Source organism: Burkholderia sp. IDO3, assembly GCF_003366075.1.
Lineage (GTDB): Bacteria > Pseudomonadota > Gammaproteobacteria > Burkholderiales > Burkholderiaceae > Burkholderia > Burkholderia anthina.
In genome coordinates, this window is sequence record NZ_CP028962.1 from 1,081,461 (window position 1) to 1,138,542 (window position 57,082).

Here is a 57,082-nt window from a genome sequence, read left to right on the forward strand (position 1 = left end):
CCCGGAGCGCGAGAAGGATCCGGTCAAGCGCGACGCGATGGAGCGCGCGCTGGCCTACATGGCGCTCGAGCCGAACACGCCGATCGAGTCGATCAAGGTCGACAAGATCTTCATCGGTTCGTGCACGAACGCGCGCATCGAGGATATCCGCGCGGCCGCGTACGTCGTGAAGAAGCTGAACCGTCGCGTCGCGTCGAACGTGCGCCTCGCGATGGTCGTGCCGGGCTCGGGCCTCGTGAAGGCGCAGGCCGAGCGCGAAGGGCTCGACAAGGTGTTCACCGACGCCGGCTTCGAATGGCGCGAGCCGGGCTGCTCGATGTGCCTCGCGATGAACGCCGACCGGCTCGATCCGGGCGAGCGCTGCGCGTCGACGTCGAACCGCAACTTCGAAGGCCGGCAGGGCGCGGGCGGCCGTACGCACCTCGTGAGCCCCGCGATGGCGGCGGCAGCGGCGATCGAAGGCCACTTCGTCGATATTCGCAAGCTGGGGTAACGCGTGACGGCATCGAAGGTCATCGCGCGGCTGGTTGCCGCGCTGGCGCTCGCGGGGCTGGGCTTCGGCCTGGCCGGCTGCAATACCGTCCGAGGCTTCGGCGACGACGTCAATGCCGCCGGCAACGCGCTCCAGCGCGCCGCGGACTGATGCCCGCCGAGAATTTGTCGATGTGCGCCGGCTGATTGCCGGCCCTTCAACCGGATAGACGGATCATGGAAAAATTCACTGTACATACCGGCGTCGTGGCGCCGCTCGATCGCGAGAACGTCGACACCGACGCGATCATCCCGAAGCAGTTCCTGAAGTCGATCAAGCGCACGGGCTTCGGTCCGAACGCGTTCGACGAATGGCGCTACCTCGACCACGGCGAGCCGGGCCAGGACAACTCGACGCGCCCGCTGAACCCGGACTTCGTGCTGAACCAGCCGCGCTACCAGGGCGCATCGGTGCTGCTCGCACGCAAGAACTTCGGCTGCGGCAGCTCGCGCGAGCACGCACCGTGGGCGCTGCAGCAGTACGGTTTCCGCGCGATCATCGCGCCGAGCTTCGCGGACATCTTCTTCAACAACTGCTACAAGAACGGGCTGCTGCCGATCGTGCTGACCGAGCAGCAGGTCGATCACCTGTTCAATGAAACGGTCGCGTTCAACGGCTTCGAGGTGACGATCGATCTCGACGCGCAGAGCGTGCGCACGGGCGACGGCCGCGAGTATCCGTTCGACATCACCGCGTTCCGCAAGTACTGCTTGCTGAACGGCTTCGACGACATCGGCCTGACGCTGCGTCACGCCGACAAGATTCGTCAGTTCGAAGCGGAGCGGCTCGCGAAGCAGCCGTGGCTCAACAACAAGCTGGTCGGCTGAGATCGTCTTTCGGTTGGGCGCGCCAGGGGCGCGCTTGCCCGCCTGCCTCCATAAAAATCTACCCAGTCAGGAATAACGCATGAAGATTGCAGTGCTGCCCGGCGACGGCATCGGTCCGGAAATCGTCAACGAAGCGGTCAAGGTGCTGAACGCACTCGACGAAAAATTCGAGCTCGAGCAGGCGCCGGTCGGCGGCGCGGGCTACGAGGCGAGCGGTCATCCGCTGCCCGACGCGACGCTGAAGCTCGCAAAGGAAGCCGACGCGATCCTGTTCGGCGCGGTCGGCGACTGGAAGTACGACTCGCTCGAGCGCGCGCTGCGCCCCGAGCAGGCGATCCTCGGGCTGCGCAAGCACCTCGAGCTGTTCGCGAACTTCCGCCCGGCGATCTGCTATCCGCAGCTCGTCGATGCGTCGCCGCTGAAGCCGGAGCTCGTCGCGGGCCTCGACATCCTGATCGTGCGCGAACTGAACGGCGACATCTACTTCGGCCAGCCGCGCGGCGTGCGCGCAGCGCCGGACGGCCCGTTCGCCGGCGAGCGCGAAGGCTTCGACACGATGCGCTACTCGGAACCGGAAGTGCGCCGCATCGCGCACGTCGCGTTCCAGGCCGCGCAAAAACGCGCGAAGAAGCTGCTGTCGGTCGACAAGTCGAACGTGCTGGAGACGTCGCAGTTCTGGCGCGACGTCATGATCGACGTGTCGAAGGAATATGCGGACGTCGAGCTGTCGCACATGTACGTCGACAACGCGGCGATGCAGCTCGCGAAGGCGCCGAAGCAGTTCGACGTGATCGTGACCGGCAACATGTTCGGCGACATCCTGTCGGATGAAGCGTCGATGCTGACGGGTTCGATCGGCATGCTGCCGTCGGCGTCGCTCGACAAGAACAACAAGGGTCTGTACGAACCGTCGCACGGTTCGGCGCCGGACATCGCGGGCAAGGGCATCGCGAATCCGCTCGCGACGATCCTGTCGGCCGCGATGCTGCTGCGCTACTCGCTGAATCGCGCGGAGCAGGCCGATCGCATCGAGCGCGCGGTGAAAACGGTGCTCGAACAAGGCTATCGCACGGGCGACATCGCGACGCCGGGCTGCAAGCAGGTCGGCACGACGGCGATGGGCGATGCCGTGGTCGCCGCGCTGTAACGCGTCGGCAGTTAATGTAGAAAGGGCGCGAACGGGCCGGAAAATCGGCCGGTTCGCGCACGGTTGACCGTTGTGCGGGCAACCGGCTTTGTGTAGACTCGAACGATGGCGCTGATTTCCCTGATCTCCCCGGTCTTGAAACTCCACGGCAACATTGCCCGTGCGGGTGCGCGCGCCATCGTCATCACGAAAACCATTACCACGAAAACGATCATTAAACGCTGATCGTCCGTCGTGCCCGCCTGTTTCCCCGCGCGGTCACGCCGGGGACGGAAATGGCGGGGAAGCTCCATTCAAAGGGTTAGTCATGAACGTAGGTCTCGTAGGTTGGCGCGGCATGGTCGGCAGCGTGCTGATGCAGCGCATGCAGGAAGAGGGCGATTTCGACCTGATCGAACCGGTGTTTTTCAGCACCAGCAACACGGGCGGCAAGGCGCCGTCGTTCGCGAAAAACGAGACTACGCTCAAGGACGCGACCAACGTCGACGAGCTGAAGAAGTGCGACGTGATCATCACGTGCCAGGGCGGCGACTACACGAACGACGTGTTCCCGAAGCTGCGCGCGGCCGGCTGGAACGGCTACTGGATCGACGCGGCATCGTCGCTGCGGATGCAGGACGACGCGGTCATCATTCTCGATCCGGTCAACCTCGACGTGATCAAGGATGCGCTCGTCAAGGGCACGAAGAACTTCGTCGGCGGCAACTGCACGGTCAGCCTGATGCTGATGGCGCTCGGCGGCCTGTTCCGCGAGAACCTCGTCGACTGGATGACGGCGATGACGTATCAGGCCGCATCGGGCGCGGGCGCGCAGAACATGCGCGAACTGCTGTCGCAGATGGGCGCGCTGCACGGCGCGGTGCAGGAACAGCTCGCCGATCCGGCTTCCGCGATCCTCGACATCGACCGCCGCGTGCTCGCGACGATGAACAGCGACGCGATGCCGACGAGCCACTTCGGCGTGCCGCTTGCCGGCTCGCTGATTCCGTGGATCGACAAGGATCTCGGCAACGGGATGTCGAAGGAAGAGTGGAAGGGCGGCGCGGAAACCAACAAGATCCTCGGCAAGCCCGCGATGGGCGAGCCGGGCTCGATCCCCGTCGACGGCCTGTGCGTGCGGATCGGCGCGATGCGCTGCCACTCGCAGGCGCTGACGATCAAGCTGAAGAAGGACGTGCCGCTCGACGAGATCAACGGCATCCTCGCGTCGGCGAACGACTGGGTGAAGGTCGTGCCGAACGAGCGTGAAGCGTCGATGCGCGATCTGTCGCCGGCCAGGATCACCGGCACGCTGACGGTGCCGGTCGGCCGCCTGCGCAAGCTCGCGATGGGCGGCGAATACCTGTCGGCATTCACGGTCGGCGATCAACTGCTGTGGGGCGCGGCCGAGCCGCTGCGCCGCATGCTGCGCATCCTGCTCGACAAGTAAGTATCGGGCCGCACCGCGCGCCATCGGCGCGCGAAGCGATACGCCTGCCTGCCCTTTGCGGGGCGGCAGGCGTTTTTCGTTGGTGGCCCGCGTGCGCAGGGGCGGTATCGATCGGTACCCTCGTTTTCGACAAGACCATTGCACGCGATTCGTGCGCCGGCGGCCCGCGTGGACGCCGTTGCAACGATGCACGGCCACGGCCGGCCGCGCCCGCCGGCGACGAATTCGGCCCGAACCCGATCGTGTGAAGTAAACTACGCGGTTACGACGCGCAGAGTCGCCGAAAGCGTCGCGTTCTGCGCGACGCTTTTGCATTTCTGCGGCGACTTTGTTGACGCTTTCAAACGCGAATCCGAGCCGCGCCCGCGCGCGGCGATAGAGCCTACGATGTCCCGAATTTCCTTGTTTCCGCGTCAGTCTCGTCTGTCGCGCGCCGTGCGTGGCGCGCTGGCGATCCTGGCGCTCGGTGCGGCCGCATCGGCCTGGGCGGCCGGCACCGGCGAACTGCCGGCGTCCGGTGCCGGCGCCGCCGCGCCGCTCACCGTGACGGTCCAGCCCGGCCAGTCGTTGAACGACATCGCGAAAGCGGCCACGCAGTCGCACGATCCGGCCGTGCTCGCCCGCGCCGGCCGCGCGCTGTTCGACGCGAATCCGCAGGCGTTCATGAAGCACGACGCGAGCCGCCTGAAGGTGGGCGCGACGCTGACGGTACCCGCGCTCGACGCGACGGGCGCGGTGCTCGCGCCGGCCGGTGCGTCCGCGGCAACGGCGGCCTCCGCTGCAGTCGCCGGGGCGAGCGACGCGGCAGCCGCGCAGCATGGCGCGTCCGCGTCGCATCCGGGCTCGGCCGTGCAAGCCGCGCCGAGCGCATCGGTCGCGCATGCTGTACCGGTGAGCGGTGCGAGCCCGGCAGCGGCAGCCGATGCATCGGCTTCGGTCGGTGCTTCCGCCGCGCATGGCGCGTCGACGGTCGAAACCGTTCCGCCGGCAGCACCCGTTGCCGGCGCAAGCGGGCCGCACGTCTGGAGCGGCACGATCCAGTCGGCACCGTCGTCGGCGAGCGAGACGGCCGCCCAGCCCGCACTGGGCGCTCTGAGCGAAGGCGCGCATGAACCGGCCGGCGCGGCACCCGCCGCGGCCGCATCGCAGCCGCGGCCGTCGAGCCTGCAGCAACTGCTTGCGCTGAAAAATCGCGTGCTGATGGAACTGCAGAAACACGGGATCGGCAAGCCGGCCGCAACGAACGGCGCAGCCCCCGCGCCGGCGCCTGCCGTACCGCGCCCGGCCGCGAACGATGCCGGTGCGCCGGCCGCTGCATCGGCCGGCGCGGCACCGGCGAGTGAAGCGGCGTCCGGCGTGGCCGCCAGCGCCGCGCAGCCGGCATCGGCGCCGGTGCAGCCGGCCGTGCCGGCAGCAAGCGCAGCGCCTGCGAGCGGTGGCGAGCAGGTGGACTGGCGTCCGGCCGCGGTGGCCGGCGCCGGTGTGGTCGTTCTCGCAGCCGGGTTCGCGTGGCGCCGGCGCCGGAAAACCCGGCTGGCGAACGCGATCGCGACGGGTTCCGGTGATGCAGCGGCTGCCGATGCCGGCGTGTCGCCGTCCGTCGAGCCGCTGCCGCCGGCACTTCCCGAAACGCCGCTTGCCCGCGATGCAGCTACCGACGCGGGCCTCGTCGCGGCCGACGCGGTAGCCGCCGAGGCGTTCGAGGCGCGCGATGCCGACGTGTCGCCGCAGTCGGAAGTGGTGAAGCCGCATGATGATGGAGCGGAAGCGACTGCCGCGCACGCCGAGCCGGAGCACGACTCGGCAGGGGTTCCGCACGACGTGAAACCTGGAGCGGAAGCGGTTGCCGATCCGTCCGCCGCACGTCCGGCGAACGACGCGCAGCACGCCGCGCTGATGCAGAACGCGATCGCCGCGCTCAACAGTCTCGACATGCCGCTGCCGCCGCGTATTGCGGATGAGCCGGCCACGCGGGAAGGGCAGGCGGCAAGCGATCAAATTGCAACTAACGGTCAATCCGTACCGCACCCGCCGGTTGGCGCGAACGATCCGTCCCCGGAACGCGCGTTCGGCCAGGACGACGACTTCGATTGGGATCCGGACGCGGCATCGCCTGCCCCCCACGCGGGCGGGGCGTCCACGCCGTCGTCGCTGCCGCCGCTCGGCGGCGCGCAGTTCGGCGCATTGAAGCTCGATTTCGATCTCGACCTGCCGTCCACGCCGGGCGCCGTATTGCCCGCGCTGACCCCTGACGAGCTCGCGCGCATCGCGCGCAACAAGCTCGACCTCGCGTCGGAGTACGTCGAGCTCGGCGACTTGTCCGGCGCGCGCACGCTGCTGCAGGAAGTGATTGCCGCGAACGATGCCGCGACGCGCGACGACGCGCGCGCGCTGCTCGCGAAGCTGGCGGACCAGGCGTGATGCGGATCGCGCTGGGGATTCAATACGACGGGGCAGCGTTCTGCGGCTGGCAGGCGCAGCCGCACGGCAAGACCGTGCAGGACGCGCTCGAACATGCGCTCGGCGAGTTCGCGTGCGTGCCGCTGCATACGACGGTCGCCGGGCGGACCGACACGGGCGTGCACGGGCTCGGGCAGGTCGTGCATTTCGACACCGAGCTCGATCGCGCGGAATTCTCATGGGTGCGCGGCACCAACGCGTTTCTGCCGCCGACCGTGTCCGTGCAGTGGGCGAAGGTGATGCCGGACACGTTCCACGCGCGTTTCTCGGCGTTCGAGCGCACCTATTACTACGCGCTGTACGTGCAGCCCGTGCGCTCGCCGATGCTGGCCGGCCGCGCGGGCTGGATCCACACGCCGCTCGACGACGATGCGATGCGCGCCGCCGCCGCACACCTGATCGGCGAGCACGACTTCTCGTCGTTCCGGTCGTCGGAATGCCAGTCGAAGACGCCGGTCAAACACCTGTACCGGATCGACGTGCGGCGCGCGGGCCACTTCATCCATTTCCGCTTCCGCGCGAACGCGTTCCTGCATCACATGGTGCGCAACCTGATGGGTTGCCTCGTCGCGGTCGGCCGCGGCCGCTACCCGGCGGACTGGGTTGCCGATGTGCTGGCCGGGCGCGACCGCTCGCTCGCCGCACCCACGTTCATGGCCGACGGGCTGTATCTCGCTCACGTCGGCTACCCGGCGGAATTCGCCGTCCCGCCCGCGCAGCTCGGCAGCGTGCCGTGGAGCAGTGTCTGGGCCGATCTGGACCCGCAATCATGACGGAGCACGCCGTGTCTTCTTCGACTTCCGCCGCGGCCGGCCTCGCGCCGCGCACGCGCATCAAGCTGTGCGGGCTGTCGCGCCCCGAGGACGTGCTGCACGCAGCCGCGCTCGGCGCCGACGCGATCGGCCTCGTGTTCTACCCGAAGAGCCCGCGCGCGGTATCGATCGCGCAGGCGGCCGAGCTCGCGAGCCTGGCGCCGCCGTTCGTATCGGTGGTCGGCCTGTTCGTGAACGCGACCGAAGCCGAGATCGAGGCCGTCGTGCGCGACGTGCCGCTGACGGTGCTGCAGTTCCACGGCGACGAAACGCCCGGGCAGTGCGACGCGCTCGGCCGCGCGGCCCGGCTGCCGTGGTTGCGTGCCGTGCGTGTCGGCCCCTCGACGCAGCCGGCCGATTTGGTAGAATCGGCTCTTCATTATTCGAAAGCGCGCGGCCTCCTGTTCGACACTCTCGTGCCGGACTACGGCGGTAGCGGCAAGGTCTTCGATTGGTCTCTTATTCCCGCAGAGCTCGCGCATCGGGCCGTTTTGAGTGGTGGCTTGAACGCGCAAAACGTCGGTGATGCGATCCGCCAGTTGCGTCCGTTTGCTGTCGATGTCTCGAGTGGCATCGAAGTGGAGGGCGCGAAGGGCGTGAAGGATCACGCCCGGATGGCGGCGTTCGTGCGCGCGGTGCGCGAAGCGGACGCCGGGTGATGCAAACGGTGCGGCCCCAAAAGCCGGGCGCACCGACCGATCGAGAGTGACACCATGTACAACCTTCCTGATGATCGCGGCCACTTCGGCCCGTATGGCGGCGTGTTCGTCGCCGAAACGCTCATTCACGCGCTGGACGAACTGCGCACCGCGTACGAGAAATTCCGGAACGACCCCGAATTCGTCGCCGAATACGAGCGCGAACTGAAGTATTTCGTCGGTCGTCCGTCGCCGATCTATCACGCGCAGCGCTGGAGCGAGACGCTCGGCGGCGCGCAGATCTACCTGAAGCGCGAGGACCTGAACCACACCGGCGCGCACAAGATCAACAACGTGATCGGCCAGGCGCTGCTCGCGAAGCGCATGGGCAAGAAGCGCGTGATCGCCGAGACGGGCGCCGGCCAGCACGGCGTCGCGACCGCGACGATCTGCGCGCGCTTCGGGATGGAGTGCATCGTCTACATGGGTTCGGAAGACGTTCGCCGTCAGGCCGCGAACGTGTACCGGATGAAGCTGCTCGGCGCGACGGTCGTGCCGGTCGAATCGGGTTCGCGCACGCTGAAGGATGCGCTGAACGAAGCGATGCGCGACTGGGTCACGAACATCGAAAGCACGTTCTACATCATCGGCACGGTCGCGGGCCCGCATCCGTATCCGGCGATGGTGCGCGACTTCCAGCGCGTGATCGGCGACGAGTGCAAGGTGCAGATGCCCGAACTCGCCGGCCGGCAGCCGGACGCGGTGATCGCTTGCGTCGGCGGCGGTTCGAACGCGATGGGCATCTTCTATCCGTACATCGACGACACATCGGTGCAGCTGATCGGTGTCGAAGCGGCCGGCGACGGCCTCGACACGGGCCGTCACGCGGCGTCGCTGATTGCCGGCAGCCCCGGCGTGCTGCACGGCAACCGCACCTACCTGCTGCAGGACGACAACGGCCAGATCATCGAGACGCATTCGGTGTCGGCGGGCCTCGACTATCCGGGCGTCGGCCCCGAGCACGCCTGGCTGAAGGACAGCGGCCGCGCGCAGTACGTGCCGATCACCGACGACGAAGCGTTGAAGGCGTTCCACGACTGCTGCCGGATCGAGGGGATCATTCCCGCGCTCGAGTCGAGCCACGCGATCGCGTATGGCGTGAAGCTCGCCCCGACGTTGCCGAAGGACAAGATCCTGCTCGTCAACCTGTCGGGTCGCGGCGACAAGGACATGCACACGGTCGCCGAGCGATCGGGCCTCACGCTCTGACCCCCGCCGATGCGTGACTTGATCGAACAGCCGGGCGGCGGCGCCGCGAGCGAAGCGGAGGCGGGGCAGCCCGTCGTCGCCGTGCCGCGCGCGCTGCCGTCCGGGATCGAACTGCATAACCGCGATTTCATGACCGAAGCCGCGCGCCTGCCGGATGCGTCGATCGACCTGATCGTCGCCGATCCGCCGTACGGGCTCGGCAAGGACTACGGCAACGACTCGGACAAGCGTTCGGGCGACGATTTCCTCGCGTGGACGCGCGAGTGGCTCGAGCTCGCGATTCCGAAGCTCAAGCCGAGCGGGTCGATGTACATCTTCTGCACGTGGCAGTACGCGCCGGAAATCTTCAGCTTCCTGAAGACGAAGCTCACGATGGTCAACGAGATCATCTGGGACCGGCGCGTGCCGAGCATGGGCGGCACGACGCGCCGTTTCACGTCGGTGCACGACAACATCGGCTTTTTCGCGGTTGCCAAAGCGTATTACTTCGATCTCGATCCGGTCCGCATCCCGTACGACGCCGACACGAAGAAGGCCCGCTCGCGCAAGCTGTTCGAAGGCAGCAAGTGGCTGGAGATGGGCTACAACCCGAAGGACGTCTGGTCGGTCTCGCGCCTGCATCGGCAGCACGCGGAGCGCGTCGATCATCCGACCCAGAAGCCGCTGGAAATCATCGAGCGGATGGTGCTCGCAAGCTGCCCGCCGGGCGGCCGCGTGCTCGATCCGTTCATGGGCAGCGGCACGACCGCGGTGGCCTGCGCACGGCAGGGGCGCGACTTCGTCGGCTACGAGATCAACGAAAGTTATTGCGCGATCGCGCACGAGCGCGTAAACGCCCTCGCCGCGCAGGCGTGCGCGTGAGTCGCGCCGCCGCAGTGCCGATCGCTGCTTTGCATTGGGACCGGAGTAAGCGCTAAAGCGCTCACTCCGGTCGACAAAGGAAAATTGCCATGAATCGTATCCAGCAGACCTTCGCCGCACTCGCCGAACAAGGCCGCAAGGGCCTGATCCCGTTCATCACGGCCGGCGATCCCGATCCCGCGAAGACCGTCGAATTCATGCACGCGCTCGCCGAAGGCGGCGCCGACGTGATCGAGCTCGGCGTGCCGTTTTCGGACCCGATGGCCGACGGCCCGGTGATCCAGCGCTCGTCGGAACGCGCGCTCGCGCGCGGCGTCACGCTCAAGAGCGTGCTCGCCGACGTGAAGCGCTTTCGCGAGACCGACCCGAAAACCCCCGTCGTGCTGATGGGCTATGCGAACCCGATCGAACGGATGGGCGTCGATACGTTCGCTGCCGAAGCCCAGGCGGCCGGCGTCGACGGCGTGCTCGTCGTCGACTATCCGCCGGAAGAAGCGGGCGTGTTCGCTGAGAAAATGCGCGCCGCGCAGATCGATCCGATCTTCCTGCTCGCGCCGACGTCGACCGACGAACGCATCGCCGACGTGGGCAAGATCGCGAGCGGCTACGTGTATTACGTGTCGCTCAAGGGCGTGACCGGCGCCGGAAATCTGGATGTTTCGAGCATTGCGGGTAAAATCCCGGCCATCAAGTCGCGCGTGCCGGTTCCGGTGGGCGTCGGCTTCGGCATTCGCGACGCCGAAACGGCGCGCGCGGTGGCCGAAGTGTCGGACGCCGTCGTGATCGGCAGCCGTCTGGTGCAATTGCTCGAGAGCGCCGCACCGGAAGGCGCTGCCGCCGAGCTGAAGACGTTCATCGCCGAGCTGCGCGCCGCTTTGGACGGCGCCGGCAAGACGGCGCGATAAACACAACACAGGAAGCGGGAACGGGCCGGCTGGCCCGCCCCGCCACGGAACAGGAAACCATACGATGAGCTGGCTCGACAAACTGTTGCCGCCGAAGATCAAGCAGACCGACCCGAAAAGCCGCAAGGGCATTCCGGAAGGGCTGTGGGTCAAGTGCCCGTCCTGCGAGGCCGTGCTGTACCGCAATGACGTGGACGCGAACCTGCACGTATGCCCGAAGTGCGATCACCACATGCGCATCGGCGCACGCGAACGCCTCGACGGGCTGCTCGATCCGGAAGGCCGCTATGAAATCGGCCAGGAAATCGTGCCGGTCGACTCGCTGAAGTTCAAGGACAGCCGCAAGTACCCCGATCGTCTGAAGGAAGCGATGGACGAGACGGGCGAGACCGACGCGATGGTCGTGATGGGCGGCGCGATCCACACGCTGCCCGTCGTCGCGGCCTGCTTCGAGTTCTCGTTCATGGGTGGCTCGATGGGCTCGGTCGTCGGCGAGCGCTTCGCGCGCGGCGCGCAGAATGCACTGGAACAGCACGTGCCGTTCATCTGCTTCACGGCATCGGGCGGTGCGCGGATGCAGGAAAGCCTGCTGTCGCTGATGCAGATGGCCAAGACCACCGCGATGCTGACCAAGCTGGCCGAAGCCAAGCTGCCGTTCATCTCGGTGCTGACCGACCCGACGATGGGCGGCGTGTCGGCGAGCTTCGCGTTCCTCGGCGATGTCGTGATCGCCGAGCCGAAGGCGCTGATCGGCTTTGCCGGCCCGCGCGTGATCGAGCAGACGGTGCGCGAGAAGCTGCCGGAAGGCTTCCAGCGCGCGGAATTCCTGCTGAAAACGGGCGCGATCGACATGATCGTCGACCGCCGCAAGATGCGCGACGAGATCGCGCAGCTGCTCGCGCTGCTGCAGCGTCAGCCGGCCGACGCGCTGGCCTGATTGGCGCGGCGTTGTGAACTGCGCGCGTCGCCCGGCTGAACCGCCGGGCGGCGCGTTTCGTTTTTTGGGCGTAGTGGCGGTACTGATTCAGATTTGATCCGATGAGCACTTTTCCCACTCTCGACGCGTGGCTTTCGCATCTCGAACGCGCGCACCCGGTCGGCATCGACATGGGCCTGACCCGCATTGGGCAGGTCAAGGCGGCGCTGCCGCTCGACTTCGCGTGCCCCGTGATCACGGTCGGCGGCACGAACGGCAAAGGCTCGACCTGCGCGTTTCTCGAGGCGATTCTCGTTCATGCGGGCTACAAGGTCGGCTGCCACACGTCGCCGCACCTGCTCGAATTCGGTGAGCGCGCACGCGTGAACGGGCAGCAGGTCAGCGATGCCGAACTGCTGCCGCACTTCGAAGCCGTCGAAGCCGCGCGCACGTCGCTGCCGGAGCCGGTGTCGCTCACGTACTTCGAATTCACGACGCTCGCGATCCTGCACCTGTTCGCGTCGCGCGGCCTCGATGCGGTGATTCTCGAAGTCGGCCTCGGCGGCCGGCTCGACGCGGTCAACATCATCGACACCGATTGCGCGATCGTCACGAGCATCGACATCGATCACACCGAATACCTCGGCGACACGCGCGAGAAGATCGCGTTCGAGAAGGCGGGGATCTTCCGTTCGGGCAAGCCGGCGATCTGCGGCGATCCCGCGGCGCCGCAGACGCTGATCGATCATGCTGGCGCGATCGGCGCCGACCTGTGGCTGGTCGGCCGCGACTTCCGCTACGAGGCGCAGCCGGGTGCGGAACGTCAGCAGTGGAGCTACCTCGGCCGCGACAAGCGCTATCCGGCGCTTGCGTACCCGGCGCTGCGCGGCGCGAACCAGCTGATCAATGCGTCGGCCGCGCTGGCCGCGCTCGAGGCGCTGCGCCCGGTGCTGCCGGTGTCCGCGCAGGACATCCGGCTCGGCCTCGCGAACGTCGAGCTGCCGGGGCGCTTCCAGGTGCTGCCCGGCAAGCCGGCGATCGTGCTGGACGTCGCGCACAACCCGCATGCGGCGGCCGTGCTCGAGCAGAACCTCGGCAACATGGGCTTCTTCCCGTACACGTACGCAGTGTTCGGCGCGATGCACGACAAGGACATCGACGGCGTGCTGCGCCATCTGAAGGGCGAGATCGACCACTGGTGCGTGACCGACCTGCCGCTGCCGCGCGCGGCGAGTGCGGAGCAGCTCGAAGCCGCGCTGCGCAAGGCCGGCGTGGAAGAGGGGGCCGATTCGAGCGTCACGCGTTTCGCGTCGCCGGCCGAAGCGTTTCGCGATGCACTAAAAAGAGCATCCGAGAATGATAGAATCGTGGTTTTCGGCAGTTTCCATACGGTGGCAGGTGTGATGGCCTACCGGAAATCGCAGCATCACTGACTGACGGGCAGTTTCGGACTCAGCCATTCATGGGAATTTTCTCGTTCGGCAAGAAAGACGACGACGCGCCCACCCGGCGCGGCGGTCGTACCGGGGCCTCCCGGAACGTGCGCACGGAGCGCACTGAACGCGTCGAGCGACGCACGCGCCGTACGGAGCGTCCGGAGTCGGATGCTCTGCTCCTCGATCCGACCCTTCCAGAAAAGCAACGCGCACGCCGTCGCCTCGTCGGTGCGATCGCGCTCGTCGTCGCAGCCGTGATCGTGCTGCCGATGGTGCTCGATTCGCACCCGAAGCCGGTGACGGACGACATCGCGATCGATATCCCGAACCGGCCCGCGCATCAGGCGGTCGCGGCGGGCGATGACGATGCGTCCGACGTGCAGGCGGGTGTCGCGCACGACGAACCGCCGGCATCCGACGCTGCCGCCGTGGCGGCCGCTCCCGCGCCTGCCGCGAAGGAGATGGCCAAGCCGGCTGCGAAGCCCGACGCGTCGACCACCACCACGGCCAGCGTGACGCCGCCGAAGCCTGCCGCGAAGCCGGCCGCCCCCGCGGCGAAACCGGTCGCGCCGAAGCCGGCGCCCGCGGCCGTCGCGAACGCCGACACCGATGCCGCGGCCGACAGCGGCGACGCATCGTCGCCGGCGTCGCCGGCCGGCGCACGCTTCGCGGTGCAGCTCGGGTCGTTCAAGGACGACGCAACGGCCCGCTCGTGGGCGACCAAGTTGAAATCGGCGGGCGTGCCCGCATATGTCGAGCATCGCAAGCAGGCCGACGGCAGCACGGCTACACTGCTGCGTGCCGGCCCGTTCGCGGATCGCGCGGCGGCATCCGCCGCGATCGCGAAGGTGCGCGAAGCCGGACTGACGCAGTAACGTGCGATGCTGACGGCTTTCGACTACGCTGTATTGGCGGTGATCGCGTTGTCTGCGCTGCGTGGTGCGTGGCGCGGCTTCGTCTCCGAGATTTTCGGGCTGATCGGCTGGATCGCGGCGATCGTGATCGCGGGCCGTTATGTCGGACTCGTCGTGCCGTATATTCCGGCGAACTGGCCGGGCGGCGCGCTGACGCAGTGGGTGATCGCGTTCGCGCTGATCGTGATCGGCGTGGTGTTCGTCGCAGGGGTCGCGAACGCGCTGTTGTCGCGCATCGCGCAGGCGACGGGCCTCGGCGGTGTCGACCGCTCGCTGGGCATGATGTTCGGGCTCGTCCGCGGCTGCGTGCTGGTGGTGCTGCTGGTCGCGGCGGCCGGGCTGACCGACTTGCCCAAACAGGATTTCTGGCGCAATGCGCTATTGCGTCCTATCGCCGAACAGGGCGTGCACGAGCTGAAGCAGCTCCTGCCCGACGGCATGGCCCAGTACATACGCGTGTGACGACGCGGCCGGGCAGGACGGAACCGATTTTGTCATCTTGAAGGACATGCCATGTGCGGCATCGTAGGTGTTATTTCCCAATCCCCGGTCAATCAGCTGATCTATGACAGCCTGCTGCTGCTGCAGCATCGCGGTCAGGACGCAGCCGGCATCGCGACGGCGGATGGCAGCAATTTCCACATGTACAAGGCGAACGGGATGGTGCGCGACGTGTTCCGCACGCGCAACATGCGCAGCCTGCCCGGCACCTTCGGCATCGGCCAGGTCCGCTATCCGACGGCCGGCTCGGCATCGAGCGAAGCCGAGGCGCAGCCGTTCTACGTGAACGCGCCGTTCGGGATCATCCTCGCGCACAACGGCAACCTGACGAACTGGGAACAACTGAAGGACGAGATGTTCCGGATCGATCGCCGGCACATCAACACCAATTCCGACAGCGAAGTGCTGCTCAACGTGTTCGCGCACGAGCTGCAACTGTCGACGACGGGCCTCGAGCTCGATCCGGCCGCGGTGTTCAAGGCGGTCTCCGGCGTGCACCGCCGCCTGCAGGGTTCGTATGCGATCGTGTCGCTGATCGCCGGCTACGGCCTGCTCGCGTTCCGCGATCCGTTCGGCATCCGTCCGCTCTGCCTCGGCAAGCTCGAAACCGAACACGGCACCGAATGGATGGTCGCGTCGGAGTCGGTGGCGGTCGAAGGCATCGGCTTCGAATTCGTGCGCGACGTGCAGCCGGGCGAAGCGATCTTCATCGACAAGGCCGGCAACTTCCACAGCCAGCAGTGCGCGGAGCAGCCCACGCTCAATCCGTGCATGTTCGAATACGTGTATCTCGCCCGTCCGGATTCGTGCCTCGACGGCGTGCCGGTCTACAACGTGCGCCTGCGCATGGGCGACTACCTCGCCGAGAAGATCAAGCGCGAGCTGCCGAACGTGCCGATCGACGTCGTGATGCCGATCCCCGATTCGTCGCGTCCGGCCGCGATGCAGGTTGCCGCGAAGCTCGGCGTCGAGTATCGCGAAGGCTTCTTCAAGAACCGCTACGTCGGCCGCACCTTCATCATGCCGGGCCAGGCCGTGCGCAAGAAGTCGGTGCGCCAGAAGCTCAATGCGATGAGCATCGAGTTCAAGGACAAGCACGTGCTGATCGTCGACGACTCGATCGTGCGCGGCACGACCTCGCACGAGATCGTGCAGATGGCGCGCGATGCGGGCGCGAAGTCGGTGATCTTCGCGTCGGCGGCGCCGCCCGTGAAGTTCCCGAACGTGTACGGCATCGACATGCCGACGCGCGGCGAGCTGGTCGCACACGGCCGCACCGACGAAGAAGTCGCGAAGATCATCGGCGCCGACCACCTGATCTATCAGGACGTCGACGATCTGCGCCGCGCGGTGCGCGACATCAACCCGAAGCTCGAACACTTCGAGGCGTCGTGCTTCGACGGCAACTACATCACCGGCGCGGTGACGCCCGAGTACCTCGATGCGATCGAGCGCGCTCGCCTCGCACCGGCGTCGCAGGCCGATCGCGACGCGGCCAGCGACACCGCGGTGTCGCAGATGAACCTGCAGCTGTCGGTCGAGTGATGCCGACGCACGCTTCGAATGAAGCGTGATAGGATGTGGCCTTGCGTCGATTTGATTCAGCTTGCGGACGCGGGGCGACTTCCCAAAACAGCTAAAGCGAAGGCCGGCGGCAGCCGGCCCGAGTCGATCGCTGTCGTACCGCACCGAAGCCCGCTGATGCCGACGCATAGCGGGCTTTTTGTTTTGGCCTGGTTTTTGGCTGGGTTCGCGCGTCATGCATGACCTTCGGCGCGACCCTCGAATACGGAAAACGGAACATGGACGACTCCCTCAATTTCGACACGCTCGCCGTGCGCGCGGGCACGCTGCGTAGCAGCGACTTCAACGAGCACTCGGAAGCGCTGTTCCTCACGTCGAGCTTCTGCTTTACAAGCGCGGCCGAGGCCGCCGAGCGCTTCGCGAATTCGGAAGACTATTTCACCTATTCGCGCTTCACGAACCCGACGGTCACCATGTTCCAGGATCGTCTCGCCGCGCTCGAAGGCGGGGAAGCCTGCATCGCGACGGCGTCGGGCATGGCCGCGATCATGTCGGTCGTGATGTCCGCCCTGCAGGCGGGCGATCACCTCGTCAGCTCGCGCAGCCTGTTCGGCTCGACGCTCGGGATGTTCTCGCAGATCTTCAGCAAGTTCGGGATCACGACGACCTTCGTCGACCCGACCGACCTGAACGCCTGGCAGGAAGCCGTGCGGCCGGAAACGAAGATGTTCTTCCTGGAAACGCCGTCGAACCCGCTGACCGAGCTCGCGGACATCGAGGCGATCGGCAAGATCGCGAAGGCCGCGAACGCGCTGTTCGTCGTCGACAACTGTTTCTGCAGCCCGGTGCTGCAGCAGCCGCTGAAACTCGGCGCGGACGTCGTGATGCACTCGGCGACCAAGTTCCTCGACGGGCAGGGCCGCGTGCTCGGCGGCGCGCTGGTGGGTTCGAAGGAATTCATCATGGGCAAGGTGTTCCCGTTCGTGCGCAGCGCGGGCCCGACGCTGTCGGCGTTCAACGCGTGGGTGCTGCTGAAGGGGATGGAGACGCTGTCGCTGCGCGTCGAGAAGCAGTCGGCGAATGCGCTGGAAATCGCGCGCTGGCTCGATTCGCATCCGGCCGTCGCGCGCGTGTTCTATCCGGGGCTCGCATCGCATCCGCAGCATGAACTCGCGAAGCGCCAGCAGAAAGCGGGCGGCGCGATCGTGTCGTTCGAACTGAAAGGCGACACGCCGGAGCAGCAGCGCGCGAACGCCTGGCGCGTGATCGACGGCACGAAGCTGATCTCGATCACCGGCAACCTCGGCGACACGCGCACGACGATCACGCATCCGGCCACGACGACGCATGCGCGCATCACGCCGGAAGCGCGTGCGGCCGCCGGCATCAGCGAAGGGTTGATCCGCCTCGCGGTCGGCCTGGAGAACGCCGGCGACCTGCGCAACGATCTCGCGCGCGGTCTCGAAGGCTGAGCGTAGCGGCCGGTTTCACGGCTGCATGAAAGACGGGCCGCTCAAACTCGAGCGGCCCGTTTCGTTTCGATGGGCAACGTGCGCGTTGCCGGCATCAGCCGGCGTGCGCGGTCGGCCCTGACTGCGGCGCGTCGCGCATCGCGTCCACCATCCAGCGCAGCGTTTCGTCGAGCGGCGTCGCGGGCAATTCGCCCACCGCGCGCCGCAGCTTGTCGCGCGACCCGCTCAGGCGCTTTACTTCGTTGTGCCGCACGAAACGCGGATCGATCGTCACGTCGATCACGTAACCGGCGATGCGCGACAGCATCGCCAGCACTTCCTTCAGCGAATACGCGCGCTCCGAGCAGACGTTGAACGTCTCGCCGGCCGGCGCCGCTTCGAGCAGCTTCAGATACGCGGCCGTCACGTCGCGCACGTCGGAGAAATCGCGGCTCACGTCGAGATTGCCGAGCGAGATGCGCGGCGCGTTGCGCGCATAGTGCGACACGAGCTTCGGCAGCAGATAGGCGTTGTCCTGGCCGACGCCGGTGTAGTTGAACGGCCGCGCGATCACGATCGGCAACCGGTCGGCCCACAGCTTCGCCGCGTATTCCATCGCGAGCTTGCTGATCGCGTAGTCGTTCGCGGGCGCGGGCGCGATGCGCTCGTCGAGCACGCCGGCCGTCGAATTGCCGTAAATGTTAGCGCTGCTGGCGAGCAGCACGGCCGACGGGCGGCGGTCGAGGCCCGCGAGCGCGGCCAGCAGGTTGCGCGTGCCGGCGATGTTGACCGCGTAGGTCTGCGACGGCTCGTCCCGCGCGACGTGCGCGCGTGCGGCGAGATGCACGACCGCATCGGGGCGCGCATCGGCCGCCGCCGCACGCATTGCGTTCGGATCGAGCAGATCGACCGGCAGCAGCGTGCAGTTCGCGAATGCCGGGTCGTCGGGCCGCGTCGCGCCGGGCGTCACGGTGCCCCACACGTCGTAGCCGGCCGCTGCGAGGCGCTGCGCCATGTAGCGGCCGGTGAAGCCCGTCAGGCCCGTGACGAACGCACGGCGCGACGGGCGTCCGGCATCAGTACGTGTCATGGTGGCGATTTCGCGTCAGGTCCGCTTCGACCATCATCTGGCAAAGCTGCTCGAGCGTCGTCTCGGGCGCCCAGCCGAGCTTGGATCTGGCCTTGTCCGCGCAGCCGATCAGCAGGTCGACTTCGGCGGGGCGGTAGAACTTCGGGTTCACTTCGACGAGCACGTTGCCGGTCGACGCGTCGAGGCCGCGCTCCTGCTCGCCCTTGCCGGTCCATTCGATCTGGTAGCCGGCGGCCGCGAACGCCATCCGCACGAAGTCGCGCACGGTTTCGGTGCGGTTGGTGGCGAGCACGTAGGTGTCGGGCTCGTCGACCTGCAGCATTCGCCACATCCCTTCGACGTATTCGAGCGCGAAACCCCAGTCGCGTTTGGCATCGAGGTTGCCGAGTTCGAGCTTGGTCGCCTTGCCGAGCTTGATCTTCGCGACGGTGTCGGTGATCTTGCGCGTGACGAACTCGCGCCCGCGCAGCGGCGACTCGTGATTGAACAGGATGCCGCTGCAGCCGAACAGGCCGTACGACTCGCGGTAGTTCACGGTCATCCAGTGCGCGTACAGCTTCGCGACGCCGTACGGGCTGCGCGGGTAGAACGCGGTCGCTTCCGTTTGCGGGATCGACTGCACCTTGCCGAACATCTCGGACGTCGACGCCTGGTAGAAGCGCGTCTTCGGGCTTACCACGCGGATCGCCTCGAGCAGGTTGAGCGGGCCGATGCCCGTCACTTCGGCGGTGGTTGCCGGCTGGTCGAACGACACGCCGACGAAACTCTGCGCGGCCAGGTTGTACAGCTCGTCGGGCTGCGTGCGTTCGAGCAGCCGCAGGCTGGAGCCCGCATCCGTCAGGTCGTGCTCGACGAGCGTCAGGTTCGGATGCGTGTCGACGCCGAGTTCGGCGATGCGCCAGAAGTTCACCGAACTGGTGCGGCGATAGGTGCCCGTGACCTCGTAGCCCTTGTCGAGCAGCAGTCGGGTCAGGTAGGCGCCGTCCTGCCCGGTGATCCCCGTGATGATGGCCTTCTTGCGAGTTTGGCTCATGGCAATGTCCTGGTCGAAACGTTGAATTGAGAAAGTCAGGCGGTCGTGCTGGCGGCGGCCGGCAGCGTGCGGCGCGCGGGGCCGCGCGTGAGGCGCCGCTCGAAGCCGTACCAGCTCAGCGTGGCGTACGCGAGCGTGATCGCGAGCGCGAGCGCGGCCGTCACGAAGCGGTTCAGGTGCAGCGGCCACAGTGCGTACAGCACGCTCAGGTGAATCAGGTACACGGTGTAGCTGACGGTGCCGACGTAGACGAGCAGCGGGTTCGTCAGCACGCGTTGCACGAGGCCGCGTCCGCGCAGCGCGATCACGACGATCGACGTGCACAGCAGCAGCGAGATGCTGTAGAGCGCGGCGTTCGACACCGGCGTGTTCGCCGCGCGGAACCGCGGGAACGACAGGTGCAGCCACGCGAGGATCGCGAGCGACACGAGCGCGCCGACGATCGCGAGCGGATAGAACGGCTCCAGCGCGCGGCGGTCGCGGCGCAGCACGATCGCGAGCAGCGCGCCGGCGGCGAGCAGATCCATTCGGAACGGCGTCAGGTAGTAGATCGGCCAGAACGAATCGAACCACGGCGTCGCGATCGCGCGCAGCACGGGCGCCGCGACGATCAGCGCGGCGGCGACCCACAGCAGCGCGCGCTCCGAACACCACAGCACGACGAACGGCCAGAAGATGTAGAACTGCTCCTCGACGGCGAGCGACCACAGCACGTTCAGGCTGTCATGGCCGATGCTGCCGAGCGACAGCCCGATATTGGTCGAGAAGAACGCGAACCATGGCCAGTGCGGCAGCCAGCTCGCCCCGAACAGCAGCGTCGACACGACGAGCAGCAGCACGTACGGCGGCAGGATCCGGCGCACGCGGCGCGCGTAGAAGTGGCTGAAGTACGATTGCCCGCGCGCCTTGCGATCGAGCAGGATGCCGGTGATCAGCAGGCCGCTCAGCACGAAGAACAGGTCGACGCCCATCCACAGCGGCGCCTTCAGCGCGTGTTGCAGGAACACGGCGCCCACGGCGATCGCGCGCAGTCCGTCGAGCTGCACGATACGGCCGTGTTGCGGCGGGGCGAGGTTGGCGGTTTGCGCGCTGCCCGTCATCGCGCCGCTCCTTCGCGACGCGCGGCCGAAGCCGTGGCGCGCCGCGCATTCGATGCGTGAACGTAATGCATGCCTTTTAAATGAAATATTGAGTCGAAATCGATTCTAGGGAAAAGAAATCGGCAAAAAAACGCATGTCATTTATCCGGCTGAAAACGTGCGAATGACGGCGGTTTCAATCGCGACATGAAAGGTTTGCAGGCTGGGCGCCACACGGGGCGTGCCGGAGCGGCATTTTCTACGGATCGGTGCGTGAAAGGTGGTCGTTATTTCCGCATTGCCGGCCATTTTCCCATTTGTTCCGGATCGATATTTCAGGCGGAAACATCCCCAAATATTTCCAAATTTCTTGTGATTATTTTTGCTTGTAACCTGCATCGCGACGTTTGAAACCTATTTAGCGACAGGTCATCCGGGCATGCAGCACGCCGCGGCGCCGGTCGCTTCCGCATCAAGTCTGGAGAGCGCATTGCGACGTCTGATTCTGGTTGGCATGACGGTGTGCGCGGTGGTGACGGCGAGCGCCGCACCGGCCGAAACGGTGTTGCCCGCCACGACCTCGTGGATCGGCAACACGTTCGGCTATGGCGACGGCAGCTGGACGCAGATCGACATCCGCGCGATCGCGGTGACGCCCGACGGCAAGGTGTATACGAATGCGCCGTGGGACGAGAGCGGCGCCGAGGCGAGCGTCTACCAGGACGGAAAGATGCTCGGCTTCGCCGGCGGCACGCACGGCTGGGGCAACCTCGGCGGCAGTGCGATCGCGGTGAACGGCAAGTACGCGTATGTCGCGATCGGCGTCGGCAACGAACGTGGCCATCTGCAGTCGCCGGGCATCTGGCCGGACAAGGGCAAGCAGTGGTTCGGCATCTCGCGGCGCACGATCGGCGACATGAAGCAGCCGGCGCCGTTTCGCGCCGCGCCGCAGGTCGCGCCCGGCGGGCGCGCCGATGCCGGCCGCGCGCGAATGGCCGCGAGCTTCATGATGGTCAACGAGGTGCCGGCCCCGGCCCGGTCGGAAGTGGGCGGGCTGAAAGCGGAGGTGGGCGGCCTCGCGGCGGACGACAAGACGCTGTTCGCGACGAATCCGTCGCATGACGCGGTGGACGTGTACGACGCCGAGACGATGCAGAAGAAGGCTACCTGGAGCGCGCACGAGCCGGGCCGCATCGCGCTCGCGGGCGACGGCACGCTGTGGCTGCTCACCGATACGGTCAGCGGGCCCGCGCACCTCGTGCACGTGCGCGCCGACGGCCGCAAGCTCGACGACGCGCCCGCGCTGCCCGACGGCGCCGACGCGGTGGACGTGGCGGTCGACGCGAAAGGGCGCGTGCTGGTCGCGGACAACGGCCCGCGCCAGCAAATCCTGATTTTTTCGAAAGGCGGCAAGGGCTACGCGGCGTCCGGCACGCTCGGCGAGCGCGGCGGCATCTTCGCGGGCCCGGTGCCGGGTCGCCCCGGGCCGCAGCGCTTCAACGGGCTGACGGGCGTGGGCGTCGATCGCGAGGGCAACATCTATGTGTCGACGAACGGGATCGGCCCGCACCACGACACGATCGGCGCGGGGCTCGGCGCGGTGCTCGAAAGCTACACGCCGGACGGCAAGCTGCGCTGGCAGGTACAGGGCTTGCTGTTCGTCGACGGCGCGTGGCTCGACCCCGCGCGGCCGAACAGCGTGTACACGGGCAACAAGCGCTTCGAGCTCGACCTGTCGAAGCCGCCCGGCCAGGACTGGAAATACGTCGGCTTCCTGTCGAACCGCTTCAAGTATCCGGACGATCCCGTGTTCCACACGGATCAGTATCCCGGCATGCCGTTCGCGCGGCGCGTCGACGGCCGTACGTTCCTGTACCTGACCGACATGTATGCCGATCACCTGAAGATCTACCGCTTCGACGCGAAGCGCGACGGCGAGGTCGCGATTCCGTCGGGCCTGATCGCGGGCCGCGCGCGGCCGGTCGACCAGGTGCCGAACAAGCCGCCGGGCGGCGACTGGATCTGGCGCGACGCGAACGGCAATGGCCGCATCGACGCGGACGAGTTCGAGATCAACACGACCGGCAAGGCGAAGGCGGGCGGCTGGGGCTGGTGGGTCGACACGAAGGGCGACATCTGGCGCACGAGCGACGTGCGCGGCATCCACCGCTTCCGCTACGGCGGCGTCGACAAGGCCGGCAACCCGATCTACGCGTACGACAAGGTCACGACCTATCCGATGCCGCAGCCGTTCACGCAGCTGCGCCGCGCGATCTACGAGCCGCAGACGGACACGCTGTACGTGACGGGCTATACGGCCGATGCGCCGCCGCAACCGGGCATCAACAAGGAAGTCGGCCGCGTGCTGGTGCGCTTCGACAAGTGGTCGACCGGCTCGCCGGTCGTGCGCTACACGGTCGCGCTGCCGTGGCAGCTCGATGCGAAGCCGATCTTCGACCTGATCGGGATCACGGTCGAGGGCCGCTACATCTTCACGGTGGAGCCGGTCGGCAAGATCCACGTGTACGACAAGGAAACCGGCAAGGAAGTCGGCGTGATGAGTCCGGGCGCGGCGGTCGGCAAGGCGTCGGGCTGGGTCGACGTGCCGTTCGGCATCAGCGCGTTCCGGCGCGAGAACGGCGAATACCTGGTGTTCGTCGAGGAAGACGCACGCGGCAAGGTGCTCATGTACCGCTGGAAACCGTAACGGGCCCATGGGCTAAAGCATGGACAAAGGCATACTCAAGAACGTTTCGATCAACTTCATCGGGCTGATCCTGCCGACCTTCGTGTCGCTGGTGACGGTGCCCGCCTATATTCACGCGCTCGGCGTCGAACGCTACGGCGTCGTGAGCCTCGTGTGGACGCTGATCGGCTATTTCGGGATCCTCGATCTCGGGATGAGCATGGCCGCGCAGAACCACATCTCGAAGGCGCTCGCGAGCGGCAACGAGGACGAAAGCGCGCGCGTGTTCTGGAGCGCGTTCTGGCTGAACCTCGGCACCGGCATCGCGGGCGGGCTGCTGATCTACTTCGGCGCGTTCGTCTACACCGCGTATTTCACGAAAGTGTCGGCGGCGATGCAGCACGAGGTGTATCTCGCGCTGCCGTGGCTCGCGCTCGCGATTCCGCTCGCGAACGTGTCGTGGGTGTTCGCCGGCGCGATCAACGGCGCCGAGCGGTTCGGCGTGTTCAACACGAACCAGACGATCGGCACGTTCCTGTTCCAGCTGCTGCCGCTCGGCGCCGCGTGGTGGATCGCGCCCAACCTGCAGACGGTGCTGGCCGCGGCGGTCGTCGCGCGGCTGATCGCGGCGGTGATGCTCGGTCACGCGAGCATCAAGGTGCTCGGGATCCGGCGCATCGATCCGCCGCAGTGGGGCACCGCGAAAGGGCTGTTCAACTTCGGCGGCTGGATGCTGATCGCGAGCACGGCCAGCATGATCGCCGACACGCTCGATCGCGTGATGCTCGGCGCCGGCATGGGCGCGAAGTTCGTCACGTACTACACGGTGCCGCAGAACCTCGTCACGCGGCTGAACATGCTGCCGAACGCGCTGGTGCGCACGCTGTTTCCGCGCCTGTCGGCGGTCGGCCGCGATCACGCCGACACGCTCGCGCGCCAGTCGCTCGAATTCCTGAACGGGGTATTCACGCCGGTCGGCATCGTCGCGATCTTCGCGCTCGCGCCGTTCCTCACGCTGTGGGTCGGCGCCGATCTCGCCGCGCATTCGGCGCCGGTCGGCCGCGTGCTGGTGATCAGCGTGTGGCTCGTCGGTCAGGCGAGCGTCACGCGGATCCTGATCCAGTCTCAGGTCAACCCGGCGCGTGCCGCATTCGCGGGCCTCGTCGAGATGCCGTTCTTCGTCGGCGGCCTGTGGTTCGGCATTCATCACTTCGGGCTGATCGGGGCGGCGGTCGTCGTCGCCACGCGCGCGCTGGTCGACTACGGCGTGCTGCTGTACCTGTCGGCGATCCGGATGCGCGCGATCGTGCTCGACATGCTCGCGCATCTCGCCTTCCTGCTCGCGAGCCTGTTTCTCGCGCAGGCGTGGTCGGGGCTCGGCGAGTCGATCGGCATGTGCGCGGTCGTGCTGGTGCTCAACCTTGCGTGGTCGCTCACGATGACGCCGGGCCTGCGCGCGCTCGTGCGCGACCTGTTCGTCCGTCTCAATGCGAGGAAAACAACATGAATCGCGATCTGGCGGAACACGCCATCCTGAACATCGCCACGGCCGACGGCGCCGTGGCCGAAGCCGGCGCCGCCGCGCGGCGCCGTGCCGAATCGGCCGGGCAGGCGGGCGCACGCCATGCGTCCCGCCCGCTGCGCGTGGCGATCGTCCACGACTGGCTCGTCACGTATGCGGGCGCCGAGCGCGTGCTCGAACAGATCGTCGCGTGCTTTCCCGACGCGGACCTGTTCAGCCTCGTCGACTTTCTCGACGATCGCGCGTTCGTGCGCGGCAAGCGGGTGACGACGTCGTTCATCCAGAAGCTGCCGTTCGCGCGCACCAAGTACCGCAGCTACCTGCCGCTGATGCCGCTCGCGATCGAGCAGCTCGACGTGTCCGGGTACGACCTCGTGATCTCGAGCAGCCATGCGGTCGCGAAGGGCGTGTTGACGGGGCCGGACCAGGTGCACATCAGCTACGTGCATTCGCCGATCCGCTATGCGTGGGACCTGCAGCACCAGTATCTGGAGCAGTCGAATCTCACGCACGGGCCGAAGTCGCTGCTGGCGCGGATGATCCTGCACTACATCCGCAACTGGGACACGCGCACGGCGAACGCGGTCGACGGCTTCGTCGCGAATTCCGCGTTCATCGCGCGGCGCATCAAGAAGGTCTATCACCGCGATGCGGCGGTGATCTTCCCGCCGGTCGACGTCGACAGCTTCTCGCTGAACGAGACGAAGGACGACTTCTACCTGACCGCGTCGCGGATGGTGCCGTACAAGAAGATCGACCTGATCGTCGACGCGTTCTCGCGCACGCCGGAGCGCAAGCTCGTCGTGATCGGCGACGGCCCGGAGATGCAGAAGATCCGCGCGAAGGCCGGCCCGAACGTCGAAATCATGGGCTATCAGCCGTTCGCGGTGCTGCACGACCGGATGCGGCGTGCGAAGGCGTTCGTGTTCGCGGCCGAGGAAGATTTCGGGATTTCGGTTGTGGAGGCGCAGGCCTGCGGTACGCCCGTGATCGCGTACGGCAAGGGCGGTGCGCTCGAAACCGTGCTGGAGCCGCAGTCGCACGGGAGCCCGACCGGGCTGTTCTTCGACGAGCAGACGCCGCATGCGATCGTCGCGGCAGTCGACGATTTCGAGCGCGCGCCGCAGCGCTTCACGCCGACGGCGTGCCGCGCCAACGCGGAGCGCTTTTCCGCCGACACGTTCCGGCGGCGCTTTCTCGACTACGTGGAGGCGGCGCTGCCCGGCTCGACCGCGCAGCGCGGCCCGGCCGCAGCGCCGATGCCGGCCGCGCGCGGCCCGGCGACGCTCGTGCTCGACCAGAGCGGCGTGCTCGGCGGCGCCGAGCTGTCGCTGCTCGAAATCATGAAGCACATGCGCGCGAACGCCGACGTGCTGCTGTTCGACGACGGCCCGTTTCGCGCGGCGCTCGACGAGGTCGGCGCACGCGTCGACGTGCTCGACCAGGGCGCGCTCGCCGGCGTGCGCAAGCAGGGCGGCGTGTCGGCCGGCGCGGTGAAGCAGCTCGTCGGGATGGTGCGCGACGTCGCGCGGCGTGCGCGCCGCGCCGAGGTGATCTACGCGAACACGCAGCGCGCGATGGTGGTCGCCGCGCTGGCCGGGCGGCTCGCGCGCAAGCCGGTGGTCTGGCACCTGCGCGACATCGTCAGCGACGACCATTTCGGCGGCAAGCAGTTGATGGCGATCAAATACTGCGCGTGCCTGGGCGTCACGCGCGTGATCGCGAATTCCGATGCGTCCGCGCAGGCGTTTCGCACGCTGACGGGCTTCACGCCGCAGCATGTCGACGTCGTGTTCAACGGGATTTCCGCGGAGCCGTTCGACGCGCTGGACGACGTCAGCCAGGCCGCGCTGCGCGCGCGCTTCGGGCTGCCCGAGCATGCATGGCTGGTCGGCTCGTTCAGCCGCCTCGCGCGCTGGAAGGGGCAGCATCTGCTGCTCGAGGCCGCCGCGCGGCATCCGGACATGCACGTGGTGCTGGTCGGCGCGCCGCTGTTCGGCGAGGACGAATACGCTGCGCAACTGCACGAGACCGTCGCGCGTCACGGCATGGACGAACGCGTGCATTTCCTCGGTTTCCAGCGCGACGTGGCCGCGTGCATGAAGGCGGTGGACGTGGTCGCGCATACGTCGATCACGCCCGAGCCGTTCGGGCGCGTGATCGTCGAGGGCATGCTGGCGCGCCGGCCGGTGGTCGCGGCCCGCGCGGGCGGGGTCGTCGAGATCATCGAGGACGGCGAAAACGGCTTGCTGTGCGAGCCGGGCGACGCGAGCGCGCTGGCCGATGCGCTCGGCAAGCTGCAGCGCGACGCCGCGTTGCGCGCGCGGCTCGTCGCGAGCGGGCGGGCGACGGCGGTGCGCCGGTTCGGCACCGAGACCTATGTGGAGCGGGTCGAGAAGATTCTCGCGGATACCGCGAAGGCTGCGAAGGCGAAGAAGAAGCAGTAAGCATGCGTGCCGGCGCGAGTCGGCGGAAAAACGAGCCCTCATGCGGTATTGCGCCGCATGGGGGCTTTGTTTTGCTTTGCGGGCGGGCGGGCGCTTGCTGCGCGGCACGCATGGTTTTCTTGTCGGGGCCGGTAGATGCTCGTTCGGCGGGTGTGCGGCCGGCAGCCGCCTCGACCGGAATCGCCTTTCGGGACGCGAGCGGTGTCGCCGTACGGCCCCGCGGTCGAGGGCGAGGCCGACGGGCTGGGCAGCCGACAAGCGGCCGAAGCGGCCGTTATGCGCCGGTCGGGTGCGTTGCTACGTGGCGCGCGTCACGCCTTGGCGCGGGAACGCATTCTCGCGCCGCTACGCGCCATGAAAAACCCCCGCGCAGCCAGAAGCCGCACGGGGGCCGGAGCGCCGTCACGACGCGCTCAGGCGGCCTGCTCGGGCGCCGATGCGACGACCCGGGCCGCGCGCGTCGGCTTCAGGCTCGCCGACCACGCCATCGCCGGCCGTTCGAACAGCCGGTAGAACAGGTACGCGACCGGAATCGCCGCGGCCATGAACGCGAGCGACGGCCAGATCGACAGCTGCAGCTCGGAATGGAACAGCACCGAGCCGAGGCAGACGAACAGCGGCAGGTGAATCAGGTACAGCGAGTAGCTGAAGTCGCCGAACCGGCCGAGCACGCGCAGCAGCGGCGTCGGGTGCGGCGGGCACGCGAGCGCGCGGTACAGGAAGCACGCGAAGCCGGCCGCCCACAGCTGGAACGCGCCGTATTGGCCGAAATGGAACGCGCCGCAGCCCGCGGCGAGCAGCACGGCGGCCGCGCCGTACCACGCGCGCGACGGCACGGCGGGCGTACCGCGCGCCGGCTGCGCGCGCACGTCGGCGATCCACGCGCCGATCGTCCACGACAGCCAGTACGACGTGAAGAACTGCAGGTCGTGCCGCTCCAGCAGCAGCGCCGACGCGACGTTGACGAGCGCGACGCCCGCGACGATGGCCGGCATTCCGACGCGCCGGCGCAGCGCGAACAGCAGCGGATAGACCACGTAGAACTGCACTTCGAGCGACAGCGTCCACAGCGCGCCGTTCGACCCGTACGTATAACCGGCGACGCCCTGCAGCGAGAACAGGTTCACGAGGAATGCGGTGATGCCGATGTCGCGGATCTTGTGGCTGACCGGCGCGATCTGCAGGCTGATCGCGTCGAGCGCGAGCGTGAACAGCAGCGCGGCGAGCAGCACCGGATAGATGCGCGCGAAGCGGCGCGCCCAGAAATTCGGCGCGTCGAGCCGGTACGCCGGGTTGGCCGCGAACTTCAGCGCCGCGTTGCGGTGAATGCAGTAGCCGCTGATCACGAAGAAGATCGGCACGCCGGCCGAGCCCCACGCGAACGGGAACGTCAGGTAGCCGACGATCACGCTCGGGTCCAGCGCGTGACCGTAAGCGCGATGGAAGCTCTGCATGCCGACCCAGACGACCTGGCGGCAATGGAAATAGGCGACGAGCAGCGCCGCGAATCCGCGCATCGCGTCGATCACGTGTTCCTTGTGGTCGGCGACGGGCGGCGCAGTCAAAGACGATCCGCTGAAAGCTTGCATGCGATTCGATTCCTTGCGACGGATGAAGGGGATGGTCCAATCGTAATGCGCAAGAATTCGATCGAATGAATAAAAAAATCGCGACGGGAAATAATGGTATTTCGCATAATGGTTTTATTCCCGTTCTGAAAGCGGTTTCGAAGCCGCTGCAATTATTTGCCGATTTTTTTCTGTTAGTTTGAAGCTCCGGTTGATTGATGCAAGGAGCGGCAAGATGGACATGCATTGGATCGCGAGCGCGGCAGTACTGCTGGTCATGGCCGTGCTGTCGGCGTATCGCGAGGCGCTGAAGAACGAGCCGATTCGCTCCGGTCTCGAACGGGGTAGCGTCCCGTATATCGAGGAATTCGAATCGTAAGCATTTGTATCCGGAAAATCGGTAATTTGTTTCTGCTTCGGCAATGGGTGCGGCAATATCGACCGGGTCGGCTGATTATCTCTTTTTCGGAAATGGTGGGCAATCGGTCCATATCGAAAATGAGCGGAGTGAAATTGGCCGCGCCGTCGATTCTCGATATGCCGTTCGGAAAACAACCGCGCCGGGTCGCAGGTCGACGCGGCGCAGTCAACGCAATCAGGATGCGAACATGTTGAAAGTCACCAAGGCCGTGTTCCCCGTCGCCGGTCTCGGCACGCGGTTCCTCCCGGCAACGAAGGCGAGCCCGAAGGAAATGCTGCCCGTCGTCGACAAGCCGCTGATCCAGTACGCGGTCGAGGAAGCGATCAACGCCGGTATCACCGAGATGATCTTCGTGACCGGGCGCAGCAAGCGCGCGATCGAGGATCACTTCGACAAGTCGTACGAGATCGAGGCCGAACTCGAGGCGCGCGGCAAGGAAAAGCTGCTCGAACTCGTGCGCGGCATCAAGCCGAGCAACGTGAACTGTTTCTACGTGCGCCAGCCGGAAGCGCTCGGCCTCGGCCACGCGGTGCTGTGCGCGGAAAAGCTCGTGCATGGCGAGCCGTTCGCGGTGATTCTCGCCGACGACCTGCTGCACGGCGAGCAGCCGGTGCTCAAGCAGCTCGTCGACGTGTTCGACCACTATCACAGCTCGGTGATCGGAGTCGAGACGATCCCGCGCGAGGACAGCCGCTCGTACGGCGTCGTCGAAGGCCGCGAATGGGAAGAGGACATCATCAAGCTGTCCGGCATCATCGAGAAGCCGGCGCCGGAAGATGCGCCGTCGAACCTCGGCGTGGTCGGCCGCTACGTGTTCATGCCGACGATCTTCGATCACCTGCGCCGGCTCAAGCCGGGCGCGGGCGGCGAACTGCAGCTCACCGACGCCGTCCAGTCGTTGCTCGCGCACGAACAGGTGCTCGCGTATCGCTACTTCGGCACGCGTTTCGATTGCGGCAGCAAGATCGGTTACCTGAAGGCGACCGTCGAGCTCGCCCTCCAGCATCCGGAAGTGAGCCGCGAATTCGAGGCGTATCTGCGTACCTGCCTGCCCGCGCTGGCTGCTGTCGCATAAGCAGCCGCGCTGCTCCGTTGTTTCAGGTGGTGGTTGTTCCGTTGGCCCCGGCTGCCTTGCGCGTCGGGGCTTTTTTGCGTCCGGGCGAAGCGGGGCGGATGGCGGGCGGCGGACGATCGGCCGGGCTGAAGCCGGGCGGATGCGGGGCGAGCGAGAACGGGTGCGCCCCTGGCGTACCGGCGCGCGGCTCGGCTTGCGGTGCGTGCCGCGTTCGTCAGGATTTCCGGTTCGACTGAAACCGGTGCCGGCGCGCTGACTGATCGCTGTTTGATCGACGTTCGCGTGGTGCAACGGCTGCCCGCGTTCACTGCGATGTCGATGCAGGATCGCTGACTGCCCGCCGCATTGAAACCTGGAGCCGCCGGTGCAACGCATGTCCGGTGCCGTTCCCGCGTTCTGCACCGCGCCGTTTCCGCGTACCCGCAGCGCGCGTCGCACCACGCGTTTCCCGCTCGACGTTCTCGACGCCGGCTTCCCGCTCAGCGCGGCGACGTGCTCGGCCGCGCGACGAAGTACCGTGCCAGCATCGCGGCGACCGGTTTCTTGAAATCGAGCAGGCGCTTTTCCAGGTAGCGCCACGACAGATGCGCGAGCAGCACGGCGAGCGCGAACTGCAGCATTTCAGGCAGGACGTCCCGGACGAGCGCCGGGATCGGCACGTGCGCGAACGTTGCCGGCAGCACGCCGAAGCGCGCCGGAATCAGGTTGTGGAACAGGTAGAAGCCGTAGCTGATCGTGCCGAGATAGACGAGCGGCGCCCGGTCGAGCAGCGACACGGCCGGATGATCGGGTTCGGTGACGATCCACAGCATCAGCGAGCCGAGCGATGCGGACAGGCCGAGATCCGCGAGCCCCGTCACGAGGTCGGGCAGCGTCGTGAGCGCGGGCAGCACGAGGAAGAACACGACGCCGGCGGCGCCGAGCCAGCCGGGCGGAATGCGGCGTGCGACGGCCGGACCGCGATCGGCGAGCGCCATCGCGCCGATGCCGCCGAGCGCGATCAGCGCGAAATTCCACGGGGAAAACGCGTAGATCAGCACCGGCGACGCGTCGACTGCATAGAGCGCGAGATGCGCGAGCGCGCATGCCGCGACGGCCGCGATGCCGAGCCGGACGTGTCGCGCCGCAGGCACGGCGAGCAGCGTCAGCGGCGCAATCAGATAGAACTGCTGCTCAACCGCGAGGCTCCAGAAGTGCGACGTGGAACCCGGCCAGCCGTCCTTGACCACGCCGATCCAGTAGTTCGACAGGAACGTCGCGTGCCACGCGAGCCCGAGATTGACGCCGCGCTGGTAGAACAGCGCATGCGCGATCGCGAGCGCGGCGAGCAGCAGGTAGTAGACGGGAAAGATCCGCAGCGCGCGCTTCGCGAGGAACAGCGCGAGTGCATGGCGGCGCGTCATCGTGCCGCGCTCGATCGCCTGACGGTTGCGATGAAGCTCGCCGACGATCAGGAATCCGCTGATGAAGAAAAACGTCCACACGCCGAGCTTGCCCACGTCGACAGCGAGGACGTGGCCCTTGTGGGACAGGAAAACGAGGATGACGGCGATGGCTCGCAGGCCGTCGAGTCCTTTGACGTATCTGACTTCGCGCATGAAGGCATCCGGGGCACTGAGCGAGGTCAGTATAGGTGCGCAAATATCGAACGTAATTCCGGTTCGGACGTTATACGTGACGACGTTTTTCGATGCTCGAGCGTCGGCGAAGTCGGTCGGGCGCAACAAAACCTGCGGGAAACCCCGCGAAAACGCATAAAAGTACTGCACGAAGCGTCAAGGCGCTTGTAGAATCCGGCGTTGAAGCGCGCGCGTTGCACGCTTCGTGTATCCAACGACCACACCTGGTAGGAGAAACATGGCGACTTCCGCAAAAAAGGTGGCCAAGAAGGCTGCCGCACCGGCCACCAAGAAAGTGGCTGCCAAAAAGGCTGCGCCCGCGAAGAAAGTAGTAGCCAAGAAGGCTGTCGCGAAGGCAGCACCGGCTGCTCCGACGCCGCTGAAGGACAAGTTCACGAAGGCATCGCTCGCAACGCACATCGCCGAGCGCGCGGCTGTCGAAGTGAAGGCGGTCAAGGCAGTGCTTGTCGCACTCGAAAACGTCGTGCTGGGCTCGGTTCACAAGAAGGGCGCGGGCGAGTTCACGCTGCCGGGCCTGCTGAAGATCACGGCGCAAGTCGTGCCGGCGAAGAAGAAGCGCTTCGGCAAGGATCCGTTCACGGGTGAAGAGCGCTGGTTCCCGGCAAAGCCGGCCAGCGTGCGCGTGAAGGCACGTGCGCTGAAGAAGCTGAAGGACGCGGCTGCGTAATGCAGCGTAACGGTTGTCGACCGCAGGTCGGCGATCGTTGCGATGTCCGACGATCCCCGTACGCGAAAGCGTGCGGGGATTTTTATTGCGCTGCGCAAATCGGGGGGTGGTCGAGGCGCGGTGTGCGACCTCGTGTCGCGCGATGCGTATTCTCGGCTGCGTGCCGTATGTGCGGATGGTGGATGCGGCGCATGCGCTCGCGGGTTGTTTTGCCGCGCAGTCTGTTGTTCATGCGTAGCCGTGCGAGCCTCGTTTTACGAGTCGGGACGCTGCTGTTGCCGTCGAGTTCGCCGGCAGCTTGACTGCCGCGCGCGTCGCGATCGGGCGGCATGTCGGCGCGGCGCTGTATGCGATTCGCGCGATTGGCGCGGTGCGCGATGGCAAGCGGAAATCGCACGGCGACATCGACGTTGCGGCATCGCGCAGTGAACTTGTGCGCGTTGCTCGCCGATGATCGACGTCGCCGGATGTGCCGGTGCCGGAGGACGAGCGGGCGCAGCGTATGGGTACGCCGGACGGAAGTAACCGTCACCGTGCGCGGCAATGCAGTGGCGAGGCATCGTTCGGCGCGGCGCGCATTTCAATTCGGGGGGGTCGTCGCGCCGCGATTCGTGTTGTGTTGCCGGTATCGCCGGGTTGGCATGCGGCGATCGCGATCTGGCGATTCTGTCGATGAAGGGATGCTCCGCGCGTCGCCGCCTCGTTCGAGCCGATACCCGTGTGCGAGACGGTCGCCTTGCTTCTCGCTACCGTCGCGCAGCGGGATGTGAAACCAGGCCGGTGCGGCAACGAATGCGACGTCGTGCTCGCATTTGCACAGGTGTTCGGCACAGCGAGCACCGCGCTCTGCGGAATCATCGATCGAGAACGTCGCCGCCGCGAGCGGAGTGGAGCGCCTCGCTCCGATGCGTACGCGCCGGTCGTCACGGTCGCGCGCGCCGACTGGTTGCGCAGCGACGGCGATGACGCGATCGCTGTCCGGCGAACCGGCTGCGGCATTCGTTCGCGACGCGCGATGCGCGACGTGTGACGAATGGACCGTCGAACCGAAGCTGTCGGCATGGCGCGCAACCATTGTCCGGGATTGAATCGCCACGTGACGCGACGCGACGCGACGCGACGCAACGCCTCGGCAGAGGCATCCTGCGCCGACGGTCATGAACGAATCGACCCGCGCGGCACGAACGTCCCCGCGCCTCGCGACGCACGCGTCGCACCGATGGCACGATGTCAGCCCGCCGAGCCCTCATACGCCGCCTTCAACGCGGCGACATCGAACTTCGTCATCTGCATCATCGCTGCAGCCACGCGTGCGGCCTTGACCTCGTCGCGGTCGGCCATCATCGGGATCAGCGCGTCCGGAACGATCTGCCACGAGACGCCGTAGCGGTCCCGCAACCAGCCGCAGTTGTCGGCCGTGCCGCCGTTCTCGAGCAGCGCGCTCCAGTAGCGGTCGAGTTCCGCCTGGTCGGCGCAACTGATCATCAGCGAGATCGCGTGGTTGAACGTCTCCGTGCGCGGGTGGCTCATCGCGATGAACGGTTGGCCGAACAGCTCGAATTCGACCATTCGCGTGCCGCCGGCGCCGGACACCGTCGTGACGCGCACGACGCGCGAGTTCGGGAAAATGCCTGCATAGAAGGCCGCGGCTTCCTCGGCTTCCGTCGAGTACCAGAGGAACGGCGTGATCTTCTGAATCGTCATGGTGTGTCTCCTGTCAACGGTCGATAGGGCTGCGGCAGCCTGCGTGCATGCCGCCATCGATACGACGGATGAAGCCTGCCGAAATCGACACGTCGAAGGATAGTCGCTCGGATCGCGCAACGCGCACGGCGATCGAATGGAGGGCGGGGCATCGGGCGACGTGCCCGGATGCGCGCAGACGCGCCTCCGGCGCGTCACAGACGGGCCGGGAACCGCTTGCGGCCCGTTGTCGCTCCCGATGGGCCGGCGCGTCGCGGCAGCCCGCCACGGGGCCGCTGGCGACGGACGAAAAAAAACCAGCCATGGCCGAAACCGATGACTGGTTTTGCAGTTCGGCGGCATGGCGTCGGAGACGCCATGCACACCGGAAACGTACTTCTTAGAACTTGTGGCGCAGGCCGAGAGCGACCATTTCCTGCGACTTCGTGCCGGCGATGCCGTACGAGCCGATCGAAGCTTGCGCTGCCGACGTCGTGCCATCGGCGTTCAGCTGCGTACCGCTTGCGTGCTGGTATGCGCCGACCAGGTAGATGTCCGTGCGCTTCGACAGCGAGTAGTCGCCGCCCAGCGAAACCTGATGGTACTTGGCGTCCGTGTTGCCGCTTGCCTTCGTGTACGAGTAGCCAAGGCCCAGCAGCAGCGGCGGCGTAACCTGGTACGTCACGAAGCCACGGCCCGTGTTGTACTTCTGGCTCGAGCCGAAGGCCGAGAATGCGTCCGGCTTGTATTGCGCGTTGCTGTAGCCGAGGCCGACCGTCACCGGGCCGATTGCATACTGACCTGCGACCTGTGCGATCGCGATCGACTTCGCCGTCACGTAACCTGCGTTGATCGGGCCGTCGATGATGTTGTCCGACGTCGTCGAGCCCCAGCCCGTGCGCACGCCAGCGACCGTCGGCGACGGGTTGGCTGCGTAGAAGTAGCCTGCGGCAACGCCGACCGGGCCGTTGTTGTATGCCGCTGCGACCGACCACGTCTGGCCCGAACCCGTCTTGCCCGCGACGCCGCCGAGAGCGTACATGCCTTCGAGCTGGAAGCCTGCCCAGACCGGCGACGTGTACTTGATCGCGTTGCTGACGCGCAGCGAGTTGTCGTTGTTGTCGACGTCGCCCGGCGTTGCGAACGTGCTGCCGAAGTAGTTGTCAGCCGTGACTGCCTGGACCAGATCGACGATCGGGTCGTATTGGCGGCCCAGCGTCAGCGTGCCGTACTGGTTGCTTTGCAGGCCGACGAATGCCTGACGGCCGAACATGCGGCCGCCTTGGCCCAGGCGGCCCGAGCCCGGATCAAAACCGTTTTCCAATTGGAAAATCGCCTTCAGGCCACCGCCGAGGTCTTCTGCGCCCTTCAGGCCGAAGCGGCTGCCTTGCAGGTTGCCCGACAGCATTTGCCACGAGTTGTTGGCTTGGCCGTCATTGCCGTGAACGTAAGCAATCGACGTATCGATCACGCCGTACAGCGTCACGCTCGATTGAGCGTGAGCAGCGCCAGCGGCGCCCAGCAGGGCGAGCGAGAGGGTCGAGAGAGCGAGTTTCTTCATCGTTGAGTATCTCCACGCAAATGATTCGTCATTCGTTATTTGTTGCGGATTGGAGAATAGCTCAGTGCCATACCGGCAAGAAAGCTTAAAAAATAAAGTGTCTCGAAAAGGTAACAGCGAGAAAAAGTCCATATATATCAAGCACATCAAGGACTATTCCTCTTTTTGAAATAGTTGACAATTGCTGCGCTGCGATTGTTGCAATGATCGATGCGCCCGGCAACAGACGGGCGAATTTCGCCGGTTGGCGCATGGAAATCGAGGCGAGCAAACGTTTGCCGTTGCAGCGCGCATCGCGCGCCGATGCACGGACGCATCGACATGCAGGCGCGCACGGTGGGCAGGATGGTTGCGAAAAGAAAAGCGGCGGCGTAGGGCGAGCAGGGCGACGCGTGCGGCACGCGCGAGGCGCGGCTGCGGGCGAAGCGGGCGGGCGGAATCAGCTGTCGCGAGCGCGATCGGTGGCGCGACCCGTTGACGCCGATGTCGATAGGGATGCGGCTGCGACGTTGCCTGCGCCGCGGTGCGCCGCGCCGCGCGCGGCCGCGAATTCCGCGCCGAGCAGCAGCACGGCGGCGGAGAAGTACAGCCACATCAGCAACACCGCGAACGATCCGGCCGCGCCGAACGCACTCGCCGTGCCCGCATGCGCGAGATACAGCGCGAACAGCTTCTTGCCGCCGGAGAACAGGATCGCCGACACGATCCCGCCGACTGCCGCGTCGCGCCATGCGACGCGCGCGTCGGGCAGGAACTTCATCAGCGCGGCGAACGCGCCCGCGAGCACCGCGATGCCGACGAAGAACTGCAGCAGGTTGGTGACGACCACATACGGCGAATTGCCGAGCAGCCAGGTGCCGACGAACGTGATCGCGGTGTCGAGCACGAGCGACACGATCAGCAGGAACGCGACGCCGAGCACGAGCCCGAACGAAACCAGCCGCACGCGCACGAGCCCGAGCATGCTCGACCAGCGGTTTTCGGTGCTCGGCCAGATCACGCTCAGCGCCGTGTTCAGCGACGCGAACGTTGCCGACGCACCGATCGCGAGCGCGGCGAACGAGATCAGCGTCGCGATGCCGCCGCGCTCGCCTGCGCGATGCGCGTTCTGCACGATGGTCTGGATGCTGGCCGCGGCATCGTCGCCGATCAATTGATGGGCCTGCTCGAACACCTGGCCGCGCGCGGCATCGTCGCCGTAGAACCAGCCGGCCACCGCGATCACCATCACGAGCGTCGGTGCGAGCGAGAACGCGGAGAAGAACGCGATGCTCGCGGCCATCGCCGAGCAGCGGTCGGAGGAGAAACGCTTGAATGCGTTGAGTGCCCAGTTGGCCTGTTGTTGCGCGAGACGGGTGGCTTCCGAGGTGATCTGTCGTTTCATGACGGTTCGGTGGTGTGCTGACCGCGGATATCGGCGGATCAGACAAATCAGTATTGATCCGAAGATTCCATCATAGTTGCGCTGACTGTCTATAATCCTTTCAGTTTCTCCCTACCCCACAAAACCGTCGAGACCATCATGCTACAAATGTCCCGGCGCCAGTTCCTGAAGGTGACGGCCACGTCGCTTGCCGGATCGAGTCTTGCCCTGATGGGCTTTTCTCCGACGGAAGCGCTTGCCGAAGTCCGACAGTACAAGCTGGCGCGCACCACCGAAACGCGCAACACCTGTCCATACTGTTCAGTGGGTTGCGGCATCCTGATGTACGGCCTTGGCGACGGCGCGAAGAATGCGCAGCCGAGCATCATCCACATCGAAGGCGATCCCGATCACCCCGTCAATCGCGGCACGCTGTGCCCGAAGGGCGCGAGCCTGATCGACTTCATCCACAGCCCGAACCGCCTGACGCACCCCGAGTATCGCGCGCCCGGCTCGGACAAGTGGGAACCGATCTCGTGGAATGACGCGCTCGACCGGATCGCGAAGCTGATGAAGGCCGACCGCGACGCGAACTTCGTCGAGACGGCCGAAGACGGCGCGAAGGTCAATCGCTGGCTCACGACCGGCATGCTGGCCGCGTCGGCGGGCAGCAACGAAGTCGGTTACCTGACGCACAAGGCTGTCCGCAGCCTCGGGATGCTCGCATTCGACAATCAGGCGCGTGTCTGACATGGCCCGACGGTGGCAGGTCTTGCCCCGACGTTTGGCCGTGGAGCGATGACGAACCATTGGGTCGACATCAAGAACGCGGACGTGATTCTCGTGATGGGCGGCAATGCAGCCGAGGCCCATCCGTGCGGTTTCAAGTGGGTGACGGAGGCGAAGGCGCACCGCAAGGCGCGGCTGATCGTCGTCGACCCGCGCTTTACGCGTACGGCCTCGGTGGCCGACTATTACGCGCCGATTCGCACCGGCACCGACATCGTCTTCCTGGGCGGCGTCATCAACTATCTGCTGACGAACGACAAGATCCAGCATGAGTACGTGAAGCACTACACGGACTTCTCGTTCATCGTGCGCGAGGACTTCGCGTTCAACGACGGCATCTATTCCGGCTACGACGCGGAGAAACACGCGTATCCGGACAAATCGAGCTGGGACTACGAGCTCGGCGACGACGGCTTCGCGAAGGTCGACCCGACGCTGCAGCATCCGCGCTGCGTCTACAACCTGCTCAAGCAGCACTACGCGCGCTATACGCCGGACCTGGTCCAGCAGGTCTGCGGCACGCCGAACGAGAAATTCCTGAAGGTGTGCGAGATGCTCGCGACGACGGCCGTTCCCGGCCGCGCCGGCACGGTGCTGTACGCGCTCGGCTGGACGCACCACTCGATCGGCGCGCAGATCATTCGCACCGGCGCGATGGTGCAGCTGCTGCTCGGCAACATCGGCATCGCCGGCGGCGGGATGAACGCGCTGCGCGGCCACTCGAACATCCAGGGGCTGACCGACCTCGGGCTGATGTCGAACCTGCTGCCGGGCTACATGACGCTGCCGATGCAGGCCGAGCAGGACTTCGACGCATACATCAAGAAGCGCGTGCAGTTGCCGCTGCGGCCCAATCAGCTGAGCTACTGGAAGAACTACAAGGCGTTCCACGTCAGCTTCATGAAGTCGTGGTGGGGCGATGCGGCGACCGCCGAGAACAACTGGGGCTACGACTACCTGCCGAAGCTGGACAAGCAGTACGACCTGCTGCAGGCGATCGAGCTGATGAATGCCGGCAAGATGAACGGCTACATCTGCCAGGGCTTCAACCCGCTCGCGGCGGCGCCGTCGAAGGTGAAGACGGCCGCGGGCCTCGCGAAGCTGAAGTGGCTCGTGATCATGGATCCGCTCGCGACCGAGACGTCCGAGTTCTGGAAGCATCACGGCGACTTCAACGACGTCGATGCGTCGAAGATCCAGACCGAGGTGTTCCGCCTGCCGACCACGTGTTTCGCGGAGGAGAACGGCTCGCTCGTGAGTTCGAGCCGCGTGCTGCAATGGCACTGGAAGGGCACGGAGCCGCCGGGCGAGGCGAGGAGCGATCTCGAGATCATGTCGGGGCTGTTCCTGCGGATGCGCAAGATGTATCAGACCGACGGCGGCAAGTATCCGGATCCGATCCTGAACCTGACGTGGCCGTACGCGAACCCGGAAAGCCCGACGCCCGAAGAGCTCGCGATGGAGTTCAACGGGCGCGCGCTCGCCGACCTGACCGATCCGAAGGATCCGGCCAAGGTGCTCGTGAAGAAGGGCGAGCAGCTCGCCGCGTTCGCGCAACTGAAGGACGACGGCACGACCGCGAGCGGCTGCTGGATCTTCTGCGGGGCGTGGACGCAGGCCGGCAACCAGATGGGGCGGCGCGACAACGCCGACCCGACCGGCATCGGCCAGACGCTGAACTGGGCGTGGGCGTGGCCCGCGAACCGGCGGATCCTGTACAACCGCGCGTCGTGCGACGTGAGCGGCAAGCCGTTCGACCCGACCCGCAAGCTGATCGGCTGGAACGGCAGCGCGTGGAAGGGGGCCGACGTACCGGACTTCAAGATCGACGAACCGCCCGAGAACGGGATGAATCCGTTCATCATGAACCCGGAAGGCGTCGCGCGCTTCTTCGCGCGCGCGGGGATGAACGAAGGTCCGTTCCCCGAGCACTACGAGCCGTTCGAGACGCCGCTCGCCGCGAACCCGCTGCACCCTGACAACCCGCTGGCGCTGAACAACCCGGCCGCCCGCGTGTTCGCGGACGATCGCGCGTCGTTCGGCAAGGTGTCCGAGTTCCCGCACGTCGCGACGACCTACCGGCTCACCGAGCATTTTCACTACTGGACCAAGCATGCGCGGCTGAACGCGATCATCCAGCCCGAGCAATTCGTCGAGATCGGCGAAGACCTCGCGAAGGAAGTCGGCGTCGCGCACGGCGAGCGCGTGAAGGTGTCGTCCAAGCGCGGCTACATCGTCGCGGTCGCCCTCGTCACGAAGCGGATCAAGCCGCTGATGATCGAAGGCAAGAAGGTCCAGACGGTCGGCGTCCCGTTGCACTGGGGCTTCAAGGGTCTCGCGAAGCCCGGCTATCTCGCCAATACCCTGACTCCGTCCGTCGGCGACGGCAACTCGTATACACCGGAATTCAAGTCGTTCCTGGTGAAAGTCGAAAAGGCGTAAGGGGGAAGAGATGGCATTGCAATCGCTGGATATCAAGCGCGTCTCGGCCACCACGACGCCGCCGCCCACGGTGCGCGAACCGGTGACCGGGAGCGTCGCGAAGCTGATCGACGTATCGAAGTGCATCGGCTGCAAGGCATGCCAGACGGCATGCATGGAGTGGAACGACCTGCGCGACGAGATCGGTACGAACGTCGGCGTGTACGACAACCCGGCCGACCTGACCGAGCACTCGTGGACGGTGATGCGGTTCGCCGAATACGAGAACCCGGCCGGGGACCTCGAATGGCTGATCCGCAAGGACGGCTGCATGCACTGCGAGGATCCGGGCTGCCTGAAGGCATGCCCGTCGCCGGGCGCGATCGTGCAGTACAACAACGGGATCGTGGATTTCCACGAGGAGAACTGCATCGGTTGCGGCTATTGCGTGACCGGCTGCCCGTTCAACGTGCCGCGGATCTCGAAGAAGGATCATCGCGCGTACAAGTGCACGCTCTGTTCCGACCGCGTCGCGGTCGGCCAGGAACCGGCCTGCGTGAAGACCTGCCCGACGGGCGCGATCGTGTTCGGCACCAAGGAGGACATGAAGCAGCACGCGGCCGAGCGGATCGAGGACCTGAAGGAGCGCGGCTTCGAGCATGCGGGGCTGTACGACCCGCAGGGCGTCGGCGGCACGCACGTGATGTACGTGCTGCACCACGCGGACAAGCCGTCGCTGTATCACGGCCTGCCCGACAATCCGTCGATCAGCCCGATGGTGAAGCTGTGGAAGGGGATCGCGAAGCCGCTGGCGGTCGCCGGTCTCGCGCTGACCGCGCTGGCCGGGTTCTTCCACTACACGCGGGTCGGTCCGAACGAAGTCAGCGACGAGGAAGAAGCCGCCGCCCGCGACGAGGCGCGACGCATCAAGGAGGACGCAAAATGAAGCACGACGACCCCAATCTGATCGTCCGCTACACGCCGAACGAGCGCACGAACCACTGGATCACCGCGATCACGTTCGTGCTGCTCGCGTTGTCCGGGCTCGCGCTGTTCCATCCGTCGATGTTCTGGCTCACCGCGCTGTTCGGCGGCGGCCAGTGGACGCGGATCCTGCATCCGTTCGTCGGTCTCGTGATGTTCGTGTCGTTCGCGATTCTCGTGGTGCGGTTCTGGCACCACAACGCGCTCGACGCGGACGATCGTCAATGGCTGAAGCAGATCGGCGACGTGCTGACCAACCAGGAAGACAAGCTGCCACCGGTCGGGCGCTATAACGCCGGACAGAAGCTGCTATTCTTCACGTTGGTGGCATGTCTGCTGCTGCTCCTGCTGTCCGGGATCGTGATCTGGCGGCGCTACTTCTCGTTCTATTTCCCGATCGAGGTGATCCGCGCGGCGGCCGTCGTGCATGCAGTGGCGGCGTTCGTGCTGATCGCGAGCATCATCGTGCACATTTACGCGGCGTTGTGGGTGAAGGGCTCGATCGGCGCGATGGTGCGCGGCACCGTCACGCTGGGCTGGGCACGCAAGCATCACCCGAAGTGGTTCCGTGAAAGCGTGAAGTAGCGCACCGGAGCGGGGCGGCTCGCCATCGCGGCGTATCGCTCCGCCACCGTCGGAACCGCCTGAAAAGCGCCGATCCGTCGGCGCTTGTTCTTTTGGAAGACATATTTGTGACACAACGCATTCTCGAACCGACCGAGATCTCGGCGCTCGATCATTCCGCCATTCCCCGCTTTCGCCTGCCGGAGCGTGGCACCGCATTCGCGGCGCGTGGCGCGCGGCTGCGCAAGCTTGCCGACCTGAACCCGATCAGCGGCTACCTGCGGCTGATGGCCACCGTCGCCGACGCGCAGCACGCGACGCTGCAGCAGTTGAACCTGCCGCTGCCGTCGCCGGAAGCGATCGCACGCGCGCAGCAGCATTCGATGCCGCTCGTGCCGGCGCTCGACGGCGAGCGCAATCCGCAGTGGCGGGCCGTGCTGTATGAACTGCTCGATCGCGTCGACAGCGCCGGGCTCGTCAATCCGTCGCTCGCGAAGCTGCTCGACCGGCTGCGCCTGATGTCGCCCGCCGAACTGGACGCGCAGGCCGACGCGATCCTCGCGCTGCGCTTCGCCGAAGTCGACCCGGCCACCGCGCCGTTCCTGATGGCCGCGTTGCAGGTCGTGTGGACCGATCTCGCCGGCCGCGTCGCGCCGGCCGACATTCCGTATCTCGACCAGCCGGGGCTGTGCCCGGTGTGCGGCTCGCATCCGGTCGCGAGCGTCGTGCGCGTCGGCGGCCAGTTCCAGGGCTACCGTTTCCTGCAGTGCGGGCTCTGCACGACCGAGTGGCACATGGTGCGCACGAAATGTTCGCACTGCGACTCGACGAAGGGCATTGCATACCACGGGATCGAGGGCGGCAGCGAAGCGGTCAAGGCCGAGTCGTGCGACGAGTGCAAGACGTATCGCAAGATCGGCTACCAGGAAAAGGACTACGCGTTCGAGCCGCTGGCGGACGATCTCGCGAGCCTCACGCTCGATCTGCTGATGAACGAGGCCGGCTACCAGCGCAGTTCGCCGAACCCGCTGCTGTGGCCGGACATGTCGCGCGAAGCGGACTGACGGCGGGCAGCCGGGGCGGGCGCGCAAGCGCCGGCCCCGTTTGCCTGCCGCGCATCGAAATGGAGCCACGACTACGTGACCGAACCGGGTTTGAATGAACTGAATGCCGTCCTCGCGCGCGTGCCGTCGGTCGAGCGCGTGCTGTCGTCGGCGCCGCTGCAACCGCTGCTCGCCGACTATGGCCGCACGCGCGTGCTGAACGCGGTGCGCGCCGAACTCGAGCGCTGGCGTACCGCCGCGCAGCATGATCCGTCGTCGGCCGAGCCGCTCGACGAGCCGCACATCGCGGCGGCCGTCGCCCGCACGCTGGCCGCGCAGAGCGCGGGCGCCGTGCGCGCGGTGTTCAACCTGACCGGCACCGTGCTGCATACCAACCTCGGGCGCGCGCTGCTGCCCGACGATGCGGTGAGCGCGGTGGTCGCCGCGCTCACGCAACCCGTGAACCTCGAATTCGATCTCGGCACCGGCCGCCGCGGCGACCGCGACGACCTGATCGACGATCTGCTGTGCGAACTGACGGGCGCGGAAGCCGCGACCGTCGTCAACAACAATGCGGCGGCCGTGTTTTTGACCCTGTCCGCGCTTGCGCCGAAACGCGAAGTGATCGTGTCGCGCGGCGAACTCGTCGAGATCGGCGGCGCGTTCCGCATTCCCGACATCATGAGCCGCGCGGGCGCGAAGCTGCATGAAGTCGGCACGACCAACCGCACGCATCTGCGCGACTATGCGGATGCGATCGGCCCGCGTACGGCGCTGCTGATGAAGGTGCACTGCAGCAACTACGCGATCAGCGGCTTCACGAAGGAGGTGACGCTCGCCGAACTCGCGCCGCTCGCGCGCGAGCACGGGCTGCCGGTGGCGGTCGACCTCGGCAGCGGCACGCTTGCCGACCTGTCGCAATGGGGCTTGCCGCACGAGACGACCGTGCAGGAAACCGTCGCGGCCGGCGCGAACCTCGTCACGTTCAGCGGCGACAAGCTGCTCGGTGGCCCGCAGGCCGGCCTGATCGCCGGCGATCGCGCGCTCGTCGCGAAAATCAAGAAGCATCCGCTCAAGCGCGCGCTGCGCGTCGGCAAGCTGACGCTCGCCGCGCTCGAACCCGTGCTGCGGCTCTATCAGGCGCCGGAATTCCTGCGCGAACGGCTCACGACGCTGCGGCTGCTGACGCGGCCGCGGCACGACATCGCCGAAGCGGCCGAGCGCGTGCGCCCGGCATTGCAGGCCGCGCTCGGCAGCGGCTTCGACGTGCGCATCGAGCCGATGTTCAGCCAGATCGGCAGCGGCGCGCTGCCGGTCGACCAGTTGCCGAGCGCCGGGCTCGTCGTGCGCACGCCGGACGGCAAGCGCAGCGGCCGCGCGCTCGCGCAGCTCGAGAAGCGGCTGCGCGAATGGCCGCACCCGGTGATCGGCCGCGTCGCCGACAACGCGCTGCGGCTCGATTTGCGCTGCCTCGAGGCCGCGGACGAAGCGGCATTCGTCGCGCAATGCGCGCTGATCGCGGGGCCGGCTGCATGATCGTCGGTACGGCAGGACATATCGACCACGGCAAGACGACGCTCGTGCGGGTGCTGACGGGCGTCGACACCGACCGGTTGAAGGAAGAGAAGGCACGCGGCATCTCGATCGAGCTCGGTTATGCGTATACGCCGCTCGAGAACGGCGACGTGCTGGGCCTGATCGACGTGCCGGGCCACGAGAAGCTGATTCATACGATGGCGGCCGGCGCGTGCGGAATCGACTTCGCGCTGCTCGTGATCGCCGCCGACGACGGCGTGATGCCGCAAACGCGCGAGCATCTCGCGATTCTGCAGCTGCTCGGCGTCACGCACGGCGTGGTCGCGCTGACGAAGTGCGATCGCGTCGATGCCGCACGCCGGTCGGCCGTGCGCGACGAGATCGCGACGTGGCTGCACGGCTCGACGCTCGATGGCGCACCGATCTTCGAAACCTGCGCGACGCGCGCGGACGATCCTGGCGTTGCCGCGTTGAAGCGATGCCTCGCCGATGCGGCGCTCGCGTGGCGCGCGCGCCGCGACGACGGCCTGTTCCGGCTCGCGGTCGATCGCGTGTTCACGCTCGCCGGGCAGGGGACCGTCGTGACGGGCACCGCGTTCGCGGGCCGCGTGGCGACCGGCGACACGCTCGCGGTCGTCCGCACCGGCGGCGCGGCGCGCGTGCGCAGCATCCATGCGCAGAATCGGCCGGTCGAAGCGGGCCGCGCGGGCGAGCGTTGCGCGCTGAACCTGGCCGGCGTCGAAAAGGCGGACGTCGAGCGCGGCGATACCGTCGCGGATGCGCGGCTCGTCGCGACGTCGCCGCGGCTGGACGTCGAACTGACGCTGCTGGCCGATGCCGGGCTGACGCTGACGCACTGGGCGCCGCTGCACGTGCATCTCGGTACGCTGCATCGCGTTGCGCACGTCGCGCTGCTCGACGGCGATACGCTCGCGGCCGGCCAGAAGATGCGTGTGCAACTCGTGTTCGACGAACCGGTATTCGCGCTGCCGGGCGATCGCTTCATCGTGCGCAACCCGCAAGCGACGCGCACCGTCGGCGGCGGCCGCGTGCTCGACCCGTTCGGGCCGGCGCGCAAGCGGCGCACGCCTGCGCGCCGCGCATGGCTCGACGCGCTGGCCGTGTGGCTCGACGAAGGGCGGCTCGATGCGCTGCTCGCGCAGGCGCCGCTCGGCATTGCCCGCACGATGCTCACGCATCTGACGGGGTTCGCGCCGGACGTGCTCGGGTTGCCGGACGATGCGCTGGCGATCGGCCAGCGCGATGCGGCGTCGAACGACGGCACGGTGATGGCGCGCACGCACTGGCATGCGTTGCAGGCGCGGGCGATCGACACGCTGCGCGTGTATCACGAGCGGATGCCGGACGAGCAGGGGCTCGATGCGGCACGTCTGCGACGGATGGCGGCGCCGGTCGTCGACGATGCGCTGTGGCGCGCGCTCGTCGATGCGCTGGTGTCGGGCGGGGACGTCGCGCGAAGCGGGCCGTGGCTGCATCTGCCGTCGCATTCGGTGAGCTTCGACGCACGCGAGGAGGCGCTGGCGCGGCAACTGCTGCCGCTGATTCATGCGGGGCGTTTCGATCCGTCGTGGGTGCGCGATCTGGCGCGCGACACGGGCGCAGCCGAGGACGCCGTGCGCGCGCTGCTGCGCAAGCTCACGCGGCGCGGCGACGTGCATCAGATCGTGCGCGACCTGTTCTATCACGCGGAGGTCGTGCGCGAGCTGGCCGGGCTGGTTGCGCATCTCGCGCCGACGCGCGGCGGCGGGCTCGATGCCGCGACGTTCCGCGACGCGACCGGGCTCGGCCGCAAGCGGGCGATCCAGATTCTCGAGTTCTTCGATCGGGTTGGGTATACTCGCTTCCACCGCGATCTTCACTTCCTGCGGCCTGACAGCGGTTGGGTGGGTATTCAGGCGTAGGCGCTCGTCGTGCTTCTCGCTCTTTTGGTTTTTCCCACGGAAGGCATTCGTATCCGGTGGTACGGCCGGACTTCAAATCCGGTTGGGGGTGTCAGACACTCCCGGGTAGGTTCGACTCCTGCTGCCTTCCGCCATTCAGGCTTTCTTTCCCGATTCCCGAACGCAGCCTTTTCGCAGCGGCACTCCGCACAGCGACCGCCAAGCCGTAATCCTGATCGGTAAAAGCACCGAATTCGCACCGATTATTTCCTCGCTATAGTCGAAGCACGGGCGGTCGACGCATGCACCATGCACCGACACCGTCCGGGCAATGACTGTAGACAGGTGCTGTATGAAAAACATAATCGAAAAGACCGCGGGGCCGGTCTGGGGTGTGGCGGCAGGCGTGCTCCTCGCCGTCGCAGGACTGGGTCTCGGCCTTTTCCCGAAATCGCTGCACGGCTCGGGAAGCGCGAACGACTTCATGGCATCCGGCGTCGCGATGCTGGGCATCTTCCTCGTCGTCTATTCCACACACGAATTGCGAAGAAGGCGCTCGTACTGAGCGCACGCGCATCGTTGCTCGGGAAAACGCACCGGGCCGGCCGACGGCTCAGGAGTGCGTGCGTCCTTCGGCCGAACCCGAATCGACGAGCAGATCGTCGACGATGATTTCGCCGGCCGCGCGGCCGGCGCGCAACGCGTTGCGGGTGTTGCGGAACAGGCGGCCGCCATCGTCGCCGAGCCGGATCGGCGCCAGCAGGCGCGGCGCGACGCCGGCTGCCCGCACCTGCACGATCGCGACGAACCCGAACCGCAGCGTGTCGGGCGGCGCGGGGTCGCGCGGCGGGTCGAGCCGGAATTCGCAGCGGACATCGATCGTATATCCGCGGTAGGTGTACGCACTGTTCATCTGCAGCTCGCTCGGAAGGGAACGCGGCGACGGACCGTGGGCGCATCATATCGGCTCGGGCGAGCCGGCGGGGTTGGGGTGTCTACCTACTTGCGCAGCTCGTGCCGGTAGACGAGTTCGACGATCCGCTTCGTCGGAATGCTCGCGCGCAACGCGTCGACGTTGTCGATGGGAAACCACCGGCACCGCTCGATCTCGTTGCTCGCCTGCGGAATCTGGTCGGGGCCGGCTTCCGCGAAGAACACGTGATGGATTTTCGCGAGCCCGGTGAACTGCATCGAGTAGACGAGCGCCTGGCCCGTGATGCCGGTTTCTTCCAGCAGCTCGCGATGCGCGGCTTCGAGCGGCGTTTCTTTACGCTTGATCGTGCCGCCGGGCAGCGCCCATCGCGACGATGCGCGGGCGACGAGCAATACCTGTTCGTTGCGGTAGCAGACCACGGTGGCACGTTCCCTGACCGGAACGACGTCGGCTTCAGGGGTATTCGCGGAGACGAGGGCTTGAGGCATGAACCGATTCTAACCAGTGTCGGGCAGCCGGCCAAGTTGGTGTAGCGCGATGCGGCCCGTCGATCGGGCCGCATCGTCATGGCGTGCGTCGCGTTACTTCTGTTCCGGGAGGAACCAGTTCATCACGAGCGCGCAGATGCCGCCCGTTGCGACACCCGATTCGAGCACGTTCTTCAGCGCGTGCGGGAGGCTGTTCAGGATGTCCGGCACCTGCGACACGCCGAGGCCGAGCGCGAGCGACACCGCGATGATCAGCAGTGCGCGACGATCGAGCTGGATGCCCGAAAGAATGTTGATGCCCGATGCGGCCACCGCACCGAACATCACCATCGCCGCGCCGCCCAGCACGGGCTCCGGCACCGCCTGCAGCACGCCGGCGACGACCGGGAACAGGCCGAGCACCACGAGCATCGCCGCGATCCAGATGCCGACGTAGCGGCTCGCGACGCCGGTGATCTGGATCACGCCGTTGTTCTGCGCGAACACCGAACTCGGGAACGTATTGAACACGCCGGCCAGCAGCGAGTTCGCGCCGTTGACGAGCACGCCGCCCTTGATCCGTTGCATCCACACCGGCCCTTCGACCGGCTCCTTCGAGATCTTGCTGGTGGCCGTCACGTCGCCGATCGCCTCGAGCGAGGTGACGAGGTAGATGATCAGCATCGGGATGAACAGCGCCCACGAGAAGCCGATGCCGAAGTGCAGCGGCGTCGGCACCTGGAACAGCGCGGCCTGGTGCACGCCGGTGAAGTCGAGACGGCCGAGCACCGCGGCGGCGATATAGCCGATCACGAGCGCGATGACGAGCGCGGTGCTCCGCACCCACACGATCGGCACGCGGTTCAGCAGGATGATCGTGCCGAGCACGAGGCATGACAGCGTCAGGTTGCCGGCGCTCGCGAACGTGCCGTTGGCCATCGCGCCGTAGCCGCCGCCCATGCTGATGAGGCCGACCTTGATCAGCGTGAGACCGATCAGCAGCACGACGATGCCGGTGACGAGCGGCGTGATCAGGCGCTTCACGAACGGCAGGATGCGCGACACGCTCATCTCGACGAACGAGCCGGCGATCACGACGCCGAAGATCGCGGCCATCACGGTCTCGACCGGCGTGCCCTGCTTGACCATCACGCTGCCGCCGGCGATCAGCGGGCCGACGAAGTTGAAGCTCGTGCCCTGCACGATCAGCAGCCCGGCGCCCAGCGGGCCGAAGCGCTTGCACTGCACGAAGGTGGCGATGCCGGAAATCACGAGCGACATCGACACGATGAGGGTCGTATCGCGGCTCGATACGCCGAGCGCCTGGCAGATCAGCAGGCCGGGCGTGACGATCGGCACGATGATCGCGAGCAGGTGCTGCAGCGCGGCGACGAACGCGACCATCGGCGCGGGCCGGTCATTGGGGCCATAGACGAGGTCGTGCGACGGGTCGGTATCGTCGACGCCGTGGGAGGCGGATCGGGCGGGGGAAGCGGGTTGCATGGCGAGCGGGCCGGACAAAAGGGAAAGTGCGGCATTTTAGCCGAAGGGCCCGCCCGTGCCGCCCGCGCGCGCTGCAATAGCCGGGATTCCGCGGCGCGGCCGCGCGCCGGATCAGCCGCCGGTCGACAGGTATTGCTGCGGGGCCTGGCCGAACAGCCGCCGGAACATCACGGTAAACGCGCTCGGCGTGCTGTAGCCGAGATCGAGCGCGACGGACGCGACGCTCGCGCCGTGCGCGAGCCGCGTCATCGCTTCGGCCGCGCGCATGTGCTGCCGCCAGTGGCCGAAGCTCATGCCGGTTTCGTCGCGGAAATGCCGGGCGAGCGTGCGGCTGCTGGTGCCGATCTCGTCGGCCCAGCGATCGAGCGTGTAGTCGTTCGCCGGGTCGGTCATCATGTGCTCGCAGATCGCGAGCAGGCGCGGGTCGCGCGGCAGCGGCAACCCGCCTTCGCCGAGCGGCGGCGCTTCTTCCAGCAGCTTCAGCAGCAGCGGCACCGCGAGCGCGGTGCTGCCGTCGGGCGGGTAGTCGCCGCCATCGCGCAGCATGTTCGTGACGAGCTCGCGGATCAGCGAGTCGATCGCGATCACGCGGCCGGTCGGCCAGCGCCACGGGGTGGCATCGGGCTCGACGCTGACCGTGCATAGCGTGAGGCGTCCGACCGCATGCAACTCGTGGTCGATGTTGGGCGGCAGCCACACGCCGCGCGACGGCGGCAACGTCCACGTGCGGTTCGGCGTCAGCACGCGCACGACGCCCCTCAGCGCGAGGATCACGTGGCCGAACTCGTGCTGGTGCCACGGCTCGTGCTGGCCGTTCTCGTAAGTGATGGCCCGCACGATCACGGGCCGCGGCAGGCGGCGCCGTTCATGCGGGTAGCGGTTGAGCAGGAATTCCTTCATCCGGAGCCGGGGTGGTTGATGCGGACTGTTCAGCACCGGACAGAATCTGGCCGAAACTGAACATTTGTTGTCTACCTGCGAAATAAGGTAGTCGCTATGCTTGTCGTGTGTCAACTGAACGAAAACGATAGTGCGACTGAAAATGGTAATGAGTCGCATTAACTATGACGAAAATCGGCGACAGCCATACGCAAGGGCGACAGGAATGAGGTTCGGGGAAATGAAGGGGCCGTTGAAGCTGGGTATCGCGGCGACGCTGCTCGGCGGGACGGTGCTGCGGGCCAGCGCGGCGGACGACGGCACGACGCCGGCGCCGGCACGGGACGGCACGCTGCCGACGCTGGAGGTGCGGGCGGCGTCGATGCAGGACCCGGCGGGGCCGGGCGTCGGCTACGTCGCGACGCGCTCGACGACCGGGACGAAGACGGATTCGGACCGGCTCACGCAGCCGCAGAGCGTGTCGGTCGTGACGCGCGGCCAGATGGACGATCTCGGCGTGCAGACGGTCGATCAGGCACTGCGTTATACGCCGGGCGTCTATTCGCAGGACGGCACCGACATTCGCTTCGACCAGTTGTCGGGGCGCGGCTTCTCGCTCGACTCGTATCTCGACGGCCTGCACCTGTACCAGTCGCCGCGCTTCGCGACGCCGCGCATCGATCCCTATTTCCTCGAGCGGATGGAAGTGCTGCACGGGCCCGCGTCGGTGCTGTACGGGCAGGGCAGCCCGGGCGGCCTCGTCAACTACGTGAGCAAGCTGCCGACCGCCGAGCCGTATCACGAGGTGATGCTGCAGGCCGGCAATCACGACAACTACCAGCTCGGCTTCGACTTCAGCGGCCCGGTCGACAAGGCGGGCACGGTGTCGTATCGCGTGGTCGGCCTCGGGCGCACGGCCGACACGCAGGTCAGCAAGATCAAGGACCAGCGGATCGCGATCGCGCCGTCCGTCACGTTGCGTCCGGATCGCGACACGACCTTCACGCTGCAGGGCGGCTTCCAGCGCGATCCGAACGGCGGCCTGTTCAACCCGGTGCCCGCGAGCGGCACGCTGTTCGTGAGCCCGAACGGGCGGCTCGGCCCCGACCGCTATTTCGGCGATCCCGACCGGGACGGGATGCATCGCACGCAATACTGGTTCGGCTATCAGTTCGATCATGCATTCGACGATCGCTTCAGCGTGTCGCAGACGCTGCGCTATCTGCATATCGACCAGCACTACTACCAGACGTCGGTGACGAGCCCGTTCTCCGCCGACGGCAAGACGGTCTCGATGTGGGGCAACGTCGACAACGAGCATTACACGCAGTTCGAGGTCGACACGCATGCGCAGGCGCGTTTCTCGACGGGCCCGGTCGAACATGTCGCGCTGTTCGGCGTCGACTACCAGCGCTCGATGCTCGGCGACAACGAGGGCAATTCGGTGGTCGGCACGGTCGACCTGTTCCAGCCGAACTATGCGGCGCTGGGGACCCAGCCCGTCGACACGCGGCTCGACTATGCGCTCAGCACGTTCGGCGTCTATGCGCAGGACGAGGCGCGCTACCGGAACTGGGTGCTCACGCTCGGCGTGCGCCAGGACTGGGCGGGCGGCAACCAGCAGACGACGTCGCTCGCGTCCGGGGCAGGGACGATCTACCACTCGAACGACCACGCGTTCACGTGGCGCGCGGGCCTCGCGTACCGCTTCGACAACGGGATCGCGCCGTACGTCAGCTATGCGCGCTCGTTCCAGCCGCTGCTCGGCGCCGCGTATGGCGGCGTGCCGTATTCGCCGACCCGGGGCAAGCAGCTCGAGGCGGGCGTCCGGTATCAGCCGAAGGGCTTCGACGGATTCTTCTCGGTCGCGGCGTTCACGCTCACGCAGGACAACGTGCAGGTGACGGACCCCGTCCATCCGCAGTTCGCGATCCAGACGGGGCAGGTCCGCTCGCGCGGCATCGAGGCCGAGGCGCACGCGAACGTCACGCCGAACCTGAAGCTGATCGCGTCGTATTCGTACCTGAATCAATCGGTGACCGAGAGCACGATGGCGAACCTCGGCAAGCGGCCGACGATCGCGCCGCGTCATACGGCGGCCGCCTGGGCCGACTACACGTTCCTGACCGGGCCGCTGCGCCACTTCGGTATCGGTTCCGGCGTGCGCTACACGAGCAGTTCGGCGGGCGACAGCGCAAACACGTTCGACGTGCCGGCGCGCGTGCTGGTCGATCTGGGCGTGCACTACGACCTGCAGAACTGGCGGCTCGCGCTGAACGTGAACAACCTGTTCGATCGCGAATACATTTCGTACTGCTCGTCGTCGTCGCTGTGCTACTGGGGCGCGACGCGGACGATCCTCGGCACGGCGCGCTATCAATGGTGACCACGGTGCTTCACGATGCGGGCGGTATCGAGGCGGGGCCGGCCAGCGTGACACGTCGCCGCGCGCTGGCGTGGTGTGCCGCGGCCGCAATCGGCAGCGTGGGCGGCGTGGGCAGCGTGGCGCATGCGGCCGTTGCCGCGTCGCCGCTTTCGGCTTCGCCCGTGACGGCGGCTTCCGCGCACGGGGCGCCGAGAGTCGTCGTGCTCGACTGGCCGCTGACCGAGATCGTGCTGTCGCTGGGCGTCGTGCCGGTCGGCGTGGCGCGTCCGCCGTGGTACATGCGCGTCGACGGGGATCCGCCGCTGCCGTCAGGCGTGACCGATACGGGGCTGCTGTTCCAGCCGAACTTCGAAGTGCTCGATGCGCTGAAGCCGGATCTCGTCGTCATCACGCCGTTGCATGCGCCGCTGCGCGCAATGCTCGAACGGATCGCGCCGACCCTGACCGTCGGGCTGTTCGGGCGCGGGGTCGATGTCTATGCGGCCGTTCGCGATGCGACCCGGCACCTCGCGCAGCGCTTCGACCGTCGCGCGGCGGCCGATGCGCTGCTGGCGCGGGCCGACGCGCAGCTCGCCGACGCGACGCAACGGCTGGCGGCTTTCCGCGCGGCGGGGCGGCCGGTCTATCTGTTGTATCCGATCGACGACCGGCACATGTCGGTGCTCGGCGCGAACAGCCTGTACGGCGGCGTGCTGTCGCGCGTCGGGATCGCGAACGCGTGGCGCGGCGACGCCGATCCGCAGGGCGCGACGCAAACCGGGCTCGCGGCGCTCGCGCGGCAGCCCGATGCGCACGCGCTGCTGCTCGACGTGCCGGCCGGTGTCGACGCGCAACTGGCGCGCGGCCCGCTGTGGAATGCGCTGCCGTTCGTGCAGGCGCGTCGCGTGCACGGGCTCGGCGCGCTGCCGTCGCTGGGCGGCGTCGTCGCGTCGATGCGCTTCGCGCACGGCATGGCGCTGGCATTGCAGGAGGGTTCGTGATGAAGGCGCATACGATGACGGCCGATGCCGGCGCACGCGCATGGGCGCTGCCCGCGCTGCTCGCGGCGGCGACGATCTGGGCCGTCGTTCACACGCTGTCCGCGCAGCTTCCGGCCGCGCAATGGTCCGGTGTACTGACGGGTGGTGCGCACGCGTCGCTGACGCAGCTCGTCGTGCGCTATGCGTGGTTGCCGCGGGTCGTCGTGTCGCTGACCACGGGCGCCGCGCTCGCGCTGGCCGGCGTCGTGTTCCAGCAGGTGCTGCGCAATCCGCTGGCGGAACCGCTGACGCTCGGCGTGTCGTCGGGGGCGTCGCTGGCGTTGTCGGCCGCGTCGATCATGGCGCCCGCGCTGGTGGCGGGCGAACGTTTCGCGGTCGCGCTCGGCGGTGCGACGCTCGCGATCGCGGCCACGCTGGCGCTGACGTGGCGCAAGGGTTTCGCGCCCGTATCGGTGACGCTCGCCGGCATGGTCGTGAGCCTGTACGCCGGCGCGCTCGCGGTGCTGCTCGCGATCGTGAACGAGCGTTCGCTGGTCGCGGTGTTCATCTGGGGCGCGGGTTCGCTCGTGCAGAACGGCTGGGACGTCGCTGCGTGGCTCGTGCCGCGCGTGGCCGGCTGCATGGTGGCCGCGTGGCTGCTTGCGCGGCCGCTCGCGCTGTTCGCGCTCGACGATCGCGGTGCGCGCCGGCTCGGGTTGTCGGTCGTGGCGGTGCGCCTCGCCGCGCTGGCGGTTGCCGTGTGTTTGAGCGCGCTGGCGACGAGCGCGGTCGGCGTGATCGGCTTCATCGGGCTCGGCGCTCCCGCGCTCGCGCGGCTCGCCGGGGCGCGCCGGCTGCGCGACCGGTTCGTGTGGGCGCCGTGCATCGGCGCGCTGCTGCTCACGCTCGCGGACCAGGCCGTGCAATGCCTGCCCGGCGCGCTTGGCGAAGCGCTGCCGACCGGCGCCGCGCTGGCGCTGCTCGGCGGGCCGCTGCTGCTCGCGATGCTGCGGCGCGTCCATACCGGCGCGGTACGGCCGGCGATGGATACGCACGACGTACGGCGCCGCTCGGTCGCCCGGTTCGCGCTGCCGGGCGTCGCCGTGCTCGCGCTGGCCGTGTGGGCGTCGCTGCATTTCGCGGTGACGACGGACGGCTGGCAATGGACGCATGCCGCGCAGTGGCCGGCCGTCGCGTTCTGGCGGGTGCCGCGCGTGGCCGCGTCGCTCGGCGCGGGCGTGATGGTCGCGCTGGCCGGCACGGTACTGCAGCGCCTGACCGGCAATCCGATGGCGAGCCCCGACCTGCTCGGCGTGAGCGGCGGCGCGATGCTCGGGCTGCTGGTCGCCGCGCTCGGCGCGGGCGTGCCGTCCGCGCCGGTGCTGCTGGGCGGCGCATCGGCGGGCGCGCTCGCGTGCCTGGCGGCGATGGTCGGGTTCGGCCGTCGCGGCGGTTTCGCGCCCGACCGGATGCTGCTCGTCGGCATGGCGATCAGTGCGTTCTCGCAGGCCGTGATCGTGCTCGCGACCGCGCGCGGCGGCCTGCAGGCCGAACTGCTGCGCGCGCTGCTGTTCGGCTCGACCTATGTGGTCCTGCCGCAGACGGCGATCGCGGTCTGGATCTGCACCGTGGCGGCCGGGGTGCTCGCGTGGCTCGCGTTGCGCTGGCTCGACATCCTGCCGCTCGGCGCGGATGTCGCGAATGCGCTCGGGGTGCGCGCAAGCCAGGCGCGCGCGGCGTTGTTCGCGGTGGCCGCGATCCTGACGGCGGGCGCGACGATCGTGATCGGGCCGATGTCGTTCGTCGGGCTGATGGCGCCGCATTTCGCGCGGCTGCTGGGCTTCACGCGCGCACGCTCGCAATTGCCGATCGCGGCGCTCGTCGGCGGGTTGCTGATGGTTGCGGCCGACTGGCTCGGCCGCAACCTGCTGTTTCCGCAGCAACTGCCGGCCGGCATTCTCGCGACGCTGGTCGGCGGACCGTATCTGCTCTGGCTGTTGCGGCGATGACGTCGACGCAACGCCGCATCTCCACTACAACTGATGGCGGCACGCCGCCCGTCGCGCGAGCGGCGGGGCGGCGTCGCACGTGCAAGGATTCCCCATGTCGCTGTTTCGTTTCCTGACCGGCAGTTTTCGCTGGACCCTGCCGCTCGCGTTGCTGACGAGCCTCGCGAGCGGGATCGGCAATGCCGTGCTGATCGCGCTGATCAACCAGGCGCTCGGTGCATCGGCCGAACGCCTCGTGGCGCTCGGCTGGCGCTTCGCGGCGGTCGTCGTCGCGGTGCTCGCCGCGCGCGCGGTGTCGCAGATGCTGTTCATGTCGCTCGGGCAGCGCGCGAAGGCGATGCTGCGCATGCGGACGATCCGCCGCATCGGCGATGCGGCGTACCCCGATCTCGAACGGCTCGGCAGCGCGAAATCGCTGTCGGTGCTCACGCAGGATCTCGACACGATCGTCGTGTTTTTCGTCAACCTGCCGACGATCGCGATGCAGGGTGCGGTGATCGCCGGCTGTCTCGCGTACCTCGGCTATCTGTCGTGGCAGATCCTGCTGTTCGCGGCCGTCACGATCGGGGTCGCGATGCTCGGCTTTCGCGTGGTCCAGGGGCGCGCGCTGACCGACCTGCGCGATTCGCGCCGGCGTGAGGACGATCTCGTGCGCCACTTCCGCGCGCTGTTCGACGGCGCGAAGGAGCTGAAGCTGCATCGCGCACGCCGCGATGCATTCGTCGACGAGATGCTCGCCCCGGGCGTCGAAGCCGTGCGCGTGCAGCGCACGCGCGGCTACATGCTGTACGCGGCCGCGGCGAGCTGGGGCAACCTGGTCCTGTTCGCATTCATCGGCCTCACGCTGTTCGTGCTTGCGCGCTGGTTCGAGATCGATGCGCGCGTCGCGTCGGGCTACGCGATGGTGTTCCTGTACATGATCATGCCGATCGAAGGGCTGCTCGCCGCGATTCCGTCGGTCAGCATCGCGCGCGTCGCGTTCGAGCGCATCGAGCAGCTCGATGCGGAACTGCCGCGCGAGCCGGTGGGCGGCGCGCGGCCCGTGCGCGCGTTCGGGCGGATCGCGCTCGACGGCGTCACGCATCGCTATGTGCGCGACGGCGAAGCGTTCACGCTGGGGCCGATCGACCTGTCGTTCGCGCCGGGCGAAACGGTGTTCCTGATCGGCGGCAACGGCAGCGGCAAGACGACGCTCGCGAAACTGATCACGGGCCTGTACGCGCCCGAAGGCGGGCGAATCCTGCTCGACG

At 67.2% G+C, this 57,082-nt stretch carries 50 protein-coding genes and 1 tRNA gene (2 of these 51 only partly in view); 39 read left to right on the top strand and 12 right to left on the bottom strand.

Annotated features, from left to right (window positions below):
* The 18 genes from leuC to DCN14_RS05120 all read left to right on the top strand — a co-directional run.
* Positions 1-493 carry the end of a 3-isopropylmalate dehydratase large subunit gene (gene leuC / locus DCN14_RS05035; protein ID WP_096503953.1) on the top strand. It extends 917 nt beyond the left edge of the window, so only the last 493 of its 1,410 coding nucleotides appear in the window; the start codon falls outside the window, past its left edge; it ends in the stop codon at positions 491-493.
* A 3-nt stretch (positions 494-496) separates the two neighbouring features.
* A complete protein-coding gene (locus DCN14_RS05040) occupies positions 497-643 on the top strand; it encodes an entericidin A/B family lipoprotein (RefSeq protein ID WP_096503951.1) in 147 nt (48 codons plus the stop codon).
* 65 nt (positions 644-708) lie between these two features.
* Positions 709-1,359 carry a 3-isopropylmalate dehydratase small subunit gene (leuD, locus tag DCN14_RS05045; RefSeq protein ID WP_096503949.1) on the top strand — a complete coding sequence of 217 codons (651 nt, stop codon included), beginning with the start codon at positions 709-711 and terminating at the stop codon, positions 1,357-1,359.
* A gap of 79 nt (positions 1,360-1,438) precedes the next feature.
* A complete protein-coding gene (gene leuB, locus DCN14_RS05050) occupies positions 1,439-2,506 on the top strand; it encodes a 3-isopropylmalate dehydrogenase (protein ID WP_096503947.1) in 1,068 nt (355 codons plus the stop codon).
* A gap of 105 nt (positions 2,507-2,611) precedes the next feature.
* The gene (locus DCN14_RS38590; RefSeq protein ID WP_047901343.1) at positions 2,612-2,731 is read left to right on the top strand and encodes a hypothetical protein; all 120 of its coding nucleotides are present in this window, start codon (positions 2,612-2,614) and stop codon (positions 2,729-2,731) included.
* 82 nt (positions 2,732-2,813) lie between these two features.
* Complete coding sequence (gene asd / locus DCN14_RS05060; RefSeq protein WP_096503945.1) at positions 2,814-3,935, top strand: aspartate-semialdehyde dehydrogenase; 1,122 nt, start codon at positions 2,814-2,816, stop codon at positions 3,933-3,935.
* 387 nt (positions 3,936-4,322) lie between these two features.
* The gene (locus DCN14_RS05065) at positions 4,323-6,356 is read left to right on the top strand and encodes a FimV/HubP family polar landmark protein (RefSeq protein WP_096503943.1); all 2,034 of its coding nucleotides are present in this window, start codon (positions 4,323-4,325) and stop codon (positions 6,354-6,356) included.
* Positions 6,356-7,168, top strand: a complete 813-nt coding sequence (gene truA / locus DCN14_RS05070; RefSeq protein ID WP_162826172.1) for a tRNA pseudouridine(38-40) synthase TruA — start codon at positions 6,356-6,358, stop codon at positions 7,166-7,168. The genes DCN14_RS05065 and truA overlap by 1 nt, the downstream gene beginning before the upstream one ends.
* Positions 7,165-7,866 (top strand): phosphoribosylanthranilate isomerase, encoded by a 702-nt coding sequence (locus tag DCN14_RS05075; protein WP_096503939.1) that lies wholly within the window; start codon positions 7,165-7,167, stop codon positions 7,864-7,866. Before truA ends, DCN14_RS05075 begins: the two co-directional genes overlap by 4 nt.
* Positions 7,867-7,920: 54 nt before the next feature.
* Complete coding sequence (gene trpB, locus DCN14_RS05080) at positions 7,921-9,114, top strand: tryptophan synthase subunit beta (protein ID WP_096503937.1); 1,194 nt, start codon at positions 7,921-7,923, stop codon at positions 9,112-9,114.
* 9 nt (positions 9,115-9,123) lie between these two features.
* Complete coding sequence (locus tag DCN14_RS05085) at positions 9,124-9,975, top strand: site-specific DNA-methyltransferase (protein WP_096503935.1); 852 nt, start codon at positions 9,124-9,126, stop codon at positions 9,973-9,975.
* An 89-nt stretch (positions 9,976-10,064) separates the two neighbouring features.
* The gene (gene trpA / locus DCN14_RS05090; RefSeq protein ID WP_096503933.1) at positions 10,065-10,880 is read left to right on the top strand and encodes a tryptophan synthase subunit alpha; all 816 of its coding nucleotides are present in this window, start codon (positions 10,065-10,067) and stop codon (positions 10,878-10,880) included.
* Between the two features lie 64 nt (positions 10,881-10,944).
* Complete coding sequence (gene accD / locus DCN14_RS05095; protein ID WP_009691548.1) at positions 10,945-11,817, top strand: acetyl-CoA carboxylase, carboxyltransferase subunit beta; 873 nt, start codon at positions 10,945-10,947, stop codon at positions 11,815-11,817.
* 101 nt (positions 11,818-11,918) lie between these two features.
* Positions 11,919-13,229 (top strand): bifunctional tetrahydrofolate synthase/dihydrofolate synthase, encoded by a 1,311-nt coding sequence (gene folC, locus DCN14_RS05100; protein WP_096503931.1) that lies wholly within the window; start codon positions 11,919-11,921, stop codon positions 13,227-13,229.
* A 29-nt stretch (positions 13,230-13,258) separates the two neighbouring features.
* Complete coding sequence (locus DCN14_RS05105) at positions 13,259-14,107, top strand: SPOR domain-containing protein (protein WP_096503929.1); 849 nt, start codon at positions 13,259-13,261, stop codon at positions 14,105-14,107.
* A 6-nt stretch (positions 14,108-14,113) separates the two neighbouring features.
* Entirely contained in the window at positions 14,114-14,608 is a 495-nt protein-coding gene (locus tag DCN14_RS05110) for a CvpA family protein (protein WP_096503927.1), read from the top strand.
* Positions 14,609-14,659: 51 nt separating this feature from the next.
* On the top strand, positions 14,660-16,192 hold the full coding sequence (gene purF, locus DCN14_RS05115) for an amidophosphoribosyltransferase (protein ID WP_096503925.1): 1,533 nt from the start codon (positions 14,660-14,662) through the stop codon (positions 16,190-16,192).
* 257 nt (positions 16,193-16,449) lie between these two features.
* Positions 16,450-17,643 (top strand): O-succinylhomoserine sulfhydrylase, encoded by a 1,194-nt coding sequence (locus tag DCN14_RS05120; protein WP_096503923.1) that lies wholly within the window; start codon positions 16,450-16,452, stop codon positions 17,641-17,643.
* 94 nt (positions 17,644-17,737) lie between these two features.
* On the opposite strand, the gene DCN14_RS05125 is transcribed toward DCN14_RS05120, so the two are convergent.
* From DCN14_RS05125 to DCN14_RS05135, 3 genes are read right to left on the bottom strand one after another with little or no spacing between them, the layout of a single operon-like run.
* A complete protein-coding gene (locus tag DCN14_RS05125) occupies positions 17,738-18,712 on the bottom strand; it encodes an NAD-dependent epimerase/dehydratase family protein (RefSeq protein ID WP_096503921.1) in 975 nt (324 codons plus the stop codon).
* Positions 18,699-19,745 carry a GDP-mannose 4,6-dehydratase gene (gmd, locus tag DCN14_RS05130; RefSeq protein WP_096503919.1) on the bottom strand — a complete coding sequence of 349 codons (1,047 nt, stop codon included), beginning with the start codon at positions 19,743-19,745 and terminating at the stop codon, positions 18,699-18,701. Before gmd ends, DCN14_RS05125 begins: the two co-directional genes overlap by 14 nt.
* Positions 19,746-19,780: 35 nt before the next feature.
* Positions 19,781-20,845: an acyltransferase gene (locus tag DCN14_RS05135; protein ID WP_096503917.1), complete on the bottom strand. Its 1,065-nt coding sequence runs from the start codon at positions 20,843-20,845 to the stop codon at positions 19,781-19,783.
* 186 nt (positions 20,846-21,031) lie between these two features.
* Between DCN14_RS05135 and DCN14_RS37855 the strand changes: the two genes are divergently transcribed.
* The 4 genes from DCN14_RS37855 (at position 21,032) to DCN14_RS05150 (ending at position 27,479) form a co-directional block, all read left to right on the top strand.
* Positions 21,032-21,235 carry a hypothetical protein gene (locus DCN14_RS37855; RefSeq protein WP_162826173.1) on the top strand — a complete coding sequence of 68 codons (204 nt, stop codon included), beginning with the start codon at positions 21,032-21,034 and terminating at the stop codon, positions 21,233-21,235.
* A gap of 103 nt (positions 21,236-21,338) precedes the next feature.
* A complete protein-coding gene (locus tag DCN14_RS05140) occupies positions 21,339-23,531 on the top strand; it encodes a hypothetical protein (RefSeq protein ID WP_162826206.1) in 2,193 nt (730 codons plus the stop codon).
* A gap of 19 nt (positions 23,532-23,550) precedes the next feature.
* Positions 23,551-25,017: a flippase gene (locus DCN14_RS05145; RefSeq protein ID WP_096503913.1), complete on the top strand. Its 1,467-nt coding sequence runs from the start codon at positions 23,551-23,553 to the stop codon at positions 25,015-25,017.
* Positions 25,014-27,479, top strand: a complete 2,466-nt coding sequence (locus DCN14_RS05150) for a glycosyltransferase family 4 protein (protein WP_162826174.1) — start codon at positions 25,014-25,016, stop codon at positions 27,477-27,479. The genes DCN14_RS05145 and DCN14_RS05150 overlap by 4 nt, the downstream gene beginning before the upstream one ends.
* 413 nt (positions 27,480-27,892) lie before the next feature.
* On the opposite strand, the gene DCN14_RS05155 is transcribed toward DCN14_RS05150, so the two are convergent.
* A complete protein-coding gene (locus DCN14_RS05155; protein ID WP_096503909.1) occupies positions 27,893-29,068 on the bottom strand; it encodes an acyltransferase in 1,176 nt (391 codons plus the stop codon).
* A 214-nt stretch (positions 29,069-29,282) separates the two neighbouring features.
* Here DCN14_RS05155 and DCN14_RS38375 point away from each other — a divergent pair, with 214 nt between their 5' ends.
* A complete protein-coding gene (locus DCN14_RS38375; RefSeq protein ID WP_172441895.1) occupies positions 29,283-29,426 on the top strand; it encodes a hypothetical protein in 144 nt (47 codons plus the stop codon).
* Between the two features lie 229 nt (positions 29,427-29,655).
* The gene (galU, locus tag DCN14_RS05165) at positions 29,656-30,543 is read left to right on the top strand and encodes a UTP--glucose-1-phosphate uridylyltransferase GalU (RefSeq protein ID WP_096503905.1); all 888 of its coding nucleotides are present in this window, start codon (positions 29,656-29,658) and stop codon (positions 30,541-30,543) included.
* Positions 30,544-31,022: 479 nt separating this feature from the next.
* On the opposite strand, the gene DCN14_RS05170 is transcribed toward galU, so the two are convergent.
* The gene (locus tag DCN14_RS05170) at positions 31,023-32,141 is read right to left on the bottom strand and encodes an acyltransferase (protein ID WP_096503903.1); all 1,119 of its coding nucleotides are present in this window, start codon (positions 32,139-32,141) and stop codon (positions 31,023-31,025) included.
* A 259-nt stretch (positions 32,142-32,400) separates the two neighbouring features.
* On the opposite strand from DCN14_RS05170, the gene DCN14_RS05180 reads away from it, so the two are divergent.
* From DCN14_RS05180 to DCN14_RS05185, 3 genes are all read left to right on the top strand, one after another.
* Entirely contained in the window at positions 32,401-32,850 is a 450-nt protein-coding gene (locus tag DCN14_RS05180; RefSeq protein ID WP_011548077.1) for an HU family DNA-binding protein, read from the top strand.
* Between the two features lie 298 nt (positions 32,851-33,148).
* Complete coding sequence (locus DCN14_RS37860) at positions 33,149-33,304, top strand: hypothetical protein (RefSeq protein ID WP_162826175.1); 156 nt, start codon at positions 33,149-33,151, stop codon at positions 33,302-33,304.
* A gap of 264 nt (positions 33,305-33,568) precedes the next feature.
* Positions 33,569-33,880, top strand: a complete 312-nt coding sequence (locus DCN14_RS05185; RefSeq protein ID WP_096503898.1) for a hypothetical protein — start codon at positions 33,569-33,571, stop codon at positions 33,878-33,880.
* A 200-nt stretch (positions 33,881-34,080) separates the two neighbouring features.
* On the opposite strand, the gene DCN14_RS05190 is transcribed toward DCN14_RS05185, so the two are convergent.
* The 3 genes from DCN14_RS05190 to DCN14_RS05200 all read right to left on the bottom strand — a co-directional run bounded on the left by DCN14_RS05190 (position 34,081) and on the right by DCN14_RS05200 (position 37,478).
* Positions 34,081-34,554 (bottom strand): VOC family protein, encoded by a 474-nt coding sequence (locus DCN14_RS05190; RefSeq protein WP_096503896.1) that lies wholly within the window; start codon positions 34,552-34,554, stop codon positions 34,081-34,083.
* 379 nt (positions 34,555-34,933) lie between these two features.
* Entirely contained in the window at positions 34,934-36,094 is a 1,161-nt protein-coding gene (locus DCN14_RS05195) for a porin (protein WP_096503894.1), read from the bottom strand.
* A 439-nt stretch (positions 36,095-36,533) separates the two neighbouring features.
* The gene (locus DCN14_RS05200; protein WP_096503892.1) at positions 36,534-37,478 is read right to left on the bottom strand and encodes a YihY/virulence factor BrkB family protein; all 945 of its coding nucleotides are present in this window, start codon (positions 37,476-37,478) and stop codon (positions 36,534-36,536) included.
* A 138-nt stretch (positions 37,479-37,616) separates the two neighbouring features.
* Between DCN14_RS05200 and fdnG the strand changes: the two genes are divergently transcribed.
* The 8 genes from fdnG to DCN14_RS05245 all read left to right on the top strand — a co-directional run bounded on the left by fdnG (position 37,617) and on the right by DCN14_RS05245 (position 47,260).
* Complete coding sequence (fdnG, locus tag DCN14_RS05210) at positions 37,617-40,688, top strand: formate dehydrogenase-N subunit alpha (RefSeq protein ID WP_096503890.1); 3,072 nt, start codon at positions 37,617-37,619, stop codon at positions 40,686-40,688.
* A gap of 10 nt (positions 40,689-40,698) precedes the next feature.
* Positions 40,699-41,613 carry a formate dehydrogenase subunit beta gene (gene fdxH / locus DCN14_RS05215; RefSeq protein ID WP_096503888.1) on the top strand — a complete coding sequence of 305 codons (915 nt, stop codon included), beginning with the start codon at positions 40,699-40,701 and terminating at the stop codon, positions 41,611-41,613.
* On the top strand, positions 41,610-42,236 hold the full coding sequence (locus DCN14_RS05220; RefSeq protein ID WP_096503886.1) for a formate dehydrogenase subunit gamma: 627 nt from the start codon (positions 41,610-41,612) through the stop codon (positions 42,234-42,236). The genes fdxH and DCN14_RS05220 overlap by 4 nt, the downstream gene beginning before the upstream one ends.
* A gap of 107 nt (positions 42,237-42,343) precedes the next feature.
* Positions 42,344-43,279: a formate dehydrogenase accessory protein FdhE gene (gene fdhE / locus DCN14_RS05225; RefSeq protein WP_172441894.1), complete on the top strand. Its 936-nt coding sequence runs from the start codon at positions 42,344-42,346 to the stop codon at positions 43,277-43,279.
* A 75-nt stretch (positions 43,280-43,354) separates the two neighbouring features.
* On the top strand, positions 43,355-44,794 hold the full coding sequence (selA, locus tag DCN14_RS05230) for an L-seryl-tRNA(Sec) selenium transferase (RefSeq protein ID WP_096503882.1): 1,440 nt from the start codon (positions 43,355-43,357) through the stop codon (positions 44,792-44,794).
* The gene (selB, locus tag DCN14_RS05235) at positions 44,791-46,716 is read left to right on the top strand and encodes a selenocysteine-specific translation elongation factor (protein ID WP_096504137.1); all 1,926 of its coding nucleotides are present in this window, start codon (positions 44,791-44,793) and stop codon (positions 46,714-46,716) included. The genes selA and selB overlap by 4 nt, the downstream gene beginning before the upstream one ends.
* A 38-nt stretch (positions 46,717-46,754) precedes the next feature.
* Positions 46,755-46,850 (top strand) — tRNA-Sec (locus DCN14_RS05240).
* Positions 46,851-47,047: 197 nt separating this feature from the next.
* Complete coding sequence (locus DCN14_RS05245) at positions 47,048-47,260, top strand: hypothetical protein (protein ID WP_096503880.1); 213 nt, start codon at positions 47,048-47,050, stop codon at positions 47,258-47,260.
* A gap of 48 nt (positions 47,261-47,308) precedes the next feature.
* On the opposite strand, the gene DCN14_RS05250 is transcribed toward DCN14_RS05245, so the two are convergent.
* The 4 genes from DCN14_RS05250 to DCN14_RS05265 form a co-directional block, all read right to left on the bottom strand.
* Positions 47,309-47,608, bottom strand: coding sequence for a hydrogenase maturation factor (locus DCN14_RS05250; protein WP_096503878.1), 300 nt, complete (start codon positions 47,606-47,608; stop codon positions 47,309-47,311).
* A gap of 86 nt (positions 47,609-47,694) precedes the next feature.
* The gene (locus tag DCN14_RS05255; RefSeq protein ID WP_096503876.1) at positions 47,695-48,117 is read right to left on the bottom strand and encodes an NUDIX hydrolase; all 423 of its coding nucleotides are present in this window, start codon (positions 48,115-48,117) and stop codon (positions 47,695-47,697) included.
* 93 nt (positions 48,118-48,210) lie between these two features.
* Positions 48,211-49,599 carry a uracil-xanthine permease family protein gene (locus DCN14_RS05260; RefSeq protein ID WP_096503874.1) on the bottom strand — a complete coding sequence of 463 codons (1,389 nt, stop codon included), beginning with the start codon at positions 49,597-49,599 and terminating at the stop codon, positions 48,211-48,213.
* A gap of 111 nt (positions 49,600-49,710) precedes the next feature.
* Positions 49,711-50,499, bottom strand: coding sequence for a helix-turn-helix transcriptional regulator (locus DCN14_RS05265; protein WP_096503872.1), 789 nt, complete (start codon positions 50,497-50,499; stop codon positions 49,711-49,713).
* A gap of 205 nt (positions 50,500-50,704) precedes the next feature.
* Between DCN14_RS05265 and DCN14_RS05270 the strand changes: the two genes are divergently transcribed.
* The 4 genes from DCN14_RS05270 to DCN14_RS05285 all read left to right on the top strand — a co-directional run.
* On the top strand, positions 50,705-52,864 hold the full coding sequence (locus DCN14_RS05270) for a TonB-dependent siderophore receptor (RefSeq protein ID WP_096503870.1): 2,160 nt from the start codon (positions 50,705-50,707) through the stop codon (positions 52,862-52,864).
* On the top strand, positions 52,858-53,844 hold the full coding sequence (locus DCN14_RS05275) for an ABC transporter substrate-binding protein (protein ID WP_096503868.1): 987 nt from the start codon (positions 52,858-52,860) through the stop codon (positions 53,842-53,844). Before DCN14_RS05270 ends, DCN14_RS05275 begins: the two co-directional genes overlap by 7 nt.
* Positions 53,844-55,832, top strand: coding sequence for a Fe(3+)-hydroxamate ABC transporter permease FhuB (fhuB, locus tag DCN14_RS05280; protein WP_096503866.1), 1,989 nt, complete (start codon positions 53,844-53,846; stop codon positions 55,830-55,832). The genes DCN14_RS05275 and fhuB overlap by 1 nt, the downstream gene beginning before the upstream one ends.
* Positions 55,833-55,926: 94 nt before the next feature.
* Positions 55,927-57,082, top strand: partial view of a cyclic peptide export ABC transporter gene (locus DCN14_RS05285; protein ID WP_096503864.1) — the 5' portion only. The gene runs 476 nt beyond the window's last position; the window shows 1,156 of its 1,632 coding nt (coding positions 1-1,156); the start codon lies at positions 55,927-55,929; the stop codon falls past the right edge of the window.

What these genes read in the sequence shown, in the direction of transcription:
- leuD (WP_096503949.1), top strand. Translation starts at nt 709, where the DNA reads ATGGAAAAATTCACTGTACATACCGGCGTCGTGGCGCCGCTCGATCGC.
- leuB (WP_096503947.1), top strand. Translation starts at nt 1,439, where the DNA reads ATGAAGATTGCAGTGCTGCCCGGCGACGGCATCGGTCCGGAAATCGTC.
- DCN14_RS38590 (WP_047901343.1), top strand. Translation starts at nt 2,612, where the DNA reads ATGGCGCTGATTTCCCTGATCTCCCCGGTCTTGAAACTCCACGGCAAC.
- asd (WP_096503945.1), top strand. Translation starts at nt 2,814, where the DNA reads ATGAACGTAGGTCTCGTAGGTTGGCGCGGCATGGTCGGCAGCGTGCTG.
- DCN14_RS05065 (WP_096503943.1), top strand. Translation starts at nt 4,323, where the DNA reads ATGTCCCGAATTTCCTTGTTTCCGCGTCAGTCTCGTCTGTCGCGCGCC.
- truA (WP_162826172.1), top strand. Translation starts at nt 6,356, where the DNA reads ATGCGGATCGCGCTGGGGATTCAATACGACGGGGCAGCGTTCTGCGGC.
- DCN14_RS05075 (WP_096503939.1), top strand. Translation starts at nt 7,165, where the DNA reads ATGACGGAGCACGCCGTGTCTTCTTCGACTTCCGCCGCGGCCGGCCTC.
- trpB (WP_096503937.1), top strand. Translation starts at nt 7,921, where the DNA reads ATGTACAACCTTCCTGATGATCGCGGCCACTTCGGCCCGTATGGCGGC.
- DCN14_RS05085 (WP_096503935.1), top strand. Translation starts at nt 9,124, where the DNA reads ATGCGTGACTTGATCGAACAGCCGGGCGGCGGCGCCGCGAGCGAAGCG.
- trpA (WP_096503933.1), top strand. Translation starts at nt 10,065, where the DNA reads ATGAATCGTATCCAGCAGACCTTCGCCGCACTCGCCGAACAAGGCCGC.
- accD (WP_009691548.1), top strand. Translation starts at nt 10,945, where the DNA reads ATGAGCTGGCTCGACAAACTGTTGCCGCCGAAGATCAAGCAGACCGAC.
- folC (WP_096503931.1), top strand. Translation starts at nt 11,919, where the DNA reads ATGAGCACTTTTCCCACTCTCGACGCGTGGCTTTCGCATCTCGAACGC.
- DCN14_RS05105 (WP_096503929.1), top strand. Translation starts at nt 13,259, where the DNA reads ATGGGAATTTTCTCGTTCGGCAAGAAAGACGACGACGCGCCCACCCGG.
- DCN14_RS05110 (WP_096503927.1), top strand. Translation starts at nt 14,114, where the DNA reads ATGCTGACGGCTTTCGACTACGCTGTATTGGCGGTGATCGCGTTGTCT.
- purF (WP_096503925.1), top strand. Translation starts at nt 14,660, where the DNA reads ATGTGCGGCATCGTAGGTGTTATTTCCCAATCCCCGGTCAATCAGCTG.
- DCN14_RS05120 (WP_096503923.1), top strand. Translation starts at nt 16,450, where the DNA reads ATGGACGACTCCCTCAATTTCGACACGCTCGCCGTGCGCGCGGGCACG.
- DCN14_RS05125 (WP_096503921.1), bottom strand. Translation starts at nt 18,712, where the DNA reads ATGACACGTACTGATGCCGGACGCCCGTCGCGCCGTGCGTTCGTCACG.
- gmd (WP_096503919.1), bottom strand. Translation starts at nt 19,745, where the DNA reads ATGAGCCAAACTCGCAAGAAGGCCATCATCACGGGGATCACCGGGCAG.
- DCN14_RS05135 (WP_096503917.1), bottom strand. Translation starts at nt 20,845, where the DNA reads ATGACGGGCAGCGCGCAAACCGCCAACCTCGCCCCGCCGCAACACGGC.
- DCN14_RS37855 (WP_162826173.1), top strand. Translation starts at nt 21,032, where the DNA reads ATGAAAGGTTTGCAGGCTGGGCGCCACACGGGGCGTGCCGGAGCGGCA.
- DCN14_RS05140 (WP_162826206.1), top strand. Translation starts at nt 21,339, where the DNA reads ATGACGGTGTGCGCGGTGGTGACGGCGAGCGCCGCACCGGCCGAAACG.
- DCN14_RS05145 (WP_096503913.1), top strand. Translation starts at nt 23,551, where the DNA reads ATGGACAAAGGCATACTCAAGAACGTTTCGATCAACTTCATCGGGCTG.
- DCN14_RS05150 (WP_162826174.1), top strand. Translation starts at nt 25,014, where the DNA reads ATGAATCGCGATCTGGCGGAACACGCCATCCTGAACATCGCCACGGCC.
- DCN14_RS05155 (WP_096503909.1), bottom strand. Translation starts at nt 29,068, where the DNA reads ATGCAAGCTTTCAGCGGATCGTCTTTGACTGCGCCGCCCGTCGCCGAC.
- DCN14_RS38375 (WP_172441895.1), top strand. Translation starts at nt 29,283, where the DNA reads ATGGACATGCATTGGATCGCGAGCGCGGCAGTACTGCTGGTCATGGCC.
- galU (WP_096503905.1), top strand. Translation starts at nt 29,656, where the DNA reads ATGTTGAAAGTCACCAAGGCCGTGTTCCCCGTCGCCGGTCTCGGCACG.
- DCN14_RS05170 (WP_096503903.1), bottom strand. Translation starts at nt 32,141, where the DNA reads ATGCGCGAAGTCAGATACGTCAAAGGACTCGACGGCCTGCGAGCCATC.
- DCN14_RS05180 (WP_011548077.1), top strand. Translation starts at nt 32,401, where the DNA reads ATGGCGACTTCCGCAAAAAAGGTGGCCAAGAAGGCTGCCGCACCGGCC.
- DCN14_RS05190 (WP_096503896.1), bottom strand. Translation starts at nt 34,554, where the DNA reads ATGACGATTCAGAAGATCACGCCGTTCCTCTGGTACTCGACGGAAGCC.
- DCN14_RS05195 (WP_096503894.1), bottom strand. Translation starts at nt 36,094, where the DNA reads ATGAAGAAACTCGCTCTCTCGACCCTCTCGCTCGCCCTGCTGGGCGCC.
- DCN14_RS05200 (WP_096503892.1), bottom strand. Translation starts at nt 37,478, where the DNA reads ATGAAACGACAGATCACCTCGGAAGCCACCCGTCTCGCGCAACAACAG.
- fdxH (WP_096503888.1), top strand. Translation starts at nt 40,699, where the DNA reads ATGGCATTGCAATCGCTGGATATCAAGCGCGTCTCGGCCACCACGACG.
- DCN14_RS05220 (WP_096503886.1), top strand. Translation starts at nt 41,610, where the DNA reads ATGAAGCACGACGACCCCAATCTGATCGTCCGCTACACGCCGAACGAG.
- selB (WP_096504137.1), top strand. Translation starts at nt 44,791, where the DNA reads ATGATCGTCGGTACGGCAGGACATATCGACCACGGCAAGACGACGCTC.
- DCN14_RS05245 (WP_096503880.1), top strand. Translation starts at nt 47,048, where the DNA reads ATGAAAAACATAATCGAAAAGACCGCGGGGCCGGTCTGGGGTGTGGCG.
- DCN14_RS05250 (WP_096503878.1), bottom strand. Translation starts at nt 47,608, where the DNA reads ATGAACAGTGCGTACACCTACCGCGGATATACGATCGATGTCCGCTGC.
- DCN14_RS05255 (WP_096503876.1), bottom strand. Translation starts at nt 48,117, where the DNA reads ATGCCTCAAGCCCTCGTCTCCGCGAATACCCCTGAAGCCGACGTCGTT.
- DCN14_RS05260 (WP_096503874.1), bottom strand. Translation starts at nt 49,599, where the DNA reads ATGCAACCCGCTTCCCCCGCCCGATCCGCCTCCCACGGCGTCGACGAT.
- DCN14_RS05265 (WP_096503872.1), bottom strand. Translation starts at nt 50,499, where the DNA reads ATGAAGGAATTCCTGCTCAACCGCTACCCGCATGAACGGCGCCGCCTG.
- DCN14_RS05270 (WP_096503870.1), top strand. Translation starts at nt 50,705, where the DNA reads ATGAGGTTCGGGGAAATGAAGGGGCCGTTGAAGCTGGGTATCGCGGCG.
- DCN14_RS05275 (WP_096503868.1), top strand. Translation starts at nt 52,858, where the DNA reads ATGGTGACCACGGTGCTTCACGATGCGGGCGGTATCGAGGCGGGGCCG.
- fhuB (WP_096503866.1), top strand. Translation starts at nt 53,844, where the DNA reads ATGAAGGCGCATACGATGACGGCCGATGCCGGCGCACGCGCATGGGCG.